Annotated in this window: 51 protein-coding genes and 1 tRNA gene (2 of these 52 only partly in view); 42 read left to right on the top strand and 10 right to left on the bottom strand. The window is 69.6% G+C overall.

All coding sequences use genetic code 11. The features are described 5' to 3' along the window. The 9 genes from FGD71_RS21475 to FGD71_RS21520 form a co-directional block, all read left to right on the top strand. Nucleotides 1-902, top strand: partial view of a hypothetical protein gene (locus FGD71_RS21475; RefSeq protein ID WP_119102113.1) — the 3' portion only. 19 nt of this gene lie to the left of the window's left edge; only the last 902 of its 921 coding nucleotides appear in the window; its start codon lies beyond the left edge, outside the window; the stop codon is at nucleotides 900-902. 505 nt (nucleotides 903-1,407) lie between these two features. Next, nucleotides 1,408-2,790, top strand: a complete 1,383-nt coding sequence (locus FGD71_RS21480; protein ID WP_119102114.1) for a nitrate/nitrite transporter — start codon at nucleotides 1,408-1,410, stop codon at nucleotides 2,788-2,790. A gap of 101 nt (nucleotides 2,791-2,891) precedes the next feature. Then, on the top strand, nucleotides 2,892-4,052 hold the full coding sequence (locus FGD71_RS21485; RefSeq protein WP_119102115.1) for a uroporphyrinogen-III synthase: 1,161 nt from the start codon (nucleotides 2,892-2,894) through the stop codon (nucleotides 4,050-4,052). A 216-nt stretch (nucleotides 4,053-4,268) separates the two neighbouring features. After that, nucleotides 4,269-4,868, top strand: a complete 600-nt coding sequence (locus FGD71_RS21490) for a CGNR zinc finger domain-containing protein (protein ID WP_119102116.1) — start codon at nucleotides 4,269-4,271, stop codon at nucleotides 4,866-4,868. A 349-nt stretch (nucleotides 4,869-5,217) separates the two neighbouring features. Continuing rightward, on the top strand, nucleotides 5,218-5,739 hold the full coding sequence (locus tag FGD71_RS21495) for a sigma-70 family RNA polymerase sigma factor (protein WP_010039908.1): 522 nt from the start codon (nucleotides 5,218-5,220) through the stop codon (nucleotides 5,737-5,739). A gap of 38 nt (nucleotides 5,740-5,777) precedes the next feature. Then, entirely contained in the window at nucleotides 5,778-6,551 is a 774-nt protein-coding gene (locus tag FGD71_RS21500; protein ID WP_119102117.1) for an anti-sigma factor family protein, read from the top strand. A gap of 83 nt (nucleotides 6,552-6,634) precedes the next feature. Beyond that, nucleotides 6,635-9,040, top strand: a complete 2,406-nt coding sequence (locus tag FGD71_RS21505; protein ID WP_119102118.1) for a HelD family protein — start codon at nucleotides 6,635-6,637, stop codon at nucleotides 9,038-9,040. A 401-nt stretch (nucleotides 9,041-9,441) separates the two neighbouring features. Further along, nucleotides 9,442-10,875 (top strand): NAD-dependent malic enzyme, encoded by a 1,434-nt coding sequence (locus tag FGD71_RS21510; RefSeq protein WP_119102119.1) that lies wholly within the window; start codon nucleotides 9,442-9,444, stop codon nucleotides 10,873-10,875. A 539-nt stretch (nucleotides 10,876-11,414) separates the two neighbouring features. After that, nucleotides 11,415-11,696, top strand: a complete 282-nt coding sequence (locus FGD71_RS21520; RefSeq protein WP_007382399.1) for an HU family DNA-binding protein — start codon at nucleotides 11,415-11,417, stop codon at nucleotides 11,694-11,696. A gap of 144 nt (nucleotides 11,697-11,840) precedes the next feature. On the opposite strand, the gene murA is transcribed toward FGD71_RS21520, so the two are convergent. Further along, entirely contained in the window at nucleotides 11,841-13,187 is a 1,347-nt protein-coding gene (gene murA / locus FGD71_RS21525) for a UDP-N-acetylglucosamine 1-carboxyvinyltransferase (protein ID WP_119102121.1), read from the bottom strand. A 250-nt stretch (nucleotides 13,188-13,437) separates the two neighbouring features. On the opposite strand from murA, the gene FGD71_RS21530 reads away from it, so the two are divergent. The 11 genes from FGD71_RS21530 (at nucleotide 13,438) to FGD71_RS21580 (ending at nucleotide 26,856) form a co-directional block, all read left to right on the top strand. After that, the gene (locus FGD71_RS21530) at nucleotides 13,438-14,010 is read left to right on the top strand and encodes a YqgE/AlgH family protein (protein WP_162931189.1); all 573 of its coding nucleotides are present in this window, start codon (nucleotides 13,438-13,440) and stop codon (nucleotides 14,008-14,010) included. Between the two features lie 145 nt (nucleotides 14,011-14,155). Further along, nucleotides 14,156-14,440 carry a DUF3039 domain-containing protein gene (locus FGD71_RS21535; RefSeq protein WP_162931190.1) on the top strand — a complete coding sequence of 95 codons (285 nt, stop codon included), beginning with the start codon at nucleotides 14,156-14,158 and terminating at the stop codon, nucleotides 14,438-14,440. Nucleotides 14,441-14,850: 410 nt separating this feature from the next. Then, the gene (locus FGD71_RS21540) at nucleotides 14,851-16,179 is read left to right on the top strand and encodes an extracellular solute-binding protein (RefSeq protein WP_119102123.1); all 1,329 of its coding nucleotides are present in this window, start codon (nucleotides 14,851-14,853) and stop codon (nucleotides 16,177-16,179) included. Nucleotides 16,180-16,283: 104 nt separating this feature from the next. Next, nucleotides 16,284-17,270, top strand: a complete 987-nt coding sequence (locus tag FGD71_RS21545) for a carbohydrate ABC transporter permease (protein WP_119102172.1) — start codon at nucleotides 16,284-16,286, stop codon at nucleotides 17,268-17,270. Between the two features lie 80 nt (nucleotides 17,271-17,350). Continuing rightward, complete coding sequence (locus FGD71_RS21550; RefSeq protein ID WP_162931193.1) at nucleotides 17,351-18,133, top strand: carbohydrate ABC transporter permease; 783 nt, start codon at nucleotides 17,351-17,353, stop codon at nucleotides 18,131-18,133. A gap of 61 nt (nucleotides 18,134-18,194) precedes the next feature. Then, a complete protein-coding gene (locus FGD71_RS21555; RefSeq protein ID WP_181359249.1) occupies nucleotides 18,195-19,844 on the top strand; it encodes a beta-N-acetylhexosaminidase in 1,650 nt (549 codons plus the stop codon). Nucleotides 19,845-20,123: 279 nt separating this feature from the next. After that, entirely contained in the window at nucleotides 20,124-21,017 is an 894-nt protein-coding gene (locus FGD71_RS21560) for an FAD binding domain-containing protein (protein WP_119102126.1), read from the top strand. Then, the gene (locus FGD71_RS21565) at nucleotides 21,014-22,651 is read left to right on the top strand and encodes a 2Fe-2S iron-sulfur cluster-binding protein (RefSeq protein ID WP_119102127.1); all 1,638 of its coding nucleotides are present in this window, start codon (nucleotides 21,014-21,016) and stop codon (nucleotides 22,649-22,651) included. The genes FGD71_RS21560 and FGD71_RS21565 overlap by 4 nt, the downstream gene beginning before the upstream one ends. Beyond that, nucleotides 22,648-24,957, top strand: coding sequence for a xanthine dehydrogenase family protein molybdopterin-binding subunit (locus tag FGD71_RS21570; protein WP_119102128.1), 2,310 nt, complete (start codon nucleotides 22,648-22,650; stop codon nucleotides 24,955-24,957). The genes FGD71_RS21565 and FGD71_RS21570 overlap by 4 nt, the downstream gene beginning before the upstream one ends. A 226-nt stretch (nucleotides 24,958-25,183) precedes the next feature. Next, the gene (locus FGD71_RS21575; protein ID WP_119102129.1) at nucleotides 25,184-26,101 is read left to right on the top strand and encodes a D-alanyl-D-alanine carboxypeptidase family protein; all 918 of its coding nucleotides are present in this window, start codon (nucleotides 25,184-25,186) and stop codon (nucleotides 26,099-26,101) included. Nucleotides 26,102-26,298: 197 nt separating this feature from the next. After that, nucleotides 26,299-26,856, top strand: coding sequence for an SUKH-4 family immunity protein (locus FGD71_RS21580; protein ID WP_338120072.1), 558 nt, complete (start codon nucleotides 26,299-26,301; stop codon nucleotides 26,854-26,856). On the opposite strand, the gene FGD71_RS21585 is transcribed toward FGD71_RS21580, so the two are convergent. Continuing rightward, nucleotides 26,828-26,899, bottom strand: a tRNA-Cys gene (locus FGD71_RS21585). The two genes, FGD71_RS21580 and FGD71_RS21585, sit on opposite strands and share 29 nt — an antisense overlap. A 228-nt stretch (nucleotides 26,900-27,127) precedes the next feature. Here FGD71_RS21585 and FGD71_RS21590 point away from each other — a divergent pair. The 6 genes from FGD71_RS21590 to FGD71_RS21615 all read left to right on the top strand — a co-directional run bounded on the left by FGD71_RS21590 (nucleotide 27,128) and on the right by FGD71_RS21615 (nucleotide 33,154). After that, nucleotides 27,128-28,627, top strand: coding sequence for an MFS transporter (locus FGD71_RS21590; protein ID WP_119102131.1), 1,500 nt, complete (start codon nucleotides 27,128-27,130; stop codon nucleotides 28,625-28,627). A gap of 31 nt (nucleotides 28,628-28,658) precedes the next feature. Then, the gene (locus tag FGD71_RS21595) at nucleotides 28,659-28,856 is read left to right on the top strand and encodes a hypothetical protein (RefSeq protein WP_119102132.1); all 198 of its coding nucleotides are present in this window, start codon (nucleotides 28,659-28,661) and stop codon (nucleotides 28,854-28,856) included. Continuing rightward, nucleotides 28,856-29,224 carry a type II toxin-antitoxin system death-on-curing family toxin gene (locus FGD71_RS21600; protein ID WP_119102133.1) on the top strand — a complete coding sequence of 123 codons (369 nt, stop codon included), beginning with the start codon at nucleotides 28,856-28,858 and terminating at the stop codon, nucleotides 29,222-29,224. Before FGD71_RS21595 ends, FGD71_RS21600 begins: the two co-directional genes overlap by 1 nt. A gap of 134 nt (nucleotides 29,225-29,358) precedes the next feature. After that, nucleotides 29,359-31,158 (top strand): DEAD/DEAH box helicase, encoded by a 1,800-nt coding sequence (locus FGD71_RS21605; RefSeq protein WP_119102134.1) that lies wholly within the window; start codon nucleotides 29,359-29,361, stop codon nucleotides 31,156-31,158. 401 nt (nucleotides 31,159-31,559) lie between these two features. Continuing rightward, nucleotides 31,560-32,207: an IclR family transcriptional regulator gene (locus tag FGD71_RS21610; RefSeq protein ID WP_119102135.1), complete on the top strand. Its 648-nt coding sequence runs from the start codon at nucleotides 31,560-31,562 to the stop codon at nucleotides 32,205-32,207. Nucleotides 32,208-32,362: 155 nt separating this feature from the next. Then, nucleotides 32,363-33,154 (top strand): S16 family serine protease, encoded by a 792-nt coding sequence (locus tag FGD71_RS21615; RefSeq protein ID WP_119102136.1) that lies wholly within the window; start codon nucleotides 32,363-32,365, stop codon nucleotides 33,152-33,154. Nucleotides 33,155-33,203: 49 nt separating this feature from the next. Here FGD71_RS21615 and FGD71_RS21620 read toward each other — a convergent pair whose 3' ends face one another. Then, a complete protein-coding gene (locus FGD71_RS21620) occupies nucleotides 33,204-33,680 on the bottom strand; it encodes an Lrp/AsnC family transcriptional regulator (RefSeq protein WP_181359250.1) in 477 nt (158 codons plus the stop codon). A gap of 122 nt (nucleotides 33,681-33,802) precedes the next feature. Between FGD71_RS21620 and hppD the strand changes: the two genes are divergently transcribed. Further along, nucleotides 33,803-34,948: a 4-hydroxyphenylpyruvate dioxygenase gene (gene hppD, locus FGD71_RS21625; RefSeq protein ID WP_119102138.1), complete on the top strand. Its 1,146-nt coding sequence runs from the start codon at nucleotides 33,803-33,805 to the stop codon at nucleotides 34,946-34,948. 63 nt (nucleotides 34,949-35,011) lie between these two features. On the opposite strand, the gene FGD71_RS21630 is transcribed toward hppD, so the two are convergent. Further along, nucleotides 35,012-36,763 carry a tetratricopeptide repeat protein gene (locus tag FGD71_RS21630; protein WP_240436700.1) on the bottom strand — a complete coding sequence of 584 codons (1,752 nt, stop codon included), beginning with the start codon at nucleotides 36,761-36,763 and terminating at the stop codon, nucleotides 35,012-35,014. Nucleotides 36,764-36,925: 162 nt separating this feature from the next. Between FGD71_RS21630 and FGD71_RS21635 the strand changes: the two genes are divergently transcribed. Continuing rightward, nucleotides 36,926-38,341, top strand: coding sequence for an FAD-binding oxidoreductase (locus FGD71_RS21635; RefSeq protein ID WP_119102139.1), 1,416 nt, complete (start codon nucleotides 36,926-36,928; stop codon nucleotides 38,339-38,341). Between the two features lie 37 nt (nucleotides 38,342-38,378). Here FGD71_RS21635 and FGD71_RS21640 read toward each other — a convergent pair whose 3' ends face one another. Further along, complete coding sequence (locus tag FGD71_RS21640) at nucleotides 38,379-38,867, bottom strand: SsgA family sporulation/cell division regulator (protein ID WP_119102140.1); 489 nt, start codon at nucleotides 38,865-38,867, stop codon at nucleotides 38,379-38,381. A gap of 210 nt (nucleotides 38,868-39,077) precedes the next feature. On the opposite strand from FGD71_RS21640, the gene FGD71_RS21645 reads away from it, so the two are divergent. Both FGD71_RS21645 and FGD71_RS21650 read left to right on the top strand, forming a co-directional pair. Next, a complete protein-coding gene (locus FGD71_RS21645) occupies nucleotides 39,078-40,796 on the top strand; it encodes an RDD family protein (RefSeq protein WP_119102141.1) in 1,719 nt (572 codons plus the stop codon). A 74-nt stretch (nucleotides 40,797-40,870) separates the two neighbouring features. After that, nucleotides 40,871-41,497, top strand: coding sequence for an RDD family protein (locus FGD71_RS21650; RefSeq protein ID WP_119102142.1), 627 nt, complete (start codon nucleotides 40,871-40,873; stop codon nucleotides 41,495-41,497). An 80-nt stretch (nucleotides 41,498-41,577) separates the two neighbouring features. Here the strand turns inward: FGD71_RS21650 and FGD71_RS21655 are convergent, their stop codons facing one another. Further along, nucleotides 41,578-41,910 (bottom strand): hypothetical protein, encoded by a 333-nt coding sequence (locus FGD71_RS21655; RefSeq protein ID WP_119102143.1) that lies wholly within the window; start codon nucleotides 41,908-41,910, stop codon nucleotides 41,578-41,580. Between the two features lie 466 nt (nucleotides 41,911-42,376). Between FGD71_RS21655 and FGD71_RS21660 the strand changes: the two genes are divergently transcribed. Both FGD71_RS21660 and FGD71_RS21665 read left to right on the top strand, forming a co-directional pair. Further along, complete coding sequence (locus tag FGD71_RS21660; protein WP_119102144.1) at nucleotides 42,377-44,725, top strand: immune inhibitor A domain-containing protein; 2,349 nt, start codon at nucleotides 42,377-42,379, stop codon at nucleotides 44,723-44,725. Nucleotides 44,726-44,846: 121 nt separating this feature from the next. Next, a complete protein-coding gene (locus FGD71_RS21665) occupies nucleotides 44,847-45,179 on the top strand; it encodes a hypothetical protein (protein WP_119102145.1) in 333 nt (110 codons plus the stop codon). A 32-nt stretch (nucleotides 45,180-45,211) separates the two neighbouring features. On the opposite strand, the gene FGD71_RS21670 is transcribed toward FGD71_RS21665, so the two are convergent. After that, nucleotides 45,212-45,796, bottom strand: coding sequence for a nicotinamidase (locus FGD71_RS21670; RefSeq protein WP_119102146.1), 585 nt, complete (start codon nucleotides 45,794-45,796; stop codon nucleotides 45,212-45,214). 300 nt (nucleotides 45,797-46,096) lie between these two features. Then, nucleotides 46,097-47,425: a nicotinate phosphoribosyltransferase gene (locus FGD71_RS21675; protein WP_119102147.1), complete on the bottom strand. Its 1,329-nt coding sequence runs from the start codon at nucleotides 47,423-47,425 to the stop codon at nucleotides 46,097-46,099. Nucleotides 47,426-47,584: 159 nt separating this feature from the next. Here FGD71_RS21675 and clpS point away from each other — a divergent pair, with 159 nt between their 5' ends. Next, entirely contained in the window at nucleotides 47,585-47,902 is a 318-nt protein-coding gene (gene clpS / locus FGD71_RS21680; RefSeq protein ID WP_119102148.1) for an ATP-dependent Clp protease adapter ClpS, read from the top strand. A gap of 71 nt (nucleotides 47,903-47,973) precedes the next feature. Next, nucleotides 47,974-48,597, top strand: a complete 624-nt coding sequence (locus FGD71_RS21685) for a DUF2017 domain-containing protein (protein ID WP_119102149.1) — start codon at nucleotides 47,974-47,976, stop codon at nucleotides 48,595-48,597. 99 nt (nucleotides 48,598-48,696) lie between these two features. Here FGD71_RS21685 and FGD71_RS21690 read toward each other — a convergent pair whose 3' ends face one another. Beyond that, complete coding sequence (locus FGD71_RS21690; RefSeq protein WP_119102150.1) at nucleotides 48,697-49,062, bottom strand: hypothetical protein; 366 nt, start codon at nucleotides 49,060-49,062, stop codon at nucleotides 48,697-48,699. A gap of 489 nt (nucleotides 49,063-49,551) precedes the next feature. Between FGD71_RS21690 and FGD71_RS21695 the strand changes: the two genes are divergently transcribed. The 6 genes from FGD71_RS21695 (at nucleotide 49,552) to FGD71_RS21720 (ending at nucleotide 54,206) form a co-directional block, all read left to right on the top strand. Continuing rightward, the gene (locus tag FGD71_RS21695) at nucleotides 49,552-50,991 is read left to right on the top strand and encodes an amino acid permease (protein ID WP_119102151.1); all 1,440 of its coding nucleotides are present in this window, start codon (nucleotides 49,552-49,554) and stop codon (nucleotides 50,989-50,991) included. Between the two features lie 99 nt (nucleotides 50,992-51,090). Continuing rightward, nucleotides 51,091-51,516, top strand: coding sequence for a M67 family metallopeptidase (locus FGD71_RS21700; protein ID WP_119102152.1), 426 nt, complete (start codon nucleotides 51,091-51,093; stop codon nucleotides 51,514-51,516). Between the two features lie 80 nt (nucleotides 51,517-51,596). Continuing rightward, nucleotides 51,597-51,698, top strand: coding sequence for a putative leader peptide (locus FGD71_RS49945; protein WP_338120073.1), 102 nt, complete (start codon nucleotides 51,597-51,599; stop codon nucleotides 51,696-51,698). A gap of 112 nt (nucleotides 51,699-51,810) precedes the next feature. After that, a complete protein-coding gene (locus FGD71_RS21710; RefSeq protein WP_119102154.1) occupies nucleotides 51,811-52,098 on the top strand; it encodes a MoaD/ThiS family protein in 288 nt (95 codons plus the stop codon). Nucleotides 52,099-52,116: 18 nt separating this feature from the next. Beyond that, the gene (locus tag FGD71_RS21715; RefSeq protein WP_119102155.1) at nucleotides 52,117-53,067 is read left to right on the top strand and encodes a PLP-dependent cysteine synthase family protein; all 951 of its coding nucleotides are present in this window, start codon (nucleotides 52,117-52,119) and stop codon (nucleotides 53,065-53,067) included. Between the two features lie 386 nt (nucleotides 53,068-53,453). After that, on the top strand, nucleotides 53,454-54,206 hold the full coding sequence (locus FGD71_RS21720) for an MBL fold metallo-hydrolase (protein WP_119102156.1): 753 nt from the start codon (nucleotides 53,454-53,456) through the stop codon (nucleotides 54,204-54,206). A gap of 103 nt (nucleotides 54,207-54,309) precedes the next feature. Here FGD71_RS21720 and FGD71_RS21725 read toward each other — a convergent pair whose 3' ends face one another. Next, nucleotides 54,310-55,560: a PTS transporter subunit EIIC gene (locus tag FGD71_RS21725; RefSeq protein WP_119102157.1), complete on the bottom strand. Its 1,251-nt coding sequence runs from the start codon at nucleotides 55,558-55,560 to the stop codon at nucleotides 54,310-54,312. Nucleotides 55,561-55,955: 395 nt separating this feature from the next. On the opposite strand from FGD71_RS21725, the gene FGD71_RS21730 reads away from it, so the two are divergent. Together FGD71_RS21730 and rph are read left to right on the top strand one after the other, a co-directional pair. Then, complete coding sequence (locus tag FGD71_RS21730; RefSeq protein WP_119102158.1) at nucleotides 55,956-56,189, top strand: PTS sugar transporter subunit IIB; 234 nt, start codon at nucleotides 55,956-55,958, stop codon at nucleotides 56,187-56,189. Between the two features lie 122 nt (nucleotides 56,190-56,311). Continuing rightward, on the top strand, nucleotides 56,312-56,902 hold the 5' portion of the coding sequence (rph, locus tag FGD71_RS21735) for a ribonuclease PH (RefSeq protein WP_119102159.1). Its footprint extends 147 nt past the window's final position; the window shows 591 of its 738 coding nt (coding positions 1-591); its start codon is at nucleotides 56,312-56,314; the stop codon falls past the right edge of the window.

Below are 56,902 nucleotides of genomic sequence, written 5' to 3' on the forward strand. Positions count from 1 at the left end.
AGAAGATGTTCCAGCTCATGGCGAGTGGAGAGGCCGTTGAGCTCACCAGTGCCATGGCGTCCGTGAAGAAGCTCGCCCGGCTTGCCTTCATTGCCCAGCAGTTCGGGTACGAGTATGCGGATGTGCGGCAGGGGGGCGGGCAGAACTCCTCGCTGAAGATGCTCATCGTTCCCGATCCGAGCCCGGTCGCGCGGCAGCGCGCCGCGCAGAACTGGGCCCAGTTCCCGCAGGCTGCCAGTGGCGGGCCGCTGCCGCCCTTCGTGCCCGACGCCTTGGAACTGCTCAAGGCCAGGATCAACTTCGACCTGACCGGGAAGAACGCCGAGAAGCGGATGCGGTACGCGGCCCTCGGCTTCACCGTCGCGTGCCTGGTTCTGGCGTTGCGGACCGGTGGGGACGGTATCGCCTTCGCCGTTTCTGGGATCTTCTGGCTGCTTCTCCTGGGGTTCCTCGGCATCATGGTCGCCGTCACCCGGAAGCGGAACGCCAAGTTCGCGGCTCGGCTGCAGGCCGCCGGGTTCGCGCCTGTTACGGATGAGACGGGCAGGGTTCGGTATCTGCCGGCGGGCGCGCAGCTTCCTGGGCAGGGGAATCCGTTCGCCGGGCAGCAGGGTGGTCAGTCAGGGCAGCAGTACGGTCAGCCGGGCCAGCAGTACGGGAACCAGCAGTACGGACAGGAGCATTACGGCCCTCAGTACGGCAATCCTTACGGTGGCCCGCAGGGCGGTGCGCCCGCCCCCGGCTCGTACGCACCCCAGCAGCAGGCCCCCGGGCCGTACGGTGGTCAGCCAGGTCCCGGGCCCTACACCCAGCCCCAGTACCAGCCCCAGCAGTACGCCCAGCCCCAGCCGTACCCCCAGCCCAACAATCCCTACGGTGAGCCCCAACCGCCTCAGCGCTGAACCGAGGGCCCGGAATCGAAGCCACTGGCCCCGACTCAAGCGTCCGGCCCTCATATAAGAGCCCGGCCCCATATAAGCGCCCAACCCCCATATAGAAGGGCGGGGCGCTTCTTTCTAATCCCGTTGCGAACGCTGTACGCCAGCCGTACGCTGTTCGCCACCGGCGCGCGCAGCCTACGGTGTGACCTGCGTCGCGATGTTCGTCCTGCGTCCAGAAGAGGGTCAGTCGGCACCGGCCCGCGCTCCCTCTGCCCCGCCAGCTGAACCCAGCCCCACGCGAACCCAGCCCCCACACGAACGCAGCCCCACACGATCACACGATTCACGTACGCTCGCTACTCACGGCGAGCAGTGCGACCGTCAGACCTCACCGGCGCCCCCGCCCGTTCGTGAGAGCAACGTTCCCCGACGGTCACTCGCAGCCACAGACCCGAAACGCGCCATCCCTACCTTCGGGACTCATAACCCCGTACGCATCTGAGCACCGGAGAACCGTGGAGGCGTCATGACAGCCCCTAGCACATCCCCCGCCTCGAGTAGGGGGGGCCGCTGGATCGAGCACTGGGATCCGGAGGACGCGACCTTCTGGCAGGAGACCGGCGAGAAGGTCGCCCGGCGGAACCTCTGGTTCTCCGTGCTCTCCGAGCACATCGGGTTCTCGATCTGGACCCTTTGGTCGGTGATGGTCCTCTTCATGGGCCCCGAGTACGGGCTCACCCCCGCCGACAAGTTCTTCCTCGTCGCCATCGCGACCCTGGTCGGCGCGATCGTGCGCGTGCCATACACCTTCGCCGTCGCCCGCTTCGGCGGACGTAACTGGACGATCATCTCGGCGAGCGCGCTACTTGTCCCGACCATCGCCGCGTACATGGTCATGGAGCCGGGCACCTCGTACTCCACGTTCATGATCTGCGCGGTGCTCGCCGGTGTCGGCGGTGGCAACTTCGCCTCCTCCATGACCAACATCAACACCTTCTTCCCGCTGCGGAAGAAGGGCTGGGCGCTCGGTCTCAACGCGGGCGGCGGCAACATCGGTGTACCGGTGGTCCAGCTGGTCGGGCTCGCGGTCATCGGGGCGAGCGGCGGGCCGCGACTGCTGCTGGGCATCTACATCCCGTTCATCCTCATCTCGGCCGTCTGCGCCGCCGTCTTCATGAACAACATCTCGTCGGTGAAGAACGACACCGGCGCGGCCGTCGAGGCGGTGAAGGACGGGCACACCTGGATCATGTCCTTCCTCTACATCGGCACCTTCGGGTCCTTCATCGGCTACAGCTTCGCGTTCGGCCTCGTGCTGCAGACGCAGTTCGGCCGTACGCCTCTGCAGGCGGCCTCGATCACCTTCATCGGCCCGCTGCTGGGCTCGCTGATCCGGCCCGTGGGCGGCTGGCTCGCCGACCGCTTCGGCGGCGCGAAGATCACCCTCTGGAACTTCGCCGCCATGATGGTGGCCACCGGCGCGATCGTCGCGGCCTCCATGGAGAAGTCGCTGCCGCTGTTCAGCGTGGCCTTCATCGCGCTGTTCGTGCTCACCGGGCTCGGCAACGGTTCCACGTACAAGATGATCCCGGGCATCTTCCAGACCAAGGCCGTCGCCATGGGCCTCACGGGTGAGGAAGCAGCCTCGTACGGGCGCCGGCTGTCCGGTGCCTCCATGGGCCTCATCGGGGCCGTGGGCGCACTCGGCGGGCTCGGCATCAACCTCGCCTTCCGTCAGTCCTTCCTCTCCGCGGGCACCGGGACCGGCGCCTTCGTCGCCTTCCTCGCCTTCTACGCGGTCTGCTTCGCGGTCACCTGGGCCGTATACCTTCGCCGCCCGGCGGGTACTCGGGCGCAGGCCACGGCCACCACGGAGGCGAAGCCGCAGCTCAGCTACGCGGAGGTGTGACGTAACACCACCGACATCAAGCGGAACCGAGCCTGTCATGAGCTGTTGACAGGCTCGGTCGACCGCTGGTGTAGGACGAATCGAACGCGGGACGAGAGCTGATGTACGACGAACTGCAGCCCACAGACCGACACGACCACGGCCCGCTCGCGGGGTTCACCGTAGGCGTGACGGCGGCCCGCCGTGCCGAAGAACTCGGAGCCCTGCTTCAGCGGCGCGGAGCCGCGGTCATCCACGCACCTGCCCTGCGCATCGTTCCTCTCTCCGACGACAGTGAACTGCTCGCGGCGACCAAGGGGCTGCTCGACGTGGCCCCGGACGTCGTGGTCGCCACCACTGCCATCGGGTTCCGGGGATGGATCGAGGCGGCCGACGGGTGGGGTCTCGGCGAGGCCCTGCTCGACCGGCTGCGCGGTGTCGAGCTGCTCGCCCGCGGCCCCAAGGTCAAAGGGGCCGTCCGGGCCGCGGGACTCACCGAGGACTGGTCCCCGTCGTCCGAGTCCATGGCCGAGGTACTCGACCGGCTGCTGGAGGAGGGCGTCGACGGACGCCGGGTCGCGCTGCAGCTGCACGGCGAGCCGCTGCCCGGCTTCGTCGAGGCGCTGCGGGCCGGGGGAGCGGAGGTCGTCGGCGTTCCCGTCTACCGGTGGATGCCGCCGGAGGACATCGCGCCCGTCGACCGGCTCCTCGACGCCACCGTCAGCCGCGGCCTGGACGCGCTGACCTTCACCAGCGCACCGGCCGCCGCCTCGCTGCTGGGCCGGGCCGAGGACCGCGGGCTGCTGCCCGAGTTGCTCGACGCCCTCAACCACGACGTGCTGGCCGCGTGCGTCGGACCGGTCACCGCGCTGCCCCTGCAGGCCCGGGGCGTCGAGACGGTCCAGCCGGAACGCTTCCGGCTCGGCCCCCTCGTACAGCTGCTGTGTCAGGAGCTTCCGTCCAGGGCGCGGACCTTGCCGATCGCGGGGCACCGGGTGGAGATCCGTGGCCACGCGGTGATGGTGGACGACGCGCTGCGGCCTGTGCCGCCCGCCGGGATGTCCCTGCTGCGGGCGCTGTCGCGGCGCCCGGGCTGGGTCGTGGCCCGCGCCGACCTGCTGCGCGCCCTGCCCGGCGCCGGCCGGGACGAACACGCGGTGGAGACGGCGATGGCCCGCCTGCGCACGGCACTTGGGGTGCCCAAGCTGATCCAGACGGTCGTCAAGCGCGGCTACCGTCTCGCCCTCGACCCGGCCGCCGACTCGAAGTACGCGGACGCCTGACGGGCTCACTGCTGTCCGCTTGGCGGGCTCACTGCTGTGCCGCTGGACGGGCTCCCGGCTGCCGCCTGACGGACGTACGGCACGGACCTACGCAAGGGCAGGCGGTACGAGCAGGCGGTACTGGGGGTTCCGGCCGCGCCTGCGGGGAGGCACTGTAGGGGGTACGGACCCTTCGCCGACCCCTCATGGCGGTAACCCCAAGGCGGTGACAGGCACATGGCACTGGGCGCAGCCACGGCCACGGCCTCGTACGAGCTGCGGTTCGACTCCGGGCGGATCTGCCTGGACCTGCTGGCGACGACACATCCCGAGGAACGGCTCGACGCGGTCGAGCCCCTGCGGGCCTGGATCATCGGAGCCGGGCTGGTTCCACCGGATACGCCGCCGACGGCGGCCGACGCCTCCTGGCTCGTAGGCTTTCGCGAACTGCGCGGCCACATCGGGCAGTTGGTGCGCGGGCAGTGCTCGCGGGACTCCCGGCACTTCGGTGTCGCGCTGGCCCGCGTCAACGAACTGGCCCGCGCCGCACCGCCCGCCCCGCGCGCCGTCTGGGGCGACGACGGCTCCCTCGTGCGCGCCCTCGAGGGCCCTCCCGCGTGCGCGGCCCTCCTCGCCGTCGTCGCCCGCGATGCCGTGGAGCTCCTGACCGATCCCGTCGCCCGCGCGAGCATCCGTCAGTGCGAGGGCGACAACTGCCCCATCGTGTACCTCGATACGTCCCGCGGCCGCAGGCGCAGGTGGTGCTCGAGTGAGGTCTGCGGAAACCGGGAAAGGGTGGCCCGGCACCGCCGCCGTGCGGCCCTCGCCCGCGCCTAGGTCAGACTCCGGCCTCACAGGCATGCCCTGAATGTCTCGCACATCCCTTTTGTGTGCTTCCGTCCCCAAGTGATGTTGGTTACATCTAGTTTCCTTCGGTCGTCGCGCGGGCAGCGATCCGTTTTTGCCAGCGTGGCGTGAATGTGAAGCCCTTGTGGCAGGAATGTGCGGCCTTGTCCGGCTGCTCCAGCCCGCCCGAAGAAACAGTGGCCTCTGCTTGAACACAACTCCGCACGCGTCCGTACCTGGTGGAGAGCGACCGACTCGGGGGAACCCCCGGACACCGGAGGTAGGCGTGCGCAAGGATTCCGCCGTGGCCGATGAACGACCTCCGAGGGCCCGACATCGCATGTCCCAGCCCTCGGAACCCGACGAGGAGCTGATGCGTGCGCTGTACAGGGAACACGCGGGGCCCCTGCTCGCCTATGTGCTGCGGCTGGTCGCGGGAGACCGCCAGCGTGCCGAAGACGTCGTGCAGGAGACGCTCATCCGTGCCTGGAAGAACGCCGGTCAGCTCAACCGAGCTACCGGTTCGGTACGACCCTGGCTGGTGACGGTCGCCCGACGCATCGTCATCGACGGCCACCGCAGCCGGCAGGCCCGGCCTCAGGAGGTGGACCCGTCGCCGCTGGAGGTCATCCCCGCGGAGGACGAGATCGACAAGGCGTTGTGGCTGATGACACTGTCGGACGCGCTGGACGACCTGACCCCGGCTCACCGTGAGGTCCTGGTCGAGACGTACTTCAAGGGACGTACCGTCAACGAGGCGGCTGAGACGCTGGGCATACCCAGCGGCACCGTGCGCTCACGGGTGTTCTATGCCCTCCGTTCGATGAAGCTGGCACTGGAAGAGCGTGGGGTGACGGCATGAACACATACGGGGGATACGGAACGGGTACCCCTGGACCTATGCATGGTTCGCAGGGCCAGGGTGATGTGCACGAGACGGTCGGCGCGTACGCCCTCGGCATCCTCGACGACGCCGAGGCGAGTGCCTTCGAGGCGCACCTCGCGACGTGCGACTGGTGTGCCCAGCAACTGGACGAGCTCGCGGGCATGGAACCGATGCTGGCAGCCCTCGCGGACCTGCCGGACAGCCAGGGCACCCCGGCCATCGGCGAGTCGCTGTCCGCCCGCCCGAGTCCGCGCCTCGCGAACCGGCTGGTCGACGAGGTCGCGCAGCGCCGCGCCCAGAAGCGCCGGCGCGGCATGTACCTGGTGGCGGCCGCCGCAGCGCTGATCGTCGGCGGCCCGGTCACCGCGATCGCGGTCACCGGCGGCGAGGACTCGAACAACGTGGCGGAGCCGCTCGCCAGCAGCCCCGCCGAGGACGCCTTCTTCAACCACATGAAGGACAAGATCTCCGCCACCGACCCGGCCACCAAGGTCAGTGCCACGGTCGGCATGGAGGGCAAGGCCTGGGGCACCCACGCCGTCCTTGAGCTCAAGAACCTCAAGGGGCCGGAGAAGTGCTCCCTGGTCGCGGTCGGCAAGAACGGCGACCGCGAGACGGTGAGCTCCTGGTCCGTCCCGAAATGGGGCTACGGCCTCAAGGACAGCACCAACGAGAAGGCGAAGAAGCCGCTGTACGTGCACGGTGGCGCCGCCATGACCCCGAACGAGATCGACCACTTCGAGGTCGTGACGTTCGACGGCACGCGTCTGGTCGAGGTGAACGCGTGACCGAACACAGGTCTCAGACGTAGCCTCCCGGGGTCCCCTTCGCGTACGGTTGACGGCTGCCATGCACGTCAGAAGGGGGCCCGGTGGCCGCTCAGGTTCAGCAGGAAACCGCGCTCGGCTCGGTCCACGACTCCGTACGAGACCGAGAGATCAGCGTCGAACAGGAACACCTGGACCGGGTGTACCGGCGCCTCGAGGAGAAGATCCACGAGGCGGAGTTCCTCATGAACGACGCGGCCAAGCGCGGACAGGTCGGCACGCCGGGCGCGCTGGCCGAGCGTGACGCGCAGGTGTTCCGCGCGGGGGTCCACCTCAATCGTCTGAACAACGAGTTCGAGGACTTCCTCTTCGGACGGATCGACCTGCTGCTCGGCAAGGACGGCAAGAAGGGCCCGGACGGCGCGTACACCGCGGTCGAGCCCGCCGAGGGCGCGGTACGCCCCGACAACACGGCCGACATCGCGGAAACGCTGCACATCGGCCGGATCGGTGTTCTCGACGCGGACTACTCCCCGCTGGTCATCGACTGGCGGGCGCCGGCCGCGGCGCCCTTCTACCGCTCGACGCCGGTCGATCCCGGCCGAGTCGTGCGACGCCGGGTCATCCGCTCCAAGGGCCGCAGGGTCCTCGGCGTCGAGGACGACCTGATGCGCCCGGAGCTGACGGCCCACATCGACGGGCGTGAGCTGCCGGTGATCGGTGACGGCGCGCTGATGGCCGCGCTCGGCCAGGCCCGCAGCCACACCATGCGGGACATCGTCGCCTCCATCCAGGCCGAGCAGGACCTGGTCATCCGGGCGCCCGCCGCGTCGGTGACGTACGTGGAGGGCGGCCCCGGCACCGGCAAGACCGCGGTGGCCCTGCACCGGGCCGCCTACCTCCTCTACCAGGACCGCCGCCGGTACGCGGGCGGCATCCTGATCGTCTCGCCCACGCCGCTGCTGGTGGCGTACACCGAGGGCGTCCTGCCGTCCCTCGGCGAGGAGGGGCAGGTCGCCATCCGCGCGGTCGGTTCCCTCGTCGACGGCGCCGAGGCCACGCTCTACGACTCACCCGCGGTGGCCCGCGCCAAGGGCTCGTACCGGATGCTCAAGGTGCTGCGGAAAGCGGCCCGCGGGGCACTGGAGACGCCGGGCGCTCCGGCTTCTGCTCCGGCTTCCACGGGGCAGCTCGCCTTCGGCGACGACGACGGCGTGCAGACTCCTGCCGCGCCCGCCTTCACTCCCACCCGCCTGCGCGTCGTCGCCTTCGGGCGCCGCCTGGAGCTGGAGGCCGCCGAGCTGGACCGCATCCGGCGCAATGCCCTCTCCGGCACCGCGCCCGTGAACCTGCTGCGCCCGCGCGCCCGCAAGCTGCTGCTCGACGCCCTGTGGGCGCAGTCCGGTGGGGGATCCCGGCACACCGACCCGGAGCTGGCCGCCGAGCTGCGCTCGTCGTTCGACGAGGACATCACCTCCGAGGACAGCTTCATCGCGTTCCTGGACGCCTGGTGGCCCGTGCTGACGCCGCGCGCCGTGCTGAACGCGATGGCCGACGAGAAGCGGCTCGGGCGCTGGGCCAGGCGGATCCTCAACCCCGGCGAGGTGCGCCGCGTCGCCCGCTCGCTGGGGCGTGACGGGCTCTCCGTGCACGATGTGGCGATGCTCGACGAGCTGCAGGCGATCCTCGGGGTCCCGGCCCGCCCCCGCAAGAAGCGCGATCTGGACCCGCTGGACCAGCTCACGGGCCTGGAGGAGCTGATGCCGGTCCGCGAGGAGTCGCAGCGCGAGCGCGCCGAGCGGCTGGCCCAGGAACGTACCGAGTACGCGCATGTCATCGTCGACGAGGCACAGGACCTCACCCCCATGCAGTGGCGCATGATCGGCCGCCGTGGCCGGCACGCCACATGGACGGTTGTCGGCGACCCCGCGCAGTCGTCGTGGTCGGACCCGGACGAGGCCGCCGAGGCCCGTGACGAGGCCCTCGGGACCCGCCCGCGCCGCCGCTTCACGCTCACCGTGAACTACCGCAACCCGGCCGAGATCGCCGAGCTGGCCGCCAAGGTCCTGACCCTGGCCATGCCCGGCTCGACGTCCCCGTCGGCGGTCCGCTCGACGGGCGTCGAGCCGCGTTTTGTGACAACGAACAATGGACACAGCACCGTCGTACGGGACGGACTGGCGAAGACCGTCCGGGGGGAGGCCGCGCGGCTGCTCGACCGGGTCGACGGCACGGTCGGGGTCGTCGTGGCGATGAACCGCCGGGCCGAGGCCGCCCGCTGGCTCGCCGGGCTCGGCGACCGCGTCGTGGCCCTCGGCAGCCTGGAGGCCAAGGGACTGGAGTACGACGCCACGATCGTCGTCTCACCCGCGGAGATCGCCGACGAGTCACCGGCCGGGCTGCGCGTCCTGTACGTGGCCCTCACCCGGGCCACCCAGCAGCTCACGGTGGTCTCGTCGGACCGCGACGAGCCCGACGTGAACGGGGTCCCCGACCTCCTCCGAGACTGATTCGACGGCCCTTCGACGGCCCCTGCGACGGCCCGAGGAATGAACTCTGGGACGGGAATTGCCTTACGGGGATCGTTTGTTACCGTGGATGAGGCACCGGCCCGATCCAAGCCCCCGGGCCCAACCTTCGTCGCTTCGAGCGACCACTTGCCGCGAGGCGAGCATGGCGGGTCGGTGCCACTTAGCGCACAAGAGGTAAGAGGGGTTCACGTCACCAGGTGACGTGAACCCCTTTCTCATGTCCCAAGTAGGCCGGAATCTCCGTGGCACCCCGTGCCACCTGCGCGAACAAAAGGTTCGCAATCCGGGGCGGCTACCGTGTACTCGGCGGTAGGTGCGACGATCGGACGGCATACAAGCGACACGCTAGCGACACACGGTGAAAGCAGAGGAAGTCGGCCATGGCAACGGCGCCCAGCGTCTCCTACTCGATGACGGTCCGGCTGGAGGTACCCGCGAGCGGAACCGCCGTCTCGCAGCTCACCACGGCCGTGGAGTCCTCCGGAGGCTCGGTGACCGGCCTCGACGTCACCGCGTCCGGTCACGAGAAGCTCCGTATCGACGTCACCATCGCGGCGACGTCGACGACGCACGCCGACGAGATCGTCGAGGAGCTGCGGGGCATCGAGGGCGTCACGCTCGGCAAGGTCTCCGACCGTACGTTCCTGATGCACCTCGGCGGCAAGATCGAGATGGCGTCCAAGCACCCCATCCGCAACCGTGACGACCTCTCCATGGTCTACACGCCGGGTGTGGCCCGCGTCTGCATGGCCATCGCCGAGAACCCCGAGGACGCCCGGCGCCTGACCATCAAACGCAACTCGGTTGCGGTCGTGACGGACGGGTCGGCGGTGCTCGGCCTCGGAAACATCGGGCCCAAGGCGGCCCTCCCGGTCATGGAGGGCAAGGCGGCCCTCTTCAAGCGTTTCGCCGGCATCGACGCCTGGCCGATCTGCCTGGACACCCAGGACAGCGACGCGATCGTCGAGATCGTCAAGGCCATCGCCCCCGGCTTCGCGGGCATCAACCTGGAGGACATCTCCGCGCCGCGCTGCTTCGAGATCGAGGCCCGGCTGCGCGAGGCCCTCGACATCCCCGTCTTCCACGACGACCAGCACGGCACCGCCATCGTCGTACTCGCCGCCCTGACCAACGCGCTGCGCGTCACCGGCAAGGCGATCGGCGACATCCGCGTCGTCATGTCGGGCGCCGGCGCGGCCGGTACGGCCATCCTCAAGCTGCTGATCGCCGCCGGCGTCAAGCACGCGGTCGTCGCCGACATCCACGGTGTCGTGCACGCGGGCCGCGAGGACCTGGTGCAGGCCGCCCCCGACTCGCCGCTGCGCTGGATCGCCGACAACACCAACCCCGAGGGCGTCACGGGCACGCTGAAGGAGGCCGTGCGCGGCTCCGACGTGTTCATCGGCGTCTCGGCTCCCAATGTGCTGGACGGCGTCGACGTGGCCGCGATGGCCGACGGCGCCATCGTGTTCGCACTCGCGAACCCGGACCCCGAGGTCGACCCGGCGATCGCCCGCCAGACGGCGGCGGTCGTGGCCACGGGCCGCTCCGACTTCCCCAACCAGATCAACAACGTCCTGGTCTTCCCGGGCGTCTTCCGCGGCCTCCTCGACGCCCAGTCGCGCACGGTCAACACGGAGATGATGCTGGCCGCCGCGACCGCCCTCGCGGACGTGGTGAGCGAGGACGAGCTCAACCCGAACTACATCATCCCCAGCGTCTTCAACGACAAGGTCGCGGGCGCGGTGGCGGGCGCGGTCCGCAACGCCGCGAAGGCTGCCGGCGTGGCGGCCACGGGCAATACGACGGCCTGAGCCCGCGCCGGCCCCTGGGGGCTGCGCCCCCAGACCCCCGCTATCGGCCTGAACGGCCTCGTCCTCAAACGCCGGACGGGCTGAGTTCAGCCTCTCCGGCGTTTGAGGAGCGGGGGTCGCGAAGCCGAGAGCTTGGGGGCGGGGGCGAAAAAACCCGCGCAGTGTCCGCTGTGACGGTTGCCACGCCGCCCCCGTACCGGCGCGTCGCCGGACACGGGGCCTGGGGCCGCCTCTAGGGTGGCGGCCAAGGCTCAGATCCTGAAGGCCACCAGGCATCTCAGGCCCTGCGGTCCGCTGCCGGGAGCGGACGGAGCGTCACCATTTCGAGGCTGTGGCGCTTTTCGTGTGACTCCCAGGGGTGCCGGATTGGCTTTCCCGCAGCAGGTGGGGGCAGGATGCGTCTCTGGGCGCGAGGGTCTGGCTACGGACCCGGTCCGGGGACCGACCGAGGACCCTGGCAGCATCGGCTTAGCTGTGCCCAACATGCGGCTCCGCCGCGTGGCACGCCACAACGGCAAGAAGAACACGGGAGTAACAACATGAACCGCAGTGAGCTGGTGGCCGCGCTGGCCGACCGCGCCGAGGTGACCCGCAAGGACGCCGACGCCGTTCTGGCCGCGTTCGCCGAGACCGTCGGCGAGATCGTCGCCAAGGGCGACGAGAAGGTCACCATCCCCGGCTTCCTGACCTTCGAGCGCACCCACCGTGCCGCTCGCACCGCGCGCAACCCGCAGACCGGCGACCCGATCCAGATCCCGGCCGGCTACAGCGTCAAGGTCTCGGCGGGCTCGAAGCTCAAGGAAGCCGCCAAGGGCAAGTAAGCCTGTTGTGCGCCTCGCCCGGCGCACGGCACGGACAACGCCGATACGCCGATGGGGCGGTCACCCGAATCCGGGTGACCGCCCCATCGCGTGCGCGTACGTCCCGTACTGACGTGCTGACGTACTGACGTACTGGCCGAGCGGCTAGCCGAGCGCCTTGCCCGGCAGCTCCACCTTCGCCCCGAACTGCATGAGCTTCTCCATGAAGTTCTCGTAGCCGCGGTTGATCAGGTCGATGCCGTGCACCCGGGACGTGCCCTGGGCCGCCAGCGCCGCGATGAGGTACGAGAAGCCGCCGCGGAGGTCCGGGATCACGAGGTCGGCGCCCTGGAGCTTCGTCGGGCCCGAGACGACCGCGGAGTGGAGGAAGTTGCGCTGGCCGAAGCGGCAGTTCGAGCCGCCGAGGCACTCGCGGTAGAGCTGGATGTGGGCGCCCATCTGGTTCAGGGCCGATGTGAAGCCGAGGCGGGACTCGTACACCGTCTCGTGGATGATCGACAGGCCCGTGGCCTGGGTCAGGGCCACCACCAGCGGCTGCTGCCAGTCCGTCTGGAAGCCGGGGTGGACGTCCGTCTCCAGGGCGATCGACTTGAGCTGGCCGCCGGGGTGCCAGAAGCGGATGCCCTCGTCGTCGATCTCGAAGGCGCCGCCGACCTTCCGGTAGGTGTTCAGGAACGTCATCATCGAGCGCTGCTGGGCGCCGCGGACGTAGATGTTGCCTTCGGTCGCCAGGGCCGCGGACGCCCAGGAGGCGGCCTCCAGGCGGTCCGGGAGCGCCGCGTGCGTGTAGCCGCCGAGCTTGTCCACGCCCGTGACGCGGATCGTGCGGTCGGTGTCCATCGCGATGATCGCGCCCATTTTCTGCAGAACGCAGATCAGGTCCTCGATCTCCGGCTCGACGGCGGCGTTCGACAGCTCGGTCACGCCTTCCGCCAGGACGGCCGTCAGCAGCACCTGCTCGGTCGCGCCCACGGACGGGTACGGCAGCCGGATCTTGGTGCCGCGCAGCCGCTGCGGGGCCTCCAGGTACTGGCCGTCCGCCCGCTTCTCGATCTTCGCGCCGAACTGCCGCAGCACCTCGAAGTGGAAGTCGATCGGCCGGCCGCCGATGTCGCAGCCGCCCAGGCCGGGGATGAACGCGTGGCCGAGCCGGTGCAGCAAGGGGCCGCAGAACAGGATCGGAATGCGCGAGGAACCGGCGTGCGCGTCGATGTCGGCGACGTTCGCGCTCTCCACGTGCGAGGGGTCGAGGACCAGCTCGCCGGGATCCTCACCCGGACGAACGGTCACTCCGTGCAGCTGCAGCAGCCCCCGCACGACGCGTACGTCACGGATGTCGGGGACGTTGCGCAGCCGACTCGGAGCGCTGCCGAGCAGGGCGGCGACCATGGCCTTCGGTACGAGGTTCTTCGCACCGCGGACACGGATCTCACCCTCCAGCGGGGTTCCGCCGTGGACAAGCAGGACGTCATCTGAGCCGTTGACGGTCATGAATCTCGCGTTCCGATAGTTGGACAGGGGCGAAGAGGCAAGGGTAATGGCCGCCTACCCCCCTTCTGGAAGCCCAAGTACGGCCCGGCTCCGTCATAGCTTCGACACAACACGAGACGTTTCCGGACGGGCACGCCGGGTTACGGGCAGGGGTGTGCGCTCCACCTGCTTCCTTACGCCGTGAGCTGCATTCACGTCCGTACACGCATTGCCTCCCCGCACGCGGGGAAGATGCGGGATCATGTCAGGCATGACCGAGGTGTCCTCGCTCACAGGGCGGCTGCTCGTGGCCACTCCCGCTCTGGCGGACCCGAACTTCGACCGCGCTGTGGTGCTGCTTCTCGACCACGACGAGGAGGGCTCCCTGGGTGTCGTCCTCAACCGCCCCACACCGGTGGACGTCGGCGACATCCTCGAGGGCTGGGCGGATCTCGCCGGTGAGCCCGGCGTCGTCTTCCAGGGTGGTCCGGTCTCGCTCGACTCGGCGCTCGGGGTCGCGGTCATCCCCGGCGGCGCGTCCGGCGAGCGGACCCCGCTGGGCTGGCGCCGCGTGCACGGGGCGATCGGCCTCGTGGACCTGGAGGCCCCGCCGGAGCTGCTGGCCTCCGCCCTCGGCTCGCTGCGGATCTTCGCGGGGTACGCCGGCTGGGGGCCGGGGCAACTGGAGGACGAACTCGTCGAGGGTGCCTGGTACGTCGTCGAGTCGGAGCCCGGCGACGTCTCCTCCCCGTCCCCGGAACGGCTGTGGCGTGAGGTGCTCCGCCGCCAGCGCAACGAACTGGCGATGGTGGCCACTTATCCGGACGATCCGTCGCTGAACTGATCTGTGATCCGCCGCTGAACTGATCTGTGGTCCGTGGCTGGAACCCACCCGCGATCCGTCCCGGAACCCGTCCTTCGATTTCGTGGAGGCGAAGGGTGACAGGGTCCTGCACCGATGGCGGCGGGCTTCAGTACCCTTGGCTGTTATGAGCACTCTTGAGCCCGAGCGCGGGACTGGTACGGGGACCCTGGTCGAGCCGACGCCGCAGACCTCGCACGGTGACGGTGACCACGAGCGCTTCGCCCACTACGTCCAGAAGGACAAGATCATGGCGAGCGCGCTGGACGGCACGCCTGTTGTCGCGCTCTGCGGCAAGGTGTGGGTCCCGGGTCGCGATCCGAAGAAGTACCCCGTATGCCCCATGTGCAAGGAGATCTACGAGTCCATGGGCTCAGGCGGCGACCAGGGCAAGGGTGGCGGCGACAAGTAACGCCCTCTTTGTTCTTCGGCACGGTGGTTCGGCGTAGTACGCGGCGCTGTGGGTTCAGCACTCCGTCGCACGGCTCGGCATTACGTCGAGCGCGTCATGCGGACCGGCGCACCGGCCATGGCCGCGGCACCCCCGACGGGGGGTGCCGCGGCTTTGTCGTGTGCGGGGTGAGGCGCGGCGAGCGGGCCCGCCGCTGAACAGAGCACTTTCAGCCGTCTCGGTCACAGAGTGGTAGAGACCTCTGGGNCCGCCGCTGAACAGAGCACTTTCAGCCGTCTCGGTCACAGAGTGGTAGAGACCTCTGGGAGGGCCTTGTTTGCATGTTCATGAGCTCCTAGCCTCCGTGGTGTTGTGCAGAGCGAAACACCCATTGCGCATGTTGCAACGCGCGCTCCCTCGGAGGATGCCCGATGAAGTTCCCCACCAGACTCTCAGCCCGGTTCTCTGCCCGAACAGCCGCCCCGGTAGCCGCACTTGTGGTCGCCGCTCTCACCGCGACCGCCTGTGCCCCTGAGTCCTCCGACAACTCCGGCGGCAAGGACGAGAAGAGCGGGACGCTGCGCGTGTGGCTCTTCCAGGAGGTCAACAACGGGCCGAAGAAGAAGGTCGTCGACGCCACCGTGGCCGCCTTCGAGAAGGCCCACGAGGGCACGAAGGTCAACGTCGAGTACATCCCCATCGAGACCCGCGCCGAGAAGGTCAAGGCCGCCTTCAACGACCCGAAGAGCGCGCCGGACCTCATGGAGTACGGCAACACCGACACCGCCGGTTACGTCAAGGACGGCGGACTCGCCGACGTCACCAAGGAGTTCACGGACTGGAGCGAGGCGAAGGACACCGACCCGACCGCCAAGCAGTCCGTGACGGTCGACGGAAAGATCTATGGCGCCCCGTTCTTCGTCGGTGTGCGCGCCCTGTACTACCGCACCGACGTCTTCAAGGAACTCGGTCTCGATGTTCCCAAGACGCAGAGCGAGTTGATCGAGACCGCCGAGCAGATCCGGCAGGCGAAGCCTGACCTGTACGGGCTCGCGGTCGGCGGCGCGTTCACCTACGGCGCGATGCCGTTCGTCTGGTCCAACGGCGGTGAGATCGCTGAGGGGAAGGACGGTTCGTACTCCGCGACGATCGACAGCCCGCAGGCGCAGAAGGGCATCAAGGCGTACACCTCGCTCTTCGGTGACGACAACTGTCCGGCCGCCAAGTGCGCGAGCATGGGCGGCAACGACACGATCACGGCCTTCGCCTCGGGCAAGGCGGGCATGGCGATCGGCGGTGACTTCAACCACGCGGCGGTCGAGGCCGGGAAGGTGAAGGGCAAGTACGCGGTCGTACCGCTGCCGGGTCTGAAGGAGGGCTCGATAGCGCCTGCCTTCGCGGGTGGCAACAACCTCGGCGTCCTGAACAGCACTTCGCACCGCACGCTCGCCGTCGATCTGATGGAGGAACTCGCGTCGAAGAAGACGCAGGGTGAACTCTTCGACGCGATGGGCTTCCTGCCGACGTTTTCGGACGTGCGCCAGGACGTCGCGCAGAAGGAACCGTTCGTCGAGCCCTTCGTGAAGACGCTCGCCTCGGGCACCAAGTTCGTGCCCGCCTCGCCGGCCTGGGCGCAGATCGACGCGTCGCTCGTGCTGCCGACGATGTTCCAGGAGATCGCCAGCGGCAAGAAGGACGTGGCGACGGCTTCGAAGGACGCGGCGAAGAAGATGGACGACGCGTTCAGCTCCGCAGGATGAAACGGGTGACGAACGGCGCGTCCCCGGCACCCGCTCCGCCGCTCGACGGGAGCCGCGCCGCGGTTCGGCGGCGCGGGGGCCTGGTGGCGGCCCGAAAGGCCGCGCTGCGCGGTGATCCCGCCGCGGAGGCGTCCGGCGAGGCTTCGGCCTCGTCCGGGCGCGCCGCGGGGGGTCCGGTGCGCGGTGGCGCGGGCGCGGCACGGAAGTTCCGGCGTACGGGCGGTGGATGGACGCCCTGGCTCTATCTCGCGCCCGCCCTCGTCGTCCTCGGTGGGCTGCTTGTCTACCCCGTCTACCAGCTTGGCCTGATTTCGTTTCTGGAGTACACACAGGCCCAGGTCAGCGGGGGCCAACCGACGACCTTTCAGGGGTTCGGCAACTACGCGACGCTCTTCGCGGACGACCAGTTCTGGCAAGTACTGCTGGCGACCGTGGTGTTCGCGGCGGCCTGTGTCGTGTCGACGCTCGCGGTCGGCTGTGCGCTCGCCGTGCTGCTGACGCGCGTACGGGCCGTGCCGCGGCTCGCGCTGATGCTGGCCGCGCTGGGTGCCTGGGCCACGCCCGCGATCACCGGCTCGACGGTGTGGCTGCTCCTGTTCGACCCCGACTTCGGGCCCGTCAACCGCATCATGGGCCTCGGCGACTACTCGTGGACGTACGGCCGCTACAGCGCCTTCGCCCTCGTACTGCTCGAAGTCGTCTGGTGCTCCTTCCCGTTCGTGATGGTCACGGTGTACGCGGGCATTCGCGCCGTACCGGACGAGGTGCTGGAGGCGGCTGCCCTGGACGGCGCCTCGCAGTGGCGCATCTGGCGTTCCGTGCTCGCGCCGATGCTCCGGCCCATCCTCGTGGTCGTCACCATTCAGTCGATCATCTGGGATTTCAAGGTCTTCACGCAGATCTACGTGATGACGAACGGCGGCGGTATCGCCGGACAGAACCTCGTGCTGAACGTGTACGCGTATCAGAAGGCGTTCGCCTCCTCGCAGTACAGCCTCGGCTCGGCGATCGGAGTGGTGATGCTGCTGATTCTGCTGGCGGTCACGCTCGTCTATCTGCGGCTGCTGCGCAGGCAGGGGGAGGAGCTGTGAGTTCTTCGAATGCTGTGCGTTCCGCGGGGCGTTTCCGGGTGCGTCGGCCCTGGCGGCTGGCCGCCGAGGCGTCGGCCCTGATGATCGCCGCCGTGGTCGCGTTCCCCCTTTACTGGATGGTGCTGAGCGCCTTCAAACCGGCCGGTGAGATCGAGTCGACCGAGCCCCGCCCCTGGACGCTCACCCCGTCCCTGGACTCCTTCCGACGCGTCTTCGGGCAGCAGGAATTCGGCCGTTACTTCCTCAACAGCCTTGTCGTGGCGATCACTGTGGTCGTCGTCTCGGCGCTGATCGCGTTTCTCGCGGCCACCGCCGTGACACGGTTCCGCTTCCGGTTCCGCACGACCCTGCTGATCATGTTCCTCATCGCGCAGATGGTGCCCATCGAGGCCCTGACGATTCCCCTCTTCTTCCAGATGCGGGACTTCGGTCAGCTGAACACCCTGGGCTCGCTGATCCTGCCGCACATCGCGTTCTCCCTGCCGTTCGCGATCTGGATGCTGCGAGGCTTTGTGAAGGCGGTCCCGGAGTCGCTGGAGGAGGCCGCGTACCTCGACGGGGCGAGCCGGACGCGGTTCCTGTGGCAGATCCTTTTCCCGCTGGTCTTTCCCGGGCTCGTCGCCACGAGCGTGTTCTCGTTCATCTCCACCTGGAACGACTTCCTGTTCGCCAAGTCCTTCATCATCAGCGACACCTCGCAGTCGACGCTGCCGATGGCCCTCCTCGTCTTCTACAAGGCCGACGACCCCGACTGGGGCGGGGTGATGGCGGCATCCACCGTGATGACGATTCCCGTACTGATCTTCTTCGTGCTCGTACAGCGACGGCTGGTCTCCGGACTGGGCGGCGCGGTCAAGGACTGAGGGCCGAGGACTGAGGACTGAGGACTGAGCATTGAGGACTGAAGATTGAGGACTGAGGTCAATGTCTGACGATGTGATGGATCTGATCCCCGCGCCCCGCACTGTTGAGGGCACCGGTGCCGAGAGCCCCGCTCGCCGCGGCGTCGCGCTCGACGCGGACACGACGTTGTGGGCAGCACCCGGCACCGGCACGAGCGAACGCTGGCTGCGGGCCACCCTCGGCGCGGCGCTCGGTCTGCCCCTGCCGCCCGGAGGCGAGGACACCGCGGGCGCCGTGCTGTTGCGCCTCGACGACACCCTGGAGCCCGAGGCGTACCGGCTGAGCGTCGTCGCCGAACGGGGCATCGAGATCCGGGGCGGCAGCGCGGCCGGCGTGTTCTGGGGCGCCCAGACGCTGCGTCAGCTCATCGGCCCCGAGGCCTTCCGGCGCGCTCCCCTCCGGACGGACCGCTCGTACGGCATCCCGGACCAGGTCGTCGAGGACGCCCCGCGCTTTGCCTGGCGCGGTCTGATGCTCGACGTCTCACGCCACTTCATGCCCAAGGACGGCGTGCTGCGCTATCTCGACCTGATGGCCGCGCACAAGCTGAACGTCTTCCACTTCCACCTCACCGACGACCAGGGCTGGCGCATCGAGATCAAGCGGCACCCGAAGCTCACGGAGATCGGATCGTGGCGCGAGCGGACGAAATTCGGCCATCGTGCGTCGCCGTTGTGGGAGGAGAAGCCGCACGGCGGCTACTACACCCAGGACGACATCCGCGAGATCGTCGCGTACGCCGCCGAGCGGCATATCGCCGTCGTCCCCGAGATCGACATCCCGGGCCACTCGCAGGCCGCCATCGCCGCATATCCGGAACTCGGCAACACCGACGTCATCGACACGACTTCCCTCTCCGTCTGGGACAGCTGGGGCATTTCCGTCAACGTACTCGCCCCCACTGACAACACCCTTCGCTTCTACGAGGAGGTCTTCGAGGAGGTCCTGGAGCTGTTCCCCTCGGAGTTCATCCACGTCGGCGGCGACGAGTGCGCCAAGGACCAGTGGAAGCGGTCGCCCACCGCGCAGTCGCGCATCAAGGACCTCGGGCTCGCCGACGAGGACGAACTGCAGTCGTGGTTCATCCGCCACTTCGACAACTGGCTGGCCGCGCGCGGGCGTCGGCTGATCGGCTGGGACGAGATCCTGGAAGGCGGCTTGGCGCCGGGCGCCGCCGTGTCGTCGTGGCGGGGTTACCGGGGCGGCATCACGGCCGCCCGCGCGGGCCACGACGTCGTCATGTGTCCCGAGCAGCAGGTGTACTTGGACCACCGCCAGGACGGCGGCGCTGACGAGCCCGTGCCCATCGGGTACGTACGGACGCTGGAGGACGTCTACCGGTTCGAACCCGTACCGCCGGAGTTGACCGCCGATCAGGCGCGGCACGTGCTCGGCACTCAGGCCAACGTGTGGACCGAGGTGATGGAGGACCGCGCGCGCGTCGACTACCAGACGTTCCCGAGGCTCGCGGCCTTCGCCGAGGTCGCCTGGAGTGCGCTGCCGGTCCCCGCGGAACGCGACTTCGCCGGCTTCGAGCGGCGGATGAGCGCCCACTACAAGCGCCTTGACGCCCTGGGGGTGGCCTATCGCCCGCCCGCGGGCCCCCTGCCCTGGCAGCAAAGACCCGGAGTGCTCGGACGCCCGATCGACGGGGCGCCCCCAAACGTGTGAGGTGGCCCCCAAGGGGTGTTCCGCGAACCGGCCGCCTGCGACGGTGACCCCGTAAGGCGAAAGGCACCCAAGAGCCACCGAAGAGTACCCATGCGCGCCGATCGGGGATGTCGTGCGAAAACGGGCCATCTCGCTGATGAGAGGTACGAATGCCTCCTAGCGGACCCCCTCGTCGTGAAGCGGGGAAGATGTGCCAGAGTTGCCACGTCCGCCCTGTCAGCACGTACCGTACGGCAACACAGGTGGGACCAGGTGGGGCAGCGGGAAGGGGCAGCCGGTTTGACCACGCACGCACCGCAGGCGGCGCAGGCCGTGACGCTGCCCGCCTCGCTGGACGAGGCGGTGGCGGCGCTCGCCGCCATGCCGGCCGCCGTTCCCGTGGCCGGCGGCACCGACCTCATGACCGCTGTCAACTCCGGGCAGCTGCGGCCCGCCGCGCTCGTCGGCCTCGGCCGGATCAGCGAGATCCGTGGCTGGCAGTACCTGGACGGCCACGCGCTGCTCGGCGCGGGCCTCACCCACGCGCGTATGGGGCGCCCGGACTTCGCGGCCCTCATTCCGGCTCTCGCGGCCGCCGCGAGGGCCGCGGGACCCCCACAGATCCGCAACGCGGGCACCCTGGGCGGCAACATCGCCTCGGCCGCCCCCATGGGGGACGCGCTTCCGGTGCTCGCCGCCCTGGAGGCGACGCTCATCATCGCGGGCCCGGGCGGCGCCCGCCGTGAGGTCCCCGTCTCGCATCTGCTCGCCGGCGTGGACATGCTGCGCGGCGGCGAACTCATCGGGTACGTGCGCGTGCCCCTGCTGCATGCGCCGCAGGTCTTCCTCAAGGCGACCGGACGGACCGGCCCGGGGCGCGCGATCGCGTCCGTGGCGCTCGTCCTCGACCCCGCCCGGCGCGGAGTGCGGTGCGCCGTGGGCGCCATAGCGCCGATGCCGCTGCGGCCCCTGGAGGCCGAGCAGTGGGTCGCCTCGCTGATCGACTGGGACAACAACCGCGCGGTCGCGCCGGAGGCGCTGGCCGCCTTCGGGGAGTACGTCGCCGCGGCCTGCATCCCCGACCCGGTCCCCGCCGAGGACGGCTCCGTGCAGCCGCTGCCGCCCGCCGTACTGCATCTGCGGCGCACCGTCGCCGCACTGGCCCGACGAGCACTGGGGAGGGCACTGTCGTGACCGACGACCAGCACGGAGAGGACGCACCTCAGGAGGGCACTCCTCAGGCGGGCAGCCGCTGGGACCCGTTGCCCCAGGGCGACTACGACGACGGTGCCACCGCCTTCGTCCAGCTCCCCGAAGGGGGCGTGGACGCGCTGCTGGCCGAGTCCCCGCTCGCCGCTCCCGGCCACGGCTATGTGCCGCCGCACATCACGGCCGACGCCGGGCAGCCCCAGGAGGTGCGGTGGCCGGACCCGAACGCGCTGCCCGAAGAGCACCGTCAGTCCGCCTACGACGGTTTCGCGTACAACCCGGTGACCACCGGCCAGTGGACCTTCGAGGAGCCCACCCAGGAGGACGCGGCCGCGCCCGGCCACGACGTGACCGGGGAGTGGTCCATTCCCGTCGCCGACGGTGACCTGCCCGACGAGTCCGGCGAGTTCACGACGTCGTCCCTGGTCGAGCAGTGGGGCGGCACCCCTCCCGCCACGCTGCCGGGCGGGGCGCCCGCGCCGTGGGCCCAGGACTCCTGGGCGCAGCCCGCCGCGGAACAGCCGGCTCCAGAACACCCGGCTCCGGAACACCCGGCTCCGGAACACCCGGCTCCAGAACACCCGGTTCCGGATCACTCCGCTCCCGAACAGCAGGCGCCCCAGGGTGAGGCCGCTCCTCACGCCGAGAACCCGGCGGCCGACCGCAACGGGCACGAGGCCGCCGAGATCATCGCCGTCTCCGGAGAGCACGCCGACGAAATCGCCGTCTCCGTAGAGCACCACTCCACAGAGCACCACTCCGCAGAGCACCACCCCGCGGATCATCACCCCGTAGAGCACCACTCCGCGGAGCCCGACTCGGCAGAGCGCGAAGAGCCGGTGGAGGCACAGGCGGGCCACGGCGCTCCGGCGCCCGCGGACGAGCGGGCCGCCGAGCGGCACGAAGCCGGCTCACCGAGGGAGCCGGGGGAAGCCCCGGAAGACGCCGCCGAGGAGTCCGCGGCCGACGACTCCCAGGGCGCGGCCCCGCACGTCGATCACCCCCTGGCCTCGTTCGTGCTGCGGGTGAACGGCGCCGACAGGCCCGTGACGGCGGCCTGGATCGGCGAATCGCTGCTCTACGTACTGCGTGAGCGACTCGGACTCGCGGGCGCCAAGGACGGCTGCTCGCAGGGCGAGTGCGGGGCCTGCAACGTGCAGGTGGACGGGCGCCTCGTGGCCTCCTGTCTGGTGCCCGCCGTGACCACCGCCGGCAGCGAGGTGCGCACGGTCGAGGGGCTCGCCGCCGACGGGCAGCCCTCGGACGTGCAGCGGGCGCTCGCCCAGTGCGGCGCCGTGCAGTGCGGGTTCTGCGTGCCGGGCATGGCGATGACCATGCACGACCTCCTCGAGGGCAATCCGGCCCCGACCGAGCTGGAGACCCGCCAGGCGCTGTGCGGCAACCTGTGCCGCTGCTCCGGCTACCGGGGCGTCCTGGACGCCGTGCGCGAGGTCGTCGCCGAGCGTGCGGCGCACGCCGCCGCCGAGTCCGCCCCGGACGCCGAGGAGGCCCGTATCCCGCGCCAGGCGGGCCCCGGCGCGGGAAGCGTCAACCCCAGCGCGTACGAGTCCTCAGAGCCGCGTGAGCAGCCCTACGGCCAGGACGGAGGCCAGGCGTGAGCAAGGAAACCGCCACCGCGACCACCGTGGACGCCGGTCCCGCTCCGGACCAATTGACGCACGGCATCGGCGCGTCCCTGCCGTCCGCTGAGGCGAGCGCCAAGACGGAGGGCACCTTCCCGTACGCGGCGGACCTGTGGGCCGAGGGCCTGCTGTGGGCCGCCGTGCTCCGCTCGCCGCACCCGCACGCGCGCATCGTGTCGATCGACACCACCCACGCGCGCGAGATGGCCGGCGTACGGGCCGTCGTCACGCACGAGGACGTGCCGGGCGCCGCGCTGTACGGCCGCGGAACGGCCGACCGCCCGGTGTTCGCCTCCGAGGTCGTACGCCACCACGGGGAGCCCATCGCGGCCGTCGCCGCCGACCACCCGGACACCGCGCGGATGGCCGCGGCCGCCGTCATCGTCGAGTACGAAGTACTCGACCCGGTGACCGACCCGGAGCAGGCCTTCGAGGCCGAACCCCTGCACCCCGACGGCAACTTGATCCGCCACATCCCGCTGCGGCACGGCGACTCCGAGGCGGGCGGCGAGATCGTCGTCGAGGGGCTGTACCGCATCGGCCGCCAGGATCCCGCCCCGATCGGCGCGGAGGCGGGCCTCGCCGTGCCCCGCCCGGACGGCGGGGTCGAGCTCTATCTGGCCTCCACCGACCCGCACGCCGACCGCGACACGGCCGCCGCCTGCTACGGCCTGGAGCCGGAGCGCGTGAAGGTCGTCGTCACCGGCGTGCCCGGCGCCGCCGCCGACCGCGAGGACCAGGGCTTCCAACTCCCCCTGGGGCTGCTCGCCCTGAAGACCGGATGCCCGGTCAAGTTCACGGCGACCCGCGAAGAATCCTTCCTGGGACACGTCCACCGCCACCCCACCCTCCTGCGCTACCGCCACCACGCGGACGCCGAGGGCAAGCTGGTGAAGGTCGAGGCGCAGATCCTGCTCGACGCCGGCGCGTACGCGGACACGTCGTCGGACGCGCTGGCCGCCGCGGTCTCCTTCGCCTGCGGCCCGTACGTCGTCCCGAACGCCTTCATCGAGGGCTGGGCCGTCCGCACGAACAACCCGCCCTCCGGTCATGTACGCGGCGAGGGCGCCCTGCAGGTGTGCGCCGCCTACGAGGCGCAGATGGACAAGCTGGCGAAGAAGCTGGGCATGGACCCGGCGGAGCTGCGCCTGCGCAACGTGATGGCCACAGGAGACGTCCTGCCCACCGGTCAGACGGTGACGTGCCCGGCTCCCGTGGCCGAACTGCTGGAGGCCGTACGGGACTTCCCGCTGCCCGCCCTCCCCAAGGACACCCCCGAGGAGGAGTGGCTGCTCCCCGGCGGCCCCGAGGGCGCGGGCGAGCCGGGTGCGGTGCGCCGCGGCGTCGGCTACGGCGTGGGCATGGTCCACATGCTCGGCGCCGAGGGCGCGGACGAGGTGTCGACGGCCACCGTGAAGGTCCACGACGGTGTCGCCACGGTGCTGTGCGCGGCCGTGGAGACCGGTCAGGGCTTCACCACGCTGGCCCGGCAGATCGTCCAGGAGACGCTCGGCATCGAAGAGGTGCACGTCGCCTCCGTGGACACCGATCAGCCCACGGCGGGACCGAGCTGCCGAGGCCGCCACACCTGGGTGTCCGGCGGCGCGGTCGAACGGGCCGCCAAGATGGTCCGTACGCAACTGCTGCAGCCCCTCGCGCACAAGTTCGGGATGTCCACCGAGCTGCTCCAGATCACCGACGGCAAGATCACCTCGTACGACGGCGTGCTGTCGACCACCGTCACGGAGGCGATGGACGGCAAGGAGCTGTGGGCCACCGCGCAATGCCGCCCGCACCCCACGGAGCCGCTGGACGCCGAGGGACAGGGCGACGCCTTCGTGGGGCTCGCCTTCTGCGCGATCCGCGCGGTCGTCGACGTCGACATCGAGCTGGGCTCCGTACGCGTCGTGGAGCTGGCTCTCGCCCAGGACGTGGGGCGCGTACTGAACCCCGCGCAGCTCACCGCCCGTATCGAGGCCGGTGTCACGCAGGGCGTCGGCGCCGCCCTCACGGAGAACCTCCGCACCGCGCGCGGACTGGTCCGTCATCCCGACCTCACCGGCTACGCGCTGCCCACCGCCCTCGACGCCCCCGCCATCCGCATCGTCAAGCTCGTCGAGGAACGCGACGTGGTCGCACCGTTCGGGGCGAAGGCCGTCAGCGCGGTGCCGGTGGTGACTTCCCCGGCGGCGATCGCGTCCGCGGTGCGGGCGGCGACGGGGCGGCCGGTCAACCGCCTGCCGATCCGGCCGCAGGCCGCGGTGGTGACGACAGGGCAGTGACGGGCCGGAAGCCCGTGGTCACCAGGCAGGCCCGGCCGCCAAAGAATCATGCCGCGACCTGCGCAACCTTCCTCGCTCTCGTGAGTCATGTGAGCTAGCAAGCACTGCCGTGCCTGCAATTGAGGCTTCCATGCCTATTTGGTGCGAATTCGGAGCATTCAAATTGATAACTCTCTACAAGACCAGGCGTGTTCGCCGAGGGATGGATACACGAAGATCCGGCGCGATGACGGTGCGCAAGGCCGCAGGTGTCGCCGTGACCGTGGGTACGGTACTTGGGGTCGTACCCATGGCCTCGCCCGCGCAGGCGGCCACCGCGCCCACAGTCAGCGCCAAGGGCGCCTTCCTGCTGGACAACGCGACCGGCACCAGGCTGTACAGCAAGTACGCCGACACCAAGCGGCCGATGGCCAGCACGACAAAGATCATGACGGCCCGCGTGGTCCTCAGCCAGACCAATCTTGATCTCGACCGCAAGGTCACCGTCCGGCAGGCCTACCGCGACTACGTCGCCGCCAAGGGCGCCAGCACCGCCGACCTGAGGACCGGCGACCGTGTGACGGTCCGCCAGTTGCTGTACGCGATGATGCTGCCCTCGGGCTGCGACGCCGCGTACGCCCTCGCCGACACCTTCGGCACCGGTGACACCCGCGCAGCGCGTGTGAAGTCGTTCATCGGCAAGATGAACAAAAAGGCGGTCGACCTGGGCCTGACCAACACCCACTTCGACGCGTTCGACGGCATCTCGACGACCGGTGCGAACTACACCACCCCGCGCGACCTGGCGAAGCTCGCCCGCAGCGCGATGAAGTACTCGACGTTCCGCTCCGTCGTCAAGACGCAGAAGACCGTGCGCTACGCGACCACGAGCACCGGTGGCACGCGCACCTACACCTGGTACAACACCAACAAGCTGCTCGGCTCCTACACCGGCGCCACCGGCATCAAGACCGGCACCAGCACCCCGGCGGGGCCGTGCCTGGTCTTCTCCGCCACCCGCGGCGACAGGACCCTCATCGGCGTCGTCCTCAACGACGCCTACCGCTACACCGACGCCGCGAAGATGCTGGATTACGGCTTCGGCACCAGCACCGCGTCGACCATGCAGCTTCGCACGCTGCCGGCAGGCGCCCAGCAGGACTGACCACGGCAGATCAGAAGACCCACACCCCAGGGTGCGGGTCTTCTGGTGGACGCCAGGCCGGCGCTTGCACTGGGCTTGGGGTTTCGGGGCGTTGTCAGTGGGGCGGCGTAAGGTCTTCGATCAGTGGGGAGCTGCCGCTGAGCGCAGGGCTGTTCCCCGCTGGGGAAGCACTATGCGATCACATGCGCGGGGGAGCCATGAGAACGACTGACGCTGGTACGGGGACGCTGACGCCGACCGACGACGAGCTGGATCCGACGGTCACGCACGCGGGCACAGGTCTGCTTCTCGACCTGCCCGGGCGGCTGCTCGACGAGGAGTTCGGGGCGGGCGGGATCATGCGCTTCGAGGACGTCGACTTCCCGGGCACGCTCACGCACGAGCCGACCCGCCGCTTCCTGAGGGAAACGGGCCTTCCGGAGGACGGCGTCATCTTCCAACTGGAGATGGACGTACCGCTGTCGACCCTCGCCGAGCACTACGCGGCCGAGTGGACGGAACAGGTGGTCCCCGAGGGACAGCGGGGGCAACTCCCCGACGGAGCCGACCGGTTGATCCGCCTGGGGAGCCTCGGTCACCGCGCCGAGGGCATGGACCTCCTCATCGACGGCAGGACCGGCATGCTTCACGAGTGGTCCGCCCCGGACGCCCTGCTGCGGCCGCTCAACGCCGACATATCCATGCTCGCCTTCACGCTCTGGCTGCTGCACCGCGCGAAGACACCAGAGGCCGTGACCGGAATCGAACCGGCGTAAACCGCTTTGCAGGCGGTTCCCTCAACCACTCGGGCACACGGCCGGGTTGGGAACAACGCGCTCGCTTCGAATCGCTTGTTCCGAACTCGATGACATCGACCGTAGGCCGCGTGGGGCAGGGGCTCAAGGAATCGGCCGGGGCTGCAATGAGGCTGCCATGCCGCGTTCACATGGGAAGGAGCGTACGAGGAAGGACGTACGACCAAGGTCGCAGACGATCACCGTCTCGCGACAGGGGCCAAGAGCGATCATGCCCCTTACGCTGACGAGCATGTCCGCCCTGGAACCGAGCGACGCCGACTCCGCGGCCAACTCGCCTTCGACCGCCCCGTCCGCGCCGGCCGCACCCGCCACCCACGACGAACCCGGCACCGACGACAGCGTGCTCGGTCGCCCCTACCGGGCGCTGAGCATCGGGATCGTCTCCGTCGTACTGCTGATCGCCTTCGAGGCGACGGCGGTCGGGACCGCGATGCCGGTGGCGGCACGGGAGCTCGACGGAGTCGCGTTGTACGCGTTCGCGTTCTCGGCGTACTTCACGACGAGTCTGTTCGGGATGGTGCTGGCCGGGCAGTGGTCGGACCGTCGCGGACCGCTGGCGTCGCTGGCCGTGGGGATCGCGTCGTTCGCGGCGGGGCTGATGCTGTCCGGGACGGCGGGCGCGATGTGGCTGTTCGTCCTCGGACGAGCGGTACAGGGGCTGGGCGGCGGGCTGGTGATCGTCGCGCTGTACGTGGTCGTGGGGCGGGCGTATCCGGAGCGGTTGCGGCCGTCGATCCTGGCGGCGTTCGCGGCGAGTTGGGTGATCCCCTCCGTGGTCGGGCCGCTCGCCGCCGGTTCGGTGACCGAACACCTCGGCTGGCGGTGGGTGTTCGTCGGAATCCCGGTCCTGGTGGTGTTCCCGCTGGCGCTCGCCCTGCCACAGATACGGCGGCGGGCGTCCGGGCCGACGAAGGGCGCCGTGGCCGCGCCCTTCGACCGACGACGGATCCGGCTGGCGCTGGGGATCTCGCTGGGCGCGGGGCTGCTGCAGTACGCCGCGCAGGCTGTGTCCGATGACAGCGTGCGGTGGCTCTCGGTCCTGCCGGCCGGTGCGGGTGCCGCCCTGCTGGTTCCGGCGGTGCTGGGACTTCTGCCGCGCGGGACGTACCGGGCGGCGCGCGGGTTACCGTCCGTGGTGCTGCTGCGGGGGATCGCGGCCGGGTCCTTCGTCGCGGCGGAGTCCTTCGTGCCGCTGATGCTGGTGACTCAGCGAGGGCTCTCACCGACGCTCGCCGGGTTCTCGCTCGCGGCGGGCGGGGCCACCTGGGCGCTGGGTTCCTTCGCGCAGTCCAGGGCGCGGGCGGAGCCGTACCGGGAGCGGTTGATGCTCATCGGGATGGTGCTCGTCGCGCTGGCGATCGCCGCCGCGCCGAGCGTGCTGATCGATGCGGTGCCGGTGTGGACCCTGGCCGTGGCGTGGGGGTTCGGCTGCTTCGGGATGGGGCTGGTGATCTCCGCCACCAGCGTGCTCCTGCTCCACCTCTCCGCGCCGGAGGAGGCCGGCACCAACTCCGCCGCGCTCCAGATCTCCGACGGCCTGTCGAACGTCCTTCTGCTGGCGGCGGGCGGGGCGGCGTTCGCGGCCCTGGGCGGCGGCACGGTCACGCACACGGCCACGGCGGCCTCTGGCTCGCATCCGGCGGCTTTCACGGCGGTGTTCCTGCCGATGGCGGGGGTGGCGCTGGTGGGGGCGTGGGTGACTACGCGGGTGAGGGGCAATTCCAAGTAACACCGCGTGGTACCGCGTAGTACGTCGGAGCATGGCTGGACTGAACCTGCGGTTTACGGACGACGAGCTCGACGCGCTGCGCGAGCGTGCGGCAGCGGAGGGACGCAGTATGCAGGCCTTCGCTCACGACGCCGTGATCTCGGCCGTAAACGAGCATTCGCGGCTGTTCAACGAAGCGGCCGAGCATGTGCTGAAGGCGAGCGGCGAGCTTAACCGGAGGCTCGCCTGATGCACTACCTGACGCTGCCCGAGCTGCTGAACCTTGCGAAGCGGCTCGGGGCGGACGAGGTGCGCGACTACGGGCTAATGGACTCGGCGCAGGTCAGGCCGCAGTCGAGCGTGTTCGGACAGGACGCCTATCCGGACGTCTGGGAGAAGGCGGCTGCGCTGATGGAGTCGCTCGCCCGCAATCACGCCCTCGTCGATGGGAACAAGCGCATCGCCTGGTATGCCACCTGGGTCTATCTGCACATGAACGGCCACCCCCTGGACGCGGACTTCGACGTGGACGAGGCCGAGGCATTCGTACTCGACGTCTGCCAGGGTGCCTTGGACGTTCCGAAGATCGCCGCCCAGCTGCCGCGCTTCGCGCGCTGATCCCTGGCGCTCTCTGTGAGCTCGATCCCATCCGCGGATGACCCGGTGGAGTCCGCGCGTTGACGGGATCGGGCCGCCGGTAGGGTGGCCCGGTTGTCATACGGAGACGAGCCGCTCAACCCCACCCGGAGATCGTGACTACCACCGCCGCCAACACCCACTCCTCGCATCATCTCTCTCCCGCCTTCCCCGGCCGTGCCCCCTGGGGTACGGCCAGCAAGCTGCGTGCCTGGCAGCAGGGGGCGATGGAGAAATACATCCAGGAGCAGCCGCGTGACTTTCTCGCCGTCGCCACGCCCGGCGCCGGAAAGACGACCTTCGCGCTGACACTCGCGTCGTGGCTGCTGCACCACCATGTCGTGCAGCAGGTGACGGTGGTCGCGCCGACCGAGCATCTGAAGAAGCAGTGGGCCGAGGCGGCGGCGCGGATAGGGATCAAGCTGGACCCGGAGTACAGCGCGGGGCCGCTCGGCAAGGAGTACCACGGGGTCGCGGTCACCTACGCGGGCGTCGGCGTACGGCCCATGCTGCACCGCAACCGCGTCGAGCAGCGCAAGACCCTGGTCATCCTCGACGAGATCCACCACGCCGGCGACTCGAAATCCTGGGGCGAGGCCTGCCTCGAGGCCTTCGAGCCGGCCACCCGCCGCCTCGCGCTCACCGGTACGCCGTTCCGCTCCGACACCAACCCCATCCCCTTCGTCACGTACGAGGAAGGCAACGACGGGATTCGGCGGTCCGCCGCCGACTACACGTACGGATACGGCAGCGCGCTCGGGGACGGCGTCGTCCGCCCCGTCATCTTCCTCTCCTACAGCGGCAATATGCGGTGGCGTACGAAGGCGGGCGACGAGATCGCCGCGCGCCTCGGTGAGCCGATGACCAAGGACGCCGTCAGCCAGGCCTGGCGCACCGCCCTCGATCCGCGCGGCGAGTGGATGCCGAGCGTGCTGCGCGCCGCCGACCAGCGGCTGACCGAGGTCAGGAAGGCCATCCCGGACGCGGGTGCCCTCGTCATCGCCTCCGACCAGGACTCGGCACGCTCGTACGCCAAGCTGATCCGCGAGATCACCGGTTCGAAGGCGACCCTCGTTCTCTCCGACGACTCCGGAGCCTCCGAGAGGATCGACGAGTTCAGCCACAACACCGACCGCTGGATGGTCGCCGTCCGCATGGTGTCCGAAGGCGTGGACGTGCCCCGGCTGGCCGTGGGCGTGTACGCGACCACCATCTCCACGCCGCTCTTCTTCGCGCAGGCCGTCGGGCGCTTCGTACGGTCCCGGCGGCGCGGTGAGACCGCCTCCGTCTTCCTCCCGACCGTCCCCGACCTCCTCACCTTCGCCAACGAGATGGAGGTCGAGCGCGACCACGCCCTCGACAAGCCCAAGAAGGAGGGCGAGGAGGACCCGTACGCCGAGTCCGAGAAGGAGATGGAGGAGGCGAACCGGGAGCAGGACGAGGACACCGGTGAGCAGGAGACGCTGCCGTTCGAGGCGCTGGAGTCCGACGCCGTCTTCGACCGGGTGCTGTACGACGGCGCCGAGTTCGGGATGCAGGCACATCCGGGGAGCGAGGAGGAACAGGACTACCTCGGCATCCCGGGCCTCCTCGAACCCGACCAGGTCCAACTCCTGCTCCAGAAGCGGCAGGCGCGCCAGATATCCCACAGCCGCAAGAAGCCCGACGACGAGGCGGATCTGCTCGAACTGCCCGCGGAACGGCGGCCGGTCGTCACGCACAAGGAACTGCTGGAACTGCGCAAGCAGCTCAACACCATGGTCGGCGCGTACGTCCACCAGAGCGGCAAGCCCCACGGTGTGATCCACACCGAGCTGCGGCGCGTGTGCGGCGGCCCGCCGAGCGCCGAGGCGACGGCGGGCCAACTGCGTCAGCGGATCGCCAAGGTGCAGGAGTGGGCCACCCGCATGCGGTGATGTCCGTGCGGTGATGTCCGTGCGGTGATGCCCGTGCGGTGATGTTCGTACGGGATCGAGGGCGCCGGTGTCGCGACGAGGGTTGCGGCGCCGGCGCTCGCGTAGTGCGTGAACGGCGTGCGGTCTGGGGCCTGCACGGGGCGTACCCGGACAAACGAAGCGCCTCGCGTCGGCCACTGCCCGGATTCTGGACGGAGTCTTCCGCTCAGCGAACCTGGTCGCTACTGTCCCGCTACGCACACGCCCCGTGGCATCGCCGCCGCGGAGCGCAGCCGGTGCCCGCCCGGGAGTGACCCGGGACGCCAGCCGACCGGCGGCTTCTGACGCGCGTCGCCGGTGGGACAGGTGACGCATCCGCCGCAGAGGGGGCCGTCGACTCTCACCACTAAGGAGTGGGCGTCGTGACCGCGGAGACCTCTCAGACGCTCGACCGGGGACTTCGTGTCCTCAAGCTGCTCGCCGACACCGACCACGGACTGACCGTCACCGAGCTGTCCAACAAGCTCGGGGTGAACCGGACCGTCGTGTACCGCCTGCTCGCCACCTTGGAGCAGCACGCCCTCGTACGCCGTGACGTGGGCGGCCGTGCCCGGGTCGGGCTCGGGGTGCTGCGGCTCGGCAGGCAGGTGCATCCGCTGGTACGTGAGGCCGCGTTGCCCGCGTTGCGGTCGCTGGCCGAGGACATCGGGGCGACGGCCCATCTCACCCTCGTCGACGGGACGGAAGCGCTGGCCGTCGCCGTGGTCGAACCCACGTGGACCGATTACCACGTGGCGTACCGCACCGGGTTCCGGCATCCGCTGGACCGGGGTGCCGCGGGCCGGGCGATCCTTGCCGCGCGGGCCGCGACCGGGTCCGTGGAGGATCCCGGATACACGCTCACGCACGGCGAGCTGGAGGCCGGCGCCAGCGGGGCGGCCGCGCCGCTCCTCGGGGTGACCGGGGTGGAGGGGAGCGTGGGTGTGGTCATGCTCGCGGATTCCGTCCCGGAGCGGGTGGGGCCGCGGGTGGTGGACGCGGCGAAGGAGGTTGCGGAGGCGTTGCGTTGACGTCTTGTATTGACGCCTTGCGCTGACTGCGGGCCGTGTGGGGCTGGTCGCGCCCGCGCGGCGGAGCCGCAAGCCGCATATGTGACAGTCCCGCGCCCCTGACGGGGCGCAGGCCAGGGCGCGGCCGGAAGTCGTCGTCGCGTTAGATTGATTTCGTGCTCTTTCGTTTCTCGCGTTCACAGGCCCTTGCCGTGCGTGCTCTGCCTGTCGTGGCTCTGCTGGCCACGGCGGTGTTCGCGCCGCTGCCGTTCTCGGTGGCGCAGCCCGGGATGACGGCGAACGTCCTGGGGGAGAACAAGGGGGATCCGGTCATCACGATCTCCGGCGCGGCCACCCGGGAGACGACGGGACAGCTGCGGATGACCACCATCGAGGCGACCGGCCCGGACGCGGACGTGAGGCTGACCGACGTGATCGACGGCTGGTTCGACACCGACCGGGCCGTGATGCCGCGCGACTCGGTCTACCCGACCGGCGACAACGTCAAGGAGATCGAGGAGCACAACGCCGAGGAGATGCGGAAGTCCCAGAACACGGCCACGGAGGCCGCTCTGAACTACCTCGGCAAGGACTCAGGCGACATCAAGGTGACCTTGAAGCTCGCCGATGTCGGCGGCCCCAGCGCCGGGCTTCTCTTCTCGCTCGGCATCGTCGACAAACTGAACGGCGACGGCAGCGGCGGCAACCTGACCGGCGGCCGCACCATCGCGGGCACCGGCACCATCGACGCCGACGGCACGGTGGGCCCGGTCGGTGGTGTCGCCCTCAAGACCCAGGCCGCCAAGCGCGACGGCGCCACCGTCTTCCTCGTACCGAAGGCCGAGTGCTCGGACGCGAAGTCGGAGCTGCCGAAGGGGCTGCGGCTGATTCCGGTGACGACGTTGAAGGCGACAGTCGACTCCCTCCGGGCGCTGGAGAAGGGCACCGGCTCCGTCCCCAGTTGCTGACCCACCCCAGCTGCTGACCCCCTGCACGGCGGCCCGACGGGCACTCCCGTCAGTCGTTGTCGTCCTCCGCCGCCTGCCGCACCAGCGGGATGATCCGCAGCGGGACGGGGTTCTCCATGACGATCGCCGTGGACGCCCGGACAATGCCCTCGAAACCGACGACCAGGTCGATCACCCGCTGGAGATCGGCGTTGGAGCGGGCGACGAGACGGCACATCATGTCGCCGCTGCCGGTCGTGGTGTGCAGTTCGAGCACCTCGGGGACGGTCGCCAGGTGCGTGCGCACGTCCGAGCCCTGCCCCTGCCGGATCTGGAGGGTCGCGAACGCCGTGACGGGGTACCCGAGCGCCGCGGGGTCCACCTGGGGACCGAATCCGCGGATGACGCCGTTCGACTGAAGGCGGTCGAGCCGGGCCTGGACTGTCCCGCGCGCGACGCCGAGCCGCCGGGACGCCTCCAGCACGCCGATCCGAGGCTCCTCGGCGAGCAGCACGATGAGCCGGCCATCCAGATGATCGATCGCCATGCGGACCTCCGAGATGGTCATCCTGTACAGAAAGCCCGATCGTACGCGTCACTCACTGAGCACATTGTTCAGTGAACACGCGAACTGTTGCGCATCTTGCGGAACGGAGGGAGCCTGCCGCCATGACTGAGACCATCCATCACACCCCTGAAACCGTGCGCGAGGCAGACCCCTTCCCGGTCAAGGGAATGGACGCGGTCGTCTTCGCCGTGGGCAACGCCAAGCAGGCGGCGCACTACTACTCCACCGCCTTCGGCATGCGCCTCGTCGCCTACTCCGGGCCGGAGACCGGCAGCCGCGAGACGGCCTCGTACGTCCTCGAGAACGGCTCGGCGCGCTTCGTCCTCACCTCCGTCATCAAGGCCGCCACGACCTGGGGCCACTTCCTCGCCGAGCATGTGGCCGAGCACGGTGACGGCGTCGTCGACCTCGCCATCGAGGTCCCCGACGCACGCGCCGCGTACGCGTACGCGATCGAGCACGGCGCGCGCTCGGTCGCCGAGCCGTACGAGACGAAGGACGAGCACGGCACGGTGGTCCTCGCCGCGATCGCCACGTACGGCCAGACCCGGCACACCCTCGTCGAGCGGAGGGGTTACGACGGCCCGTACCTGCCCGGCTACGTGGCCGCCGACCCGATCGTCGAGCCGCCCGCCCGCCGCACCTTCCAGGCCATCGACCACTGCGTCGGCAACGTCGAGCTCGGCCGGATGAACGAGTGGGTCGGCTTCTACAACAAGGTCATGGGCTTCACGAACATGAAGGAGTTCGTGGGCGACGACATCGCGACGGAGTACAGCGCGCTGATGTCGAAGGTCGTCGCGGACGGGACCCTGAAGGTCAAGTTCCCGATCAACGAGCCCGCCATCGCCAAGAAGAAGTCCCAGATCGACGAGTACCTGGAGTTCTACGGCGGCGCCGGCGTCCAGCACATCGCCCTCAACACGAACGACATCGTCGAGACCGTACGCATCATGCGCGCGGCCGGAGTCCGGTTCCTGGACACGCCCGACTCGTACTACGACACGCTGGGGGAGTGGGTCGGCGACACCCGTGTGCCCCTCGAGACCCTGCGTGAGCTGAAGATCCTCGCCGACCGCGACGAGGACGGCTATCTGCTGCAGATCTTCACCAAGCCGGTCCAGGACCGTCCGACGGTGTTCTTCGAGATCATCGAACGTCATGGCTCGATGGGCTTCGGCAAGGGCAACTTCAAGGCGCTGTTCGAGGCGATCGAGCGGGAGCAGGAGAAGCGGGGGAATCTGTAGGACCGCCCCGGCACCGCCCAGGTCCGCGGCACCGCGGCACCGCCCAGGTCCGCAGGACGCGGGTTACCCGTAGACGTCCTGCGGACCCCCCGCAGACGGCTCTCCCATCGCCTGAAGCGCCTTCTTCGCCGCCGGGGCCAGAAGCGGCGAGAAGTGCGGGTTGATGCGGAGGGACTTGGCGAGGTGGCTGCGGGCCGCGTAGTTCTGGCGCAGTGCGCGTTCGATGACGCCCCGGTGATACGTGTGAAGAGCCACGCGCATGCCGCCTCCGTCGTGCTCGGCCGTCGCCTTCGACGCGAAGCTGATCGCCTCGTCGTTCCTGCCGGAACGGTGCAGCGCCCAGCCCAGGGCGTCGGCCACCTGGGCGGAGGGGTGGCGTTCCCACTCGGCGCGTAGGAGACGGAGGGCGGAGGCGGGGGCGCCGTGGTCCGCCTCCAAGCGGCCGAGGACCAGGTTGTGGTTGATGCCGCCCGCGGCTGCCTTGCGCACCTGGACACGGATCGCGTTGTACTGGGTGCGGGCGGCATTGTCCAGCCCCAGCGACTCGTACAACTCGCCCAGTTCCAGCGCGTATTGGGGAAGCGGCCGTTTCGTGAGCGCCGTCCGGTAGGCGCGCAGGGCCTCCGAGGTCCGGCCCAGGGCCGCCAGCGCCCGGCCCCGCCCGGCGAGTGCGGCGTGCTCGCCGGGGGCGGCCCGCAGCGCCGCCTCGTAGTAGCGGAGCGACGTCGCCGCCTCGCCGCGCTCCCAGGCGAGCTCCCCGCCCCGTAGGAGAACGGCCGCCTCCTCCGCGGGCGTGGCGGCGAGGGCCACCGCGTCGGAGAGCGCGGCGGCGGCGTCCTCGGGCCGGCCGCTGTCCCGGTACACCAGCCCGGTCTGCGCAAACACCTCCGCCCCGGAGCGCAGGCCGGTCAGCTTGCGCAGCGCCCGCTGTGCGGACGAGTGGTCACCGAGACCTCGGTACGCGTCGATGAGCAGCGGATACGTCGTCCACCGCTTCGGTGAGGCCGCCACCGCCGCCTCGCCCCACTTCCGCGCCGCCCGGAAATCGTGCCGCGCCTCGGCGAGCGCGGCCAGCCCGTGGAACGCCTCGACGTTTCCCTTCGGCTTCGCCTTCAACGACGTACGCAACGCCTTCTCGGCCATGGGGAAGTACGTCGCCTCGTCGGCCCGCTCACCTCGCTCGACATACGCCGACCCGAGTACCGCCCACGCCCGCACATCGTCCGGATGGGCCCGCAGATGCGCCTCGCGGTCGGTGATCACCGCCGCCAGATCGCGCAGACGCACGGTGGTGGGCGCCCCGGCGGCCTTCACCGCCGCCGTCGCCCGCGCTTCCGTGGCGCGCGCGGCCGGCGACTCGTCCGGCTCCCGCAGGGTCGCCGTGCACACACCGCCGACCACGGCACAGAGCACGACGGAGGCGATCACCCCGCGCTTGGCGCCCCCGCGGCGTGTCGACGCAGGCTGCGGCCAAGGCCGGGGCTGAGAGGCGGGCCTTGGATCGGGCCGCGCTTCGGGCTTGGGCACAGGCCGTGCGTCGGGCTTGGACTCGGGCACAGGCTGTGCGTCGGGCTTGGACTCGGGCATGGGCTGTGCGTCGGGCTTGGACTCGGGCATGGGCTGTGCGTCGGGCTTGGACTCGGGCACGGGCACGGGCTGTCCGTGGGACTTGGACTCGGGCTGCGCTTCGGGCTCGGACTCGGGCTGAGGCACGCCCTTGGACTCGGGCTGAGGCGCGCCCTTGGACTCGGGCTGCTCGGACTCGGGCTGCTCAGACTTGGGCTGAGATGCGGGCTGAGTCGCCGACTGAGGCACGATGTGAGGCTCTGGCCGCGGGCCAGGCGCGCCGGGAAGGGGCAGCTGTTCGATCTCCATGGTGCTTACTGTGCGTCAATATGAAAAGCTGATCGGGTCACCACCTCGACACACGAAGGAGTCGCGGGCGGGGTTCACACCGATGGCCCCGGGTGCGACGCTGTGATCATGAGCCGTATCGAAGCCCGACCCGACGAAGACACGGCAGTCCCGGGCAGTCTCCTGGACCGGCTCCGCGCGGGCCTGCCGGCCGAGGCGGTCCTCACCGACCCGGACATCACGGCCTCCTACGCCAACGACATGGCCAGCTTCTGCGAGGCCGGTGTCCCCGCCGTGGTCGTGCTGCCGCGGACCGTCGAAGAGGTCCAGCACATCATGCGCACCGCCACCGAGCTGCGCGTCCCCGTCGTCCCGCAGGGCGCCCGCACCGGCCTGTCCGGCGGCGCCAACGCCTCCGACGGCTGCATCGTGCTGTCCCTCGTCAAGATGGACCGGATCCTCGAGATCAGCCCCGTCGACCGGATCGCCGTCGTCGAGCCCGGCGTCATCAACGCCACGCTGTCCCGCGCCGTGGGCGAACACGGCCTCGCCTACCCGCCGGACCCCTCCAGCTGGGAGATGTGCACGATCGGCGGCAACATCGGCACGGCCTCCGGCGGCCTGTGCTGCGTGAAGTACGGGGTCACGGCCGAGTACGTCCTCGGCCTGGACGTCGTCCTCGCCGACGGCCGCCTCATGCACACCGGCCGTCGCACGGCCAAAGGCGTCGCCGGGTACGACCTGACGCGCCTCTTCGTCGGCTCCGAGGGCTCGCTGGGCATCGTCGTACGGGCCGTCCTGGCGCTCAAACCCCAGCCGCCCCAGCAACTGGTGCTGGCCGCCGAGTTCGCTTCCGCGTCCGCCGCCTGTGACGCCGTATGCCGGATCATGGAGGGCGGCCATGTGCCGTCCCTGCTCGAGCTGATGGACCGTACGACGGTGAAGGCCGTCAACGACCTGGCGCACATGGGCCTGCCGGAGACCACGGAGGCCCTGCTGCTCGCCGCCTTCGACACCGCGGACCCCGCCGCCGACCTCGCCGCGCTCGGCGCGCTGTGCGAGGCCGCGGGCGCCACGCAGGTCGTCCCGGCCGAGGACGTGGCCGAGTCCGAACTCCTTCTCCAGGCGCGGCGGTTGTCGCTCAGCGCGCTCGAAGCGGTCAAGGGCACGACGATGATCGACGACGTGTGCGTACCGCGCTCCAAACTCGGCGACCTGCTCGAAGGGGTCGAGCGCATCGCGCAGAAGTACGGCCTGACCATCGGCGTCTGCGCGCACGCGGGCGACGGCAACACCCACCCGACCGTCTGCTTCGACGCGAGCGACGCCGACGAGTCCCGGCGGGCCCGCGAGTCCTTCGACGAGATCATGGCCCTCGGCCTGGAGCTCGGCGGCACGATCACCGGCGAACACGGCGTGGGCATCCTGAAGAAGGAGTGGCTGGCGCGCGAGATCGGCCCGGTGGGCATGGAGATGCAGCGCGCGATCAAGGCGGCCTTCGACCCGCTGGGCATCCTCAACCCCGGCAAGCTGTTCTGACCCGGCTCTCGAGACGCCCGCGCTCACTCACCGTCCTTCATCGTCCTTCACCGTCCTTCGACGAGGGCAGCAGTGCGGTGAGGCCGTCCTCGACGCACAGCTGTTCGGTCTCCGAGCCCGGCGGGACCGCCCGCAAGGTGCGCTCCAGCCAGAGGGAGACCTGCGCGGCCGATGCCGCGACCAGGGCGTCCCCGTCGGGTGAACGCAGCGCCATCAGGACGACGGCGCGGCCGCCCGCCTTCGTCGGCCACACCCGCACGTCACCGTGCCCGCACGGCCGGAACACCCCCTCGACGAGGAGTTCGCGCGCGCACGTCCACCGCACGGGGTGGTCGGAGCCGATGTGGAAGGTGATGTGGGCGGCGTACGGATCGTCGGTGCGATAGCTGAGCCGCGCCGGGACGGGGACGCTGCGCTCGGGCGAGAGGACGAGTCGGATCTCGATCTCGCGTTCCACCACGGCGGGGGTGGGGGTGGGGGCGTGGTGTGCGGGGATGTGCGTGTGGGGGTGCCGGGACCTGTGCATGGTGTGCCTTTCCGCTCGTTCGGGGACCTGTGGGGCAGTCCTGTACGAGGGGAGAGGGCGCGGGGCTCGAAGCATTACGCGGGTTCGTGGAATTTCTGGCAGAACCTTGCTCGAAGGGGGTAGGTACGGCGGGAGACGTCATGGCCCGCGCGCGGGTCTGATAGATGTGGATGCCCAACACGACCCCCGAGCAGATACGGGACGACGGACATGAGCGCCCCAACCCCGGCCCCCGGCGACGACAGGCCCCGCGAAGGGTATTACCCGGACCCGTCCATTCCTGGATATGTCCGGTACTGGAACGGCGCCGCCTGGGTGCCGGGCACCAGCCGCCCGGCGCCGTCCGACGGCGAACCGCTCCCGGCACCTTCGGGCACGCGGCCCGCGCCCGCCACCACCGAGGAGACGGGGCCGCACTTCTTCGACGAGGATCCGCCGGCGAGTACGCCGTCGCCCGCCGACGCACAGCACGGCAGCCGGCCCGAGCCCGCGACCGCGTGGGGCGCCGACCGCTCCCGGCAGTCCGGCTTCGGCGGTGACCAGGACCGCCGGGTGTCCTGGGGTTCCCCCGACCCCCGCGTGCCGTCCGCTCCGTCCCAGCCGGAGGGCAGGTCGGACCACGCCGACGGCACGGTCACGTTCCGCGCGCCCAAGTCCCCCAAGTCCGGCGAGGACGCCGGAAACTCCAGGAACTCCAGGAACTCCGGGAACACGGGGAATGCCGGGAACACCGGGAACACCGGGAACACCGGGGACGACCAACCGCCGGCCTCCGGCGGCACGGTGGTCTTCCGCAGACCGTCGGGGCCTGTGCGGCCCACCACGGGATCGGAGGAGGGGGCACCCGGGAACGCCGGCGGTGCGGCTACGGGCAGTGTGGGCCCTTCCGGTGCGGGCGGCGCGGGCGCCTCCGGTACGACGTCCGGCTCGGCCCGGTCCGCAGGAGCGCCGGGTGTCCCCGGCAGCCGTAACCCCCACGCCTCCGAGGGCACCATGGCCTTCCGCGCTCTCCCGCGCCCGGGACGGCAGCGCGGGGAACAGGGCGCGGGCGGTTCCACCACGGGCGACTCGACGACCGGCGGCTCGGCCCAGGCAGGCTCGTCCGCCGGCGGAGCCGCCGGTCGCGCGGGCCTGTCCCAGGGAGCCGCCGCGGCGGCATCCGGCCCGCAAACCCCCTCCGTACCCGCCCAGTCCACGAACTCCCCGGCTTTCCCGTCGTCCCCGAACTCGCCTGCCTCCCCGTCCTCCCCCGCCCCAGCCCCCGCATCCGCCGCCTCCTCCTCCAACCCCCAGCAGTCCACCCCCATGTCCCCGGGCGACGGCGGCGGACAGCCCTCGTGGGCCCAGCAGGTGCACCGCCTTGCCGGGCCCGAGAGCGAACAGCCCGTCGTCCCGTGGAAGCCGGTGTCGGAGGACCCCTTCCAGGCCGCCGCGCGAGCGCAGGCGTCCGCGCGTCCCGCGGGGCTGGGAAAGCGGCTGGCCGCGCGGTTCGTGGACACGCTCGTGCTGGGCGCCGTCACCGGCGTGGCCGCCGTGCCGCTGGGCACCAAGGCGATCGACCACATCAACGACAAGATCGACGCGGCCAAGCAGTCCGGCGAGACCGTCACGGTCTGGCTGCTGGACGGCACCACGGCCGGCTACCTCGGCATCGTCCTCGCCGTCCTGCTCGTCTTCGGCGTCCTCTACGAGGCGCTGCCCACGGCCAAATGGGGCCGCACCCTGGGCAAGAAGCTGTGCGGTCTGCAGGTGCGCGACATCGAGGGCGGTGAACCCCCGTCGTTCGGCGCGGCCCTGCGCCGCTGGCTCGTCTACAGCGTCCCCGGTGTGCTCGTCATCGGCGTCCTGGGTGTCCTGTGGTGCCTGTTCGACCGCCCGTGGCACCAGTGCTGGCACGACAAGGCGGCCCACACCTTCGTCGCCGGCTGAGGGGTTGGCCGGCCGATGCCCCGGACGGCCGCCCGCCCATTGCGCTGACGGAGCCTTCGCGGTCGACTCGGTGTATGACGACCGAGCCGCCGCCTCCTTCGGAAGACGACCCGTTCAAGAAGAAGCCGCAGCCGCCACCCGACGAGGGGGGCGGCTCTCCGTACGACACCCCGCCCCCGGGCGGCGCCACGCCCCCGCCCTACGCCGGTGATCCCTACGGCGGCGGCCCGTACGGCAACGACCCGCTGGCCGGGATGCCGCCCCTCGCCGACAGCGGCAAGCGCATCCTGGCGCGACTCATCGACATGCTCCTCGTGGGTGTCGTGGTGTGGCTGGTGGCGTGGGGCTTCAACGTCAACGAGTACGACGTGGACGGGGAGAACATCGAGTACGGCAAGTCCTTCGGCCAGTCCGTGATCGCCGCGGTCCTCTACGTCGCGTACGACACCTTCATGACCACCCAGACCGGGCAGACCCTCGGCAAGAAGCTGCTCAACCTGCGCGTGGCGAACCTCGACAACGGTGCCACGCCCTCCGCGCAGACCTCGCTGGTCCGCGCGCTGGTCCTGTGGGTGCCGTTCGCTTTCTGCTGCGCCTGTATCTGGACCGCGATCGCGGGCGGTTGGAGCTTCTTCGACAAGCCCTATAAGCAGGGCATTCACGACAAGGCGGCCAAAACGGTTGTGGTCAGTACGAGTTGAGCGAGTCAAGCAGGTTGGGCGAGCCGAGCGGGTTGAGCGAGTCGGGCAAGGCAGTCAGTGGTGGGAAGCAGCTCCGCGTCTCACGGACCCGCCGGTTCGCGCACCGGCTCGGGCGTGCTGGACGCGGCGGCCGACGCGGCGACGGTCTGGCGCCGCGCGGGAACAGGTTCGGCGAAGCGCTCTTCGGCGAAACGCGCTTCGGCGCCACGCTCCTTGGCGACGGGAGCGGCTGCCGAGGCGGGCTTCTGGGCCGGGACCGTCATGGCCACGAGGAGGCCGAGAGCGAGGGCGGCGAATACGATCACCACGATCCCCGGGCCCGAATTCGTCTGTGACAGCAGCAACATGGCGAGCGTGCAGAAGATCACTGTGCAGGAGCCGTAGGCGATCTGTGCGGCGGTCGGACGAGGCATGACCATTCCTCGGGTCGGGGGTCTCCCCCCGCGCCTCTCGCCTTGGGGGGAGGTTGTGGATAAGAAACAGGGGTGCGACAACGGTGTCGACTTGGCGATTCACTGACTTCCAGCACTCCGCCAAACGACCCTATTCGCCTGTCTGCCCGAGCGGAACGAGCGATAAGCGTGACCTAACCCACGGCGCCGGTGCACAGGGGGCGCACGGAGTCATGGCGTCCACTACCTGGACAGTCGAGCGCGCCCGCTGAGCGGGAGACCGTCCATTCGGTCGCGGGCGAGCGCCTCATGTCACGTTCCGTCAGATCGCCGTACCGTACTTGAGCTGCTCAAGTCAAGATCTGTCTTTTCAGACGAGACTCCGGTCAAATGTCGTCACTTGTGACGCGCATAGAGCGCGCGCGGAATCCATGACCAGGACCCCCCTCGCTTCCGCGCGCCCGGGCGCAGGGAAGGACTGCCTCAAGTGACCAGCAGACCATGGACGTTCAGAGCGACCGCGGTGGGTGTCGCGCTCGCGGCGGCCGCGGCCACGTTCTCGACCTTCGCGGTGGCGCAGGCCGATTCCGGCGACAGGCCGACGGCCGCCGCGAACCGGCAGGACCCGGCACAGGCCGAGGACCACGCCGAGCACGATCTCAAGGGACCCCTGACGGAGCGTCAGGAAGCCCAGCGCGAAGAGGCGCTGCAGCGAGTCATATCCGGCGACGCCACGGTCAAGAGCCGGGGCGGTTCGCAGGTCGTGAAGCTCGGCAACGACAAGTACGTCGAGCTCGGCCGGGAGAAGACCGACCAGATCTTCACGATCCTGGTGGAGTTCGGCGACAAGGTCGACAGCCGTTACGGGGGCACGGCGGGTCCGGCCCACAACCAGATCGCCAAGCCGGACCGCACCAAGGACAACAGCACGGCCTGGCAGGCGGACTACAACCAGAAGCATTTCCAGGAGCTCTACTTCGGCACCGGCAAGGGTGTCGAGTCGATGAAGAAGTACTACGAGAAGCAGTCCTCGGGCCGCTACTCGATCGACGGCACGGTCTCCGACTGGGTCAAGGTGCCCTACAACGAGGCCCGCTACGGCAACAACGCGTGCGGCCAGACCAACTGCTCCAGCGTGTGGAACGTCGTCAGCGACGGCGTCTCCGCCTGGGTCGACGCGCAGAAGGCCGCGGGCAAGTCGGACGCCGAGATCAAGGCCCAGCTGGCCGGCTACGACAAGTGGGACCGCTACGACTTCGACGGCGACGGCGACTTCAACGAATCCGACGGCTACATCGACCACTTCCAGGTCGTGCACGCCGGTGAGGACGAGTCCGCGGGCGGCGGCGCGCAGGGCGAGGACGCCATCTGGGCCCACCGCTGGTACGCGTTCGGCACCGACGCGGGTTCCACGGGCCCGGGCAACAACAAGCTGGGCGGCGCCCAGATCGGTGACACCGGCATCTGGGTCGGCGACTACACCATCCAGCCGGAGAACGGCGGACTCGGCGTCTTCGCCCACGAGTACGGCCACGACCTCGGTCTGCCGGACCACTACGACACCACCAACAAGGGCGAGAACTCCACCGCCTTCTGGACGTTGATGTCCGCCGGCTCCTGGCTCGGCACCGGCAAGGACAGCATCGGAGACCTGCCCGGCGACATGACCGCCTGGGACAAGCTGCAGCTCGGCTGGCTGAAGTACGACACGGCCAAGGCAGCGACGCGGTCCACCCACACGCTGGGCGTGGCCGAGTACAACACCAAGAACGCGCAGGCCCTCGTGGTCGAGCTGCCCCAGAAGCCCGTCACCACCGAGGTCGTCGCCCCGGCTCAGGGCGCCACGCAGTGGTGGAGCGGCATGGGCGACGACCTGCGCAACACCCTCTCCCGCTCCGTCGACCTGACCGGCAAGTCCTCCGCCACCCTCACCCTCGACGGCTGGTGGGACATCGAGAAGGACTTCGACTACCTCTACACCGAGGTCTCCACCGACGGCGGCGCCAACTGGACGCCGATCGACGGCACCGCGAACGGCACCGCCATCCCGCGTGACGCCGGCGACAAGCCCGCGCTGACCGGCACGGTGGAGGCGTACCAGAAGCTCTCGTACCCGCTGAACGCCTACGCGGGCAAGAAGATCGACATCCGCTTCCGCTACGCCACGGACGGCGGTGTGGCCCAGAAGGGCTTCGCGGCCGACTCGATCGCGGTCACCGCGGACGGCGCCCCGGTCTTCTCCGACGACGCGGAGAGCGCGGACAGCGCCTGGACGGCGAACGGCTTCTCGCGCATCGGCGCCTCGTTCACCAAGGACTACGCGCAGTACTACATCGCCGAGAACCGCCAGTACGTGTCGTACGACAAGACCCTCGAGGTCGGCCCGTACAACTTCGGCTTCTCGACGACCCGTCCGTCCTGGGTCGAGCACTTCCCGTACCAGAACGGCCTGTTGATCTGGAAGTGGGACACCTCCCAGGCGGACAACAACACCAGCGTGCACCCCGGCACGGGTCTGGTGCTGCCGGTGGACGCCCACCCGGCGCCGCTGAAGTGGTCCGACGGCACGCTGATGCGCAACCGCGTCCAGTCCTACGACTCGCCGTTCAGCTCGTTCCGGACGGACGCCATCACGCTGCACAAGGCGGACGTCGCCACGAAGATCAAGTCGCTCCCGGGCAACCGGATCTTCAACGACCGCAAGAACACGTACTACGACGTGAGCAACCCGACCGGTGGTGTCAAGATCACTGACACCAACACCAAGATCGCGATCGTGAAGGAGTCCCGCTGGGGCTCGACGATCACGGTGAAGGTCTCCGCCGCGACGAAGTAAGGCGCGTTTACGCAGGTCAGAGCATGATCGGCCGTGACCCCCTGGCGGGTTGCGGCCGATCGTGTTTAGGTGCGTCCTGTGGCTCTCTTATTGACACCAGTTCTCACGGGGGTGTGACCGCATGGCCGCAGGAGGTTTCTGCAAGCTGCCGAACGGGACGGTGGTGGTGGCGTTGAACCTGCCCAGCCCGACCGCCGGCGGCGCCGGTGCGGTACGGGTGCTCGTGCACGCCCAGAACCGGGCCCGCGCCCTGACGCGGCTGCGCAACCTCGGGATGCGCGCGGTGTACCTGCGGGGCAACGGGCAGCCGCCCACACCGGACGAGATCACCGCGGTCCTGCACCACCCCGACGGTCTCGTATGGCGCACGGCGCCCGACAGCGGTGTCACCGCCGAGCTGTGGCACCCGATCCGCACCCTGATGCGCCGCAGCGCGACGCCTCAGGGCTTCTAGAGCCCGATCCGCCGGTCCGGCCCGGCCAGGTCCTAGACCACCGGTTTCCCGGAAAGCTCCACGCCCGCCTCGCGCAGCTCCTCCAGGGTCCGCTCGGTGGTGTCCTCGGCCACTCCGGCGGTGAGGTCGAGCAGCACGTGCGTATGGAAGCCCTCGCGGGCCGCGTCCAGGGCGGTGGCGCGGACGCAGTAGTCGGTGGCGATGCCCACCACGTCGACCTCGGTGATCCCGCGGGCGCGCAGCCAGTCCGCCAGCGGGACGCCGTTCTCGTCGGAGCCCTCGAAGCCGCTGTACGCCGCCGTGTACGCGCCCTTGTCGAAGACGGCGTCGACCGCGCCGGAGGCGACCGCCGGCGCGAAGTTCGGGTGGAAGCCCACTCCCTCCGTGCCCGCCACGCAGTGCGCGGGCCAGGAGTGGACGTAGTCGGGGTGGTCGGCGAAGTGGTCTCCGGGGGCGACGTGGTGGTCGCGGGTGGCCACGACGTGGCGGTAGCCGGCGGTCGACTGACCGACCAGCTCCGTGATCGCGGCGGCCACGTCGGCACCCCCGGTCACCGCGAGACTGCCCCCCTCGCAGAAGTCGTTCTGCACGTCTACGACGATCAGTGCGCGGCGCATGTCGGTGTCCTTCGGTTCGGCAGGCGGTCGGCGAGAGATGCGGGCCCGGCCGGTGGTACCGAGCCTAGAGAGTGCGCGGGCACAGCGGGAGGGTGCATTCGGCTTCCGAAGGCGAGGGGCCGACGCTGCCGTTGCATTCCCACTCACCTCCTGTTCATTCCCGTTCGAGTCGAGGATGGCCGGAGCTGTGTCCCGGATACCCCCGTGTCCGCAGCTTCGCCCCCTCGGGTCCGAGCGGGCGTACTCGGGCTTCTTCCGCGGGCGCACCCGGGCGTACGAGTCGGCGTACGCGGGGCGTACTCAGACGTATTCCGTCGGAATCACCGCTTCCCCGCGGGACAGCTGGAGCGCCGACATCGGCAGGTTCGCGCGGACCGCGGCGTGCCGGTCGCGTACGGCGTCGAGGGGCTCCCGGGCGATGACCTGGCCGCCTTTTATGAGCTCGACCAGCAGCTGACGGTCGGCGAGCTCCGCGGGGACGGCTCCCGTGCCGATCACCTCGGCCTGAGCGGTCCCGTCCTCGTCGAGCCGCCGGGCGGCCCACTTGCGGCCGCCGATGGACGTCTTGCCGCCCGTCGACTTCTTCGCCACCGGCACGAGCGGAGCCTTCGGGTCCGCCGACTCGGCACGGGCCACGAGCTTGTAGACCATCGAGCACGTCGGATGGCCGGATCCCGTCACCAGCTGGGTGCCCACGCCGTACGCGTCCACGGGCGCCGCGGCCAGCGAGGCGATCGCGTACTCGTCGAGGTCCGAGGTCACGATGATCTTCGTGTCAGTGGCGCCCAGCTCGTCCAGCTGCTGCCGCACCCGGTGCGCCACGAGCAGCAGGTCACCGGAGTCGATGCGCACCGCTCCGAGTTCGGGCCCGGCGATCTCGACGGCGCTCCGGACCGCTTCGGCGACGTCGTACGTGTCGACGAGCAGCGTCGTGCCGCGGCCGAGCGAGTTCACCTGGGCCTGGAAGGCGTCCCGCTCGCTGTCGTGCAGCAACGTGAAGGCGTGGGCGCTGGTGCCGACGGTCGGGATGCCGTAGCGGAAGCCCGCGGCCAGGTCCGAGGTGGTCGTGAAGCCGCCGACGTACGCCGCGCGCGAGGCTGCCACGGCGGCCAGCTCGTGTGTGCGGCGGGCGCCCATCTCGATCAGCGGCCGGGTGCCGGCGGCCGAGGCCATCCGGGAGGCGGCGGCCGCGATCGCCGAGTCGTGGTTGAGGATCGAAAGGATCACGGTCTCCAGGAGCACGCACTCCGCGAACGAGCCCTCCACGCGCAGGATCGGCGACCCCGGGAAGTAGACCTCACCCTCCGGGTAGCCCCAGACGTCGCCGCTGAAGCGGTACGAGGCCAGCCACTCGAGGGTGGGCTCGTCCACGACGGCGCGCTGACGCAGGAAGCCGAGCACGCCCGAGTCGAACCGGAAGTTCTCGACGGCGTCCAGCACCCGTCCGGTCCCCGCGACCACTCCGTAGCGGCGGCCCTCCGGCAGCCGGCGCGTGAAGACCTCGAAGACCGAGCGCCGGTCGGCGGTCCCGCCCTTCAGGGCGGCCTGCAGCATGGTCAGCTCGTAGTGGTCCGTGAAGAGCGCTGTCGACGGGACGTCCACGGGCAGTCCCAGGTCCGTTGCGTTCACTCAAGGTCTCCTAGCGATCACGCGTGGGGCGCCCCCGCTGTCGGCGGAGGCCCGGGGAGTCGGCCCCGGGGATGGCAGCATGGCAAGAATGCTACCCCCCATCTCGTCACTCTGACGATAGTGGGTCCGTTTGGCCGGGTACCCCTCACAGGTGGCAGCATGGGCCTTGTGACGGCTCCCGCACCCCTAGAGATCGAAAAGACCGAGTCGGCCGAGGAGGTCTCCGCCGTACCTGAGCCGGATGTCCCTTGGGTGACCATCGTCCACAACGACCCGGTCAACCTCATGAGCTACGTGACGTACGTCTTCCAGACGTACTTCGGCTACTCCAAGGACAAGGCCACCAAGCTCATGCTCGACGTCCACCACAAGGGCCGTGCGGTCGTCTCCAGTGGGACCCGCGAGGAGATGGAGCGAGACGTGCAGGCCATGCACGGCTACGGTCTGTGGGCCACCCTCCAGCAGGACCGGAAATAGCGGGCGACGGCCCGCAGGACCGGAAAACAACCGGCAACCGCGAGCAGTACCGGAAGTAGCGAACTCACTCCATGCCAGGACAATTCGAACCGCTCCCCGGCGGCGGCGCGGCCGTCGCTCTCGACGAGGTCGAGATCTCGATCATCCGCTCGCTCGCCGTCCAGCTCCTGGAGCTGATCGGCCCGGGGCCCGCGGAGGACGCCGGCGACGATCCGCTCGCCGAACTGTTCGCGGAGGGGCCGAGCGAGCCGCCCTCCGACCCCGTACTGCAGCGCCTCTTCCCGGACGCCTACAGCGGCCCCGAGGTCGAGGCCACCTCGCCCGAACAGGTGGAGGAGCAGCGCGCCTACTCCGCGGAGTTCCGCCGCTTCACCGAGAACGATCTGCGCGCGGGCAAGCGTGAGAACGCCCTCGCCGTGATCCGCTCCCTGGACGCGCTGACCGTCGAGGGCGGGGGAGGGGGCGAGGGCGGGGCCAGTGCCGTCCTCAAGCTGTCCGAGGAGGACGCGAAGCAGTGGCTCGGTGCCCTCAACGACCTGCGCCTGGCGATCGGCTCCCGGCTCGACGTCGTCGACGAGGAGGACACCGACCTCCTTTACCGGCTGCCGGACGAGGATCCGCGCAAGCCGATGGTGATGGCGTACCTGTGGCTGGGCGGACTCCAGGAGACGCTCGTCGAGACAATCATGCAGTGAGGGCGGCCGGCGTCCGTCACCGGGCGCGTTCATCACACGACATGCGGAGCGGGCCCCGTCGCAGAGTGCGACGGGGCCCGCTCGGTGCGTACGGTCCGCTCAGTTGACCAGAGCGGTGATGCAGCCGGTCGCCCCCGCGCCGACAGCCTGCTTGGAGACCTTGCTCGCCAGCTCCTTGTTGAAGCGGCCGACGACGAGCTGGATTGCGGCAGCAACGGAAGCGTTGACGAGGCACTTCTTGGTCTTCTTGCTCATCTTGAGGCCCTTGATGAGCAGTTCGCAGGATTCCTTGTCGCCGTAGTAGCACTTGCCGGCGGCGATGTCCTGCCAGGTGTCGATCTTCGGAGTGTTTATCGCCTTCGAGGACGCCGGACCGCTCTCCTGCGCCTGCGTCTGGGCAACTGCCGGTGTGGCGCCCAGGGCGAGCGAGCCGAGAACGGCGACGGAAACGAGCTTGAGCCTCATTGATTCCCCTTGAGTTGCTTGCTCTGCGCGAGCGCCCCGGTGGTTGGTCGGCCACCGCATCGCGGGCTCTCACGGGGAAGAACGCTATAGATCTTGGAGGGGCGGAGGCCATCGAATTGATCAAGATCTGAGCTTTTCGTTCGCGCTCGCGAACGAATCGCCTGTGTTCGCTCATGTCGGGCACGTTCGCTCAGGAGGCGCTCAAATCCGAATAACGATCATGTCACCGCCGTGGTCGGCTTCGAGGGCTGAAGGGAACTTTGTCCTCTCCTCCTCGTGTCGTGCGTCACGTTTCCCGTGTCCGACCGCCGATGCTGCCGTGATAGATCTTCACGACCGCCCGACGGGACACCACCCATGTCCGGTCGGGTGCGCCACCGGAGCCGGCGGATCGCCGGTCAGGCACACGCTCCATCTATCCGGGGGGATCGCGACCCGATCCGAAGTCGCACGGACGGCTCGGATCGGCATGGAGAAAGGCGTACCAACATGACCTCGTCGCAGGTCGACGAGCAGCACGACGGCAGTGAGGCCCTGGGTGGCGACGCCCCCGCAGAGGGGTACCAGCGCGGACTCAACGGTCGTCAGGTCCAGATGATCGCCATCGGCGGCGCCATCGGTACCGGTCTGTTCTACGGATCCAGCACCAGCATCGCGAACATCGGCCCCAGTCTGATCGCCTGCTACGCGATCGCTGGCGTCGTGATCTTCTTCATCATGCGGGCCCTGGGTGAACTGCTCACCTACCGTCCGACCTCGGGCAGCTTCGCCGACTACGCCCGTGAGTTCTTCGGCCCCTTCGCGGGCTTCGTCACGGGCTGGTCGTACTGGGCGCTGTGGGTCACCGCGTGCATGTCCGAGGTGACCGCGGCCGGCCACTACATCAACTACTGGTGGCCCTCCGTGCCCGTCTGGACGACCGCCGCCGTCGCGCTGGTCGTGCTCTTCGCCGCGAACCTGGTCTCGGTCAAGATCTTCGGCGAGCTGGAGTTCTGGTTCTCGACGATCAAGGTCACCGCGATCATCGCGATGATCGTCATCGGGATCGGCATCCTCACCTTCGGCTTCTCCTCCGTCGGTGACACCGCCTCCGTCAGCCACCTGTGGGCGGACGGCGGCTTCGCGCCCAACGGGGCCTGGCAGGCCATGCTCGCCATGCAGGGCGTCATCTTCGCCTACCTCGGCGTCGAGCTGGTCGGTATCACCGCGGGAGAGGCCGAGAACCCCAAGCAGACCCTCCGCAAGGCGATCAACACGCTCCCGGTCCGCATCGGCATCTTCTACGTCGGCTCGCTGATCGTCATCCTGTCCGTCTACAGCTGGACGAAGTACTCCCCGGGTGTCAGCCCCTTCGTGCAGGTCTTCGCGGCGGTCGGCATCCCCGGCGCCGCGGGGATCATGAACTTCGTGATCCTGACCGCGGCGCTGTCCTCCTGCAACTCGGGCATCTACTCCACCGGCCGCATGCTGCGCGGCCTGGCCGTCAACGGCGAGGCCCCCAAGGCGGCCGCGAGGCTCAGCGGCCGTCGGCTTCCCCTGCCCGCGCTGGTCGCCTCCGCGCTCGTCATGGGCATCGGCGTGATCGTCAACATCGTCTCGCCGGACAAGGCGTTCCTGTACATCACCTCGGTCGCCACCTGCGCCGGACTGTGGACCTGGGCCATGATCCTCTCCGCCCACCTGCGCTACCGCGCCAAGGTCCGCGACGGACTCCTCCCGGCTGCGGACTTCCGGATGCCCGGCGCCCCGGTCACGAACTGGATCGCCCTCGCCGCGCTCGCCTCCGTCGTCGGCCTGATGGCGTCCGACGGCGACACCCGGCTCGGCCTGTATGTGTTCGCCGTCTGGCTCGTGGTCCTCGCCATCGGCTACCGGCTGTCCCACCGCAAGGCTCCGTCGGACAGGGACCTGGCGCTCGACCGCAAGTAAGCACCTGCGGAGGGCCCGCACAGGTTCCTGTGGAGGGCCCGCACCGGAACGGGAGACCGCCGGGCGGGCCCTTCGCATGGCCTTTCGTATCCTTGCCGCATGTCGCTCACCATCACCCGGGCCCTGCACGACCAGATCGTCGCCCACGCCCGCCAGGACCACCCCGACGAAGCGTGCGGTGTCATCGCGGGCCCGGCCGGCTCCGGCCGTCCCGAGCGCTTCATTCCGATGCTGAACGCCGCCCGCTCGCCCACGTTCTACGAGTTCGACTCGGGCGATCTCCTCAAGCTCTACCGGGAGATGGACGACCGCGACGAGGAACCGGTCGTCATCTACCACTCCCACACGGCGACCGAGGCGTACCCGTCCCGCACGGACATCTCGTACGCGAACGAGCCGGGCGCCCACTACGTACTGGTGTCGACGGCGGACACGGACGGGCTGGGCGACTTCCAGTTCCGCTCGTACCGGATCGTGGAGGGAGAGGTGACGGAGGAGGAGGTCAAGGTTGTGGAGACCTACTGAATCTCACCTGTCGGTCGAAACGCGTCCACCATGTGGAATCACACTCCGGGGGGCCCAGGGGGAATCGATACGATGACCCCATGGTTTCCCATGACGTGAGCGAGAAGACGCCGGGCATGCTGCTCGTGGCGCGGCTGCACGTCGACCTGTGCAGGCTGAACAGCGCCCTCTGTCCGTGCTGACCCCTGCCGCCGTACGGCCGTGAGCCGCGGCGCAGACCCGCGTAACACCACCACGCAATTCCGCGCTGCCGCGCGCCCACTGACTGACTTCTCCCGACAGGAGCCCGCAACCATGGCCATCGAGGTCCGCATCCCCACCATCCTCCGCACCTACACCGGCGGCCAGAAGGCCGTCGAGGGTGGCGGGAAGACCCTCGCCGAGCTCTTCGCCGACCTCGACACCCGCCACACGGGCATCCAGTCCCGCATCGTGGACGAGGCCGCCGGGGGCGAGCTGCGCCGCTTCGTGAACGTGTACCTCAACGACGAAGACGTCCGCTTCCTCGACGGCATCAACACCAAGCTCACCGACGGTGACAACGTGACGATCCTGCCGGCCGTGGCCGGCGGGATGGCCTGATCGGGCCGCTGATCTCTGATGCGCTATGACTCCCCGCTCGCAGCGGTCGGCAACACGCCCCTGGTGCGCCTGCCGCGGCTCTCGCCGTCCGCCGACGTACGGATCTGGGCGAAGCTCGAGGACCGCAACCCGACCGGCTCGGTCAAGGACCGCCCCGCGCTGTACATGATCGAGCAGGCGGAGAAGGACGGCCGTCTGACGCCGGGCTGCACGATCCTGGAGCCGACGAGCGGCAACACGGGCATCTCCCTGGCGATGGCGGCCAAGCTCAAGGGCTACCGCATCGTCTGCGTCATGCCCGAGAACACCTCGCAGGAGCGCCGGGACCTGCTCGCCATGTGGGGCGCCGAGATCATCTCGTCCCCGGCGGCGGGCGGCTCCAACACGGCCGTACGGGTCGCCAAGGAGATCTCCGCCGAGCACCCGGACTGGGTGATGCTCTACCAGTACGGCAACCCGGACAACGCGGGCGCCCACTACGCCACGACGGGTCCCGAGATCCTCGCCGACCTCCCCTCGATCACCCACTTCGTGGCGGGTCTGGGCACGACGGGCACGCTGATGGGCGTCGGCCGGTACCTGCGCGAGCACAAGCCCGACGTGAAGATCGTCGCGGCCGAACCGCGGTACGACGATCTGGTGTACGGCCTGCGCAACCTGGACGAGGGCTTCGTACCCGAGCTGTACGACGCCTCCGTCCTGACCACCCGCTTCTCCGTCGGCTCCGCCGACGCGGTGACGCGCACGCGTGAGCTGCTGCAGCAGGAGGGGATCTTCGCGGGCGTCTCCACGGGGGCGGCGCTGCACGCCGCGATCGGGGTGGGCAGGAAGGCGGTCCAGGCCGGCGAGCCGGCCGACATTGTCTTCGTCGTCGCCGACGGCGGCTGGAAGTATCTGTCGACGGGTGTCTACACGGCACAGACGACGGAGGCGGCCATCGAGACGCTGCAGGGCCAACTCTGGGCCTAGGGGGCTTTTCTTCGCCCCCGCCGCCCCTACCCATTCCCATCCCGTTCCTGGGGGCTGCGCCCCCAGACCCCCGCTATCGGCCTTGCGGCCTCGTCCTCAAACGCCGGGCGGGCTGAAAATCAGCCCCTCCGGCGTTTGAGGAGCGGGGGTCCGGGGGCTGGCCCCCGGGGACGGGGTCTGGGGCGGAGCCCCAGGGATGGGTATGGGTAGGGGCGGCGGGGGCGAAAAAATGTCGCCCCCCTCCCACACACCCCCGAACCGGTGACACCGCAGGTGAGTTCCCCCACAACGACCTCTCCCCGAGGAGCGACCCACCCTTTTGCGCCTTACGCTCGACGGACCGCACGACCCCCGTCTACTTTTCCGCCAGCGGAGGTTTCTGCTCTATGAAGCTCACCGTCGTCGGCTGCTCGGGGTCGTTCCCGTCCGCGGAATCGGCCTGCTCGAGCTACCTCGTCGAGGCCGACGGCTTCCGGCTGCTCCTCGACATGGGCAACGGCGCCCTTGGCGAGCTGCAGCGCCACTGCGGTCTCTACGACCTCGACGCGATCTACCTCAGCCACCTGCACGCCGACCACTGCATCGACATGTGCGCTTATTTCGTGGCGCGTTACTACCGACACGAGGGCGGCCGCTGTCCCCCCATCCCGGTCTACGGACCCGAGGGCACCGAGCACCGCCTGACCACCGCGTACGCCGACACCCCCAGCGCCTCCTCCATGAGCGAGGTCTTCGACTTCCACACGGTCAAGCCCGGCTCCTTCGAGATCGGCCCGTTCTCCGTGCACACGGAGAAGGTGAGCCACCCCGTGGAGGCGTACGGCATCCGCCTCGAGCACGGCGGCCGGGTACTGACGTACTCCGGGGACACGGGCGTGTGCGACGCGCTCGACGAACTCGCCCGGGACGCGGACCTGTTCCTGTGTGAGGCCGCGTTCACGTACGGCAAGGAGAACATCCCCGACCTGCACCTCAACGGCCGCGAGGCGGGCGAGACCGCCACCCGTGCCGGTGCCCGCCGCCTCGTCCTCACCCACATCCCGCCGTGGACGGACCCTCAGGCGAACCTGACGGACGCGCGCGAGACGTTCGCGGGACCGGTGGACGTGGCGGCGCCCCGGCAGACGTACGAGATCTAGGCCCGAAGGTCGGCACGAAGGCCGGCCCGACGGCCGGTGGTACGCACGCGAAGGCCCCCTCAGCCGAGTGGCTGAGGGGGCCTTTACCGCGGGGAGGGCGGGATCACGCCTTGGTCAGGTCCTCGACCTCCTCCTCGGGCTCGCGGCCCGGGGTGGTGAGGTTGAACTTGACGATGGCGAACCGGAAGAGGGTGTAGTAGATCGCGCCGAAGACCAGGCCTATCGGGATGATCATCCATGGCTTGGTCGCGAGGTTCCAGTTCAGGAAGTAGTCGATCGCGCCGGCCGAGAAGGTGAAGCCCGCGTGCACGCCGAGCGCCCAGGTGATGGCCATGGACAGGGCGGTGAGCACCGCGTGGATCGCGTACAGCACCGGGGCGATGAACATGAACGCGAACTCGATCGGCTCGGTCACACCGGTGACGAACGAGGTCAGTGCGACGGAGAGCATGAGACCGGTCACGGCCTTGCGGCGCTCGGGGCGGGCGGTGTGCGCGATGGCCAGGGCGGCGGCCGGCAGACCGAACATCATGATCGGGAAGAAGCCCGACATGAACTGTCCGGCGGTCGGGTCACCGGCGAAGAAGCGGTTCAGGTCGCCGTGCACGATCTCGCCCGCGGAGTTCTTGAAGTCGCCGATCTGGAACCACGAGACGGAGTTCACGAACTGGTGCATGCCGACCGGGATCAGCGCACGGTTGATCAGACCGAACAGGCCCGCGCCGACGGCACCCAGGCCGGTGACCCATGTGCCGAGGTCGGAGATGACCTCACCGATCGGCTCCCAGACCAGACCGAAGAAGACGCCCATGAAGGTGCCGACGAAGGCCATCAGGATCGGGACCAGACGGCGGCCGTTGAAGAAGCCGAGCCAGTCGACCAGCTTGGTGCGGTGGAACTTCTGCCACAGCACCGCGGACAGCAGACCCATGACGATGCCGCCGAGGACACCGGGGTTGTTGTAGGTCGCGGCTATGTCCGCGCCGTTCTGGACCTTGGCCTCGGTGACCGGGAAGGCCTTCAGTACATTGCTGTAGACAAGGAAGCCGACCAGGGCGGCGAGTGCGGTGGAGCCGTCCGACTTCTTGGCGAAGCCGATCGCGACGCCGACGCAGAAGAGCAGCGGCAGGTTGTCGAATACGGCGCCGCCGGCGGTGGCGAAGACGGACGCGACCTTGGGCCAGCCGAGTCCGTCGGCGCCGAACACGTCGGCTTGACCGAGGCGCAGCAGGATGCCCGCCGCCGGAAGCACGGCGATGGGGAGCTGCAGGCTGCGGCCGATCTTCTGCAGGCCCTGGAACAGGCCGGATCCCCACTTCTTTGCGGGGACCGCCGTGGCTGTGGCGGTGCTCATGGTGCCTCCAATGGGCGGGCATGGTCTAAACCACTCAGTGGTGTAGACCATGTTGTAGCACGGTGAAGGCCAGATAAGGAACCCGTCAATTTGTCGCCTGGATATACAGGGCAAATTGCTAACTTCCCACCCAAATCCACCTATCGCACAGGACGACCTGAGTACCCGTTACCGTCATAAACGCGTCAACTTCCTTGCCGGGGTGGCTCCTTGTGCCGCGCGCCGGTCCACCCGCCCCCGCGGTTCGCGCCGACCGGATTGTCCTGTAGTGGTCTGCGGGTTTCGCACTCGGCGCTGTGTGGTGTAGACCAGTGTCGTGAGGATGTGCTGTCGCGGACCCGCGGTCAGCCGCGTCCCGGCCCCGAGAACGCGTCCTTTGGCATCAGGGAGAAGAAATGGCCACCAAGGCTGAGAAGATCGTCGCCGGACTCGGCGGCATTGACAACATCGAAGAGGTCGAAGGCTGCATCACGCGCCTGCGTACCGAGGTCGTCGATGCGGCTCTGGTCGACGAGGCCGCCCTGAAGGCCGCCGGCGCCCACGGCGTCGTCAAGATGGGCAATGCGATCCAGGTCGTCATCGGCACGGACGCCGACCCGATCGCGGCAGACATCGAGGACATGATGTGAGCGCCTGACCTCGCACAACGGGTCGGGGCCCCGGGGGCTCCCGACCTCCCGGGCTCACTGCCGGGCGGCCGCTTCCGTCACCGGAGGCGGCCCCTCCCCTCTGTGCGGCTAGGCTCGTCGGCATGTCTCGAATCGACGGCCGCACGCCCGAACAGCTCCGCCCCCTCACCATCGAGCGCGGCTGGAGCAAGCACGCCGAGGGCTCCGTCCTCATCTCCTTCGGCGACACGAAGGTCTTCTGCACCGCCTCCGTCACCGAGGGCGTCCCGCGCTGGCGCAAGGGCAGCGGTGAGGGCTGGGTCACCGCCGAATACTCCATGCTGCCCCGCGCCACCAACACCCGCGGCGACCGCGAGTCCGTCCGCGGCAAGATCGGCGGCCGCACCCACGAGATCAGCCGCCTCATCGGCCGCTCCCTGCGCGCGGTCATCGACTACAAGGCGCTGGGTGAGAACACCATCGTCCTCGACTGCGACGTCCTCCAGGCCGACGGCGGCACCCGCACCGCCGCGATCACCGGCGCGTACGTGGCACTCGCCGACGCCGTCTCCTGGGCCCGCGGCAAGAAGCTCATCAAGGCCGGCCGCCAGCCGCTCACCGGCACGGTCTCGGCCGTCTCCGTGGGCATCGTCGACGGCGTTCCCCTGCTCGATCTCTGTTACGAGGAAGACGTGCGCGCCGAGACCGACATGAACGTCGTCTGCACCGGTGAC

It is taken from the genome of Streptomyces sporangiiformans, assembly GCF_005768555.2.
In the GTDB taxonomy this organism is placed as follows: domain Bacteria; phylum Actinomycetota; class Actinomycetes; order Streptomycetales; family Streptomycetaceae; genus Streptomyces; species Streptomyces sporangiiformans.

Excerpts from the sequence above, each read along its gene's own strand:
- FGD71_RS21485 (WP_119102115.1), top strand. The coding sequence starts at position 2,892 with ATGTACGACGAACTGCAGCCCACAGACCGACACGACCACGGCCCGCTC.
- FGD71_RS21580 (WP_338120072.1), top strand. The coding sequence starts at position 26,299 with ATGAGAACGACTGACGCTGGTACGGGGACGCTGACGCCGACCGACGAC.
- FGD71_RS21480 (WP_119102114.1), top strand. The coding sequence starts at position 1,408 with ATGACAGCCCCTAGCACATCCCCCGCCTCGAGTAGGGGGGGCCGCTGG.
- FGD71_RS21640 (WP_119102140.1), bottom strand. The coding sequence starts at position 38,867 with ATGCACAGGTCCCGGCACCCCCACACGCACATCCCCGCACACCACGCC.
- FGD71_RS21725 (WP_119102157.1), bottom strand. The coding sequence starts at position 55,560 with ATGAGCACCGCCACAGCCACGGCGGTCCCCGCAAAGAAGTGGGGATCC.
- FGD71_RS21575 (WP_119102129.1), top strand. The coding sequence starts at position 25,184 with ATGACGGTGCGCAAGGCCGCAGGTGTCGCCGTGACCGTGGGTACGGTA.
- FGD71_RS21685 (WP_119102149.1), top strand. The coding sequence starts at position 47,974 with ATGCCAGGACAATTCGAACCGCTCCCCGGCGGCGGCGCGGCCGTCGCT.
- FGD71_RS21730 (WP_119102158.1), top strand. The coding sequence starts at position 55,956 with ATGGCCACCAAGGCTGAGAAGATCGTCGCCGGACTCGGCGGCATTGAC.
- FGD71_RS21710 (WP_119102154.1), top strand. The coding sequence starts at position 51,811 with ATGGCCATCGAGGTCCGCATCCCCACCATCCTCCGCACCTACACCGGC.
- FGD71_RS21510 (WP_119102119.1), top strand. The coding sequence starts at position 9,442 with ATGGCAACGGCGCCCAGCGTCTCCTACTCGATGACGGTCCGGCTGGAG.
- FGD71_RS21600 (WP_119102133.1), top strand. The coding sequence starts at position 28,856 with ATGCACTACCTGACGCTGCCCGAGCTGCTGAACCTTGCGAAGCGGCTC.
- FGD71_RS21590 (WP_119102131.1), top strand. The coding sequence starts at position 27,128 with ATGTCCGCCCTGGAACCGAGCGACGCCGACTCCGCGGCCAACTCGCCT.
- FGD71_RS21530 (WP_162931189.1), top strand. The coding sequence starts at position 13,438 with ATGACCGAGGTGTCCTCGCTCACAGGGCGGCTGCTCGTGGCCACTCCC.
- hppD (WP_119102138.1), top strand. The coding sequence starts at position 33,803 with ATGACTGAGACCATCCATCACACCCCTGAAACCGTGCGCGAGGCAGAC.
- murA (WP_119102121.1), bottom strand. The coding sequence starts at position 13,187 with ATGACCGTCAACGGCTCAGATGACGTCCTGCTTGTCCACGGCGGAACC.
- FGD71_RS21490 (WP_119102116.1), top strand. The coding sequence starts at position 4,269 with ATGGCACTGGGCGCAGCCACGGCCACGGCCTCGTACGAGCTGCGGTTC.
- FGD71_RS21555 (WP_181359249.1), top strand. The coding sequence starts at position 18,195 with ATGTCTGACGATGTGATGGATCTGATCCCCGCGCCCCGCACTGTTGAG.
- FGD71_RS21620 (WP_181359250.1), bottom strand. The coding sequence starts at position 33,680 with ATGGCGATCGATCATCTGGATGGCCGGCTCATCGTGCTGCTCGCCGAG.
- FGD71_RS49945 (WP_338120073.1), top strand. The coding sequence starts at position 51,597 with ATGGTTTCCCATGACGTGAGCGAGAAGACGCCGGGCATGCTGCTCGTG.
- clpS (WP_119102148.1), top strand. The coding sequence starts at position 47,585 with ATGGGCCTTGTGACGGCTCCCGCACCCCTAGAGATCGAAAAGACCGAG.
- FGD71_RS21535 (WP_162931190.1), top strand. The coding sequence starts at position 14,156 with ATGAGCACTCTTGAGCCCGAGCGCGGGACTGGTACGGGGACCCTGGTC.
- FGD71_RS21520 (WP_007382399.1), top strand. The coding sequence starts at position 11,415 with ATGAACCGCAGTGAGCTGGTGGCCGCGCTGGCCGACCGCGCCGAGGTG.
- FGD71_RS21500 (WP_119102117.1), top strand. The coding sequence starts at position 5,778 with ATGCATGGTTCGCAGGGCCAGGGTGATGTGCACGAGACGGTCGGCGCG.
- FGD71_RS21720 (WP_119102156.1), top strand. The coding sequence starts at position 53,454 with ATGAAGCTCACCGTCGTCGGCTGCTCGGGGTCGTTCCCGTCCGCGGAA.
- FGD71_RS21645 (WP_119102141.1), top strand. The coding sequence starts at position 39,078 with ATGAGCGCCCCAACCCCGGCCCCCGGCGACGACAGGCCCCGCGAAGGG.
- FGD71_RS21595 (WP_119102132.1), top strand. The coding sequence starts at position 28,659 with ATGGCTGGACTGAACCTGCGGTTTACGGACGACGAGCTCGACGCGCTG.
- FGD71_RS21670 (WP_119102146.1), bottom strand. The coding sequence starts at position 45,796 with ATGCGCCGCGCACTGATCGTCGTAGACGTGCAGAACGACTTCTGCGAG.
- FGD71_RS21550 (WP_162931193.1), top strand. The coding sequence starts at position 17,351 with ATGATCGCCGCCGTGGTCGCGTTCCCCCTTTACTGGATGGTGCTGAGC.
- FGD71_RS21495 (WP_010039908.1), top strand. The coding sequence starts at position 5,218 with ATGTCCCAGCCCTCGGAACCCGACGAGGAGCTGATGCGTGCGCTGTAC.
- FGD71_RS21690 (WP_119102150.1), bottom strand. The coding sequence starts at position 49,062 with ATGAGGCTCAAGCTCGTTTCCGTCGCCGTTCTCGGCTCGCTCGCCCTG.
- FGD71_RS21655 (WP_119102143.1), bottom strand. The coding sequence starts at position 41,910 with ATGCCTCGTCCGACCGCCGCACAGATCGCCTACGGCTCCTGCACAGTG.
- FGD71_RS21650 (WP_119102142.1), top strand. The coding sequence starts at position 40,871 with ATGACGACCGAGCCGCCGCCTCCTTCGGAAGACGACCCGTTCAAGAAG.
- FGD71_RS21695 (WP_119102151.1), top strand. The coding sequence starts at position 49,552 with ATGACCTCGTCGCAGGTCGACGAGCAGCACGACGGCAGTGAGGCCCTG.
- FGD71_RS21665 (WP_119102145.1), top strand. The coding sequence starts at position 44,847 with ATGGCCGCAGGAGGTTTCTGCAAGCTGCCGAACGGGACGGTGGTGGTG.
- FGD71_RS21715 (WP_119102155.1), top strand. The coding sequence starts at position 52,117 with ATGCGCTATGACTCCCCGCTCGCAGCGGTCGGCAACACGCCCCTGGTG.
- FGD71_RS21700 (WP_119102152.1), top strand. The coding sequence starts at position 51,091 with ATGTCGCTCACCATCACCCGGGCCCTGCACGACCAGATCGTCGCCCAC.
- FGD71_RS21540 (WP_119102123.1), top strand. The coding sequence starts at position 14,851 with ATGAAGTTCCCCACCAGACTCTCAGCCCGGTTCTCTGCCCGAACAGCC.